The sequence below is a fragment of the Pseudoalteromonas sp. SCSIO 43088 genome, from assembly GCF_023650795.1.
Lineage (GTDB): Bacteria > Pseudomonadota > Gammaproteobacteria > Enterobacterales > Alteromonadaceae > Pseudoalteromonas > Pseudoalteromonas shioyasakiensis.
This window is the reverse complement of sequence record NZ_CP072675.1, coordinates 2,379,131-2,436,801: the sequence shown is the minus strand read 5'-3', so window position 1 is coordinate 2,436,801 and position 57,671 is coordinate 2,379,131. Positions and strand designations below refer to the sequence as shown.

General features: G+C 41.5%; 54 protein-coding genes and 8 tRNA genes (2 of these 62 running past the window's edge). 42 read left to right on the top strand and 20 right to left on the bottom strand.

The annotated features are described in order from the left end of the window. The 3 genes from J8Z28_RS11285 to lolB form a co-directional block, all read right to left on the bottom strand. Positions 1-894, bottom strand: partial view of a ribose-phosphate pyrophosphokinase gene (locus J8Z28_RS11285; protein WP_054551652.1) — the 5' portion only. 54 nt of this gene lie to the left of the window's left edge; 894 of the gene's 948 nt are visible here — the first part of the coding sequence; the start codon lies at positions 892-894; its stop codon lies beyond the left edge, outside the window. Positions 895-973: 79 nt separating this feature from the next. Further along, on the bottom strand, positions 974-1,840 hold the full coding sequence (gene ispE, locus J8Z28_RS11280; protein ID WP_250659441.1) for a 4-(cytidine 5'-diphospho)-2-C-methyl-D-erythritol kinase: 867 nt from the start codon (positions 1,838-1,840) through the stop codon (positions 974-976). 2 nt (positions 1,841-1,842) lie between these two features. Continuing rightward, positions 1,843-2,430, bottom strand: a complete 588-nt coding sequence (gene lolB, locus J8Z28_RS11275; RefSeq protein ID WP_250659440.1) for a lipoprotein insertase outer membrane protein LolB — start codon at positions 2,428-2,430, stop codon at positions 1,843-1,845. 83 nt (positions 2,431-2,513) lie between these two features. Here lolB and hemA point away from each other — a divergent pair, with 83 nt between their 5' ends. From hemA to rlmM, 12 genes are all read left to right on the top strand, one after another. Further along, positions 2,514-3,770 (top strand): glutamyl-tRNA reductase, encoded by a 1,257-nt coding sequence (gene hemA / locus J8Z28_RS11270; protein WP_250659439.1) that lies wholly within the window; start codon positions 2,514-2,516, stop codon positions 3,768-3,770. A gap of 7 nt (positions 3,771-3,777) precedes the next feature. Beyond that, complete coding sequence (prfA, locus tag J8Z28_RS11265) at positions 3,778-4,863, top strand: peptide chain release factor 1 (protein WP_054551648.1); 1,086 nt, start codon at positions 3,778-3,780, stop codon at positions 4,861-4,863. A gap of 2 nt (positions 4,864-4,865) precedes the next feature. Continuing rightward, a complete protein-coding gene (prmC, locus tag J8Z28_RS11260; RefSeq protein ID WP_250659438.1) occupies positions 4,866-5,708 on the top strand; it encodes a peptide chain release factor N(5)-glutamine methyltransferase in 843 nt (280 codons plus the stop codon). Between the two features lie 45 nt (positions 5,709-5,753). Beyond that, complete coding sequence (locus J8Z28_RS11255; protein WP_250659437.1) at positions 5,754-7,292, top strand: DUF3369 domain-containing protein; 1,539 nt, start codon at positions 5,754-5,756, stop codon at positions 7,290-7,292. 21 nt (positions 7,293-7,313) lie between these two features. Then, on the top strand, positions 7,314-7,688 hold the full coding sequence (locus tag J8Z28_RS11250) for a SirB2 family protein (protein ID WP_250659436.1): 375 nt from the start codon (positions 7,314-7,316) through the stop codon (positions 7,686-7,688). A 132-nt stretch (positions 7,689-7,820) separates the two neighbouring features. Further along, complete coding sequence (locus J8Z28_RS11245) at positions 7,821-8,648, top strand: tetratricopeptide repeat protein (RefSeq protein ID WP_054561811.1); 828 nt, start codon at positions 7,821-7,823, stop codon at positions 8,646-8,648. Between the two features lie 15 nt (positions 8,649-8,663). Then, the gene (locus tag J8Z28_RS11240; protein ID WP_054561810.1) at positions 8,664-9,917 is read left to right on the top strand and encodes a DUF819 family protein; all 1,254 of its coding nucleotides are present in this window, start codon (positions 8,664-8,666) and stop codon (positions 9,915-9,917) included. Positions 9,918-9,926: 9 nt separating this feature from the next. Beyond that, positions 9,927-10,781, top strand: coding sequence for a 3-deoxy-8-phosphooctulonate synthase (gene kdsA / locus J8Z28_RS11235; protein ID WP_054561809.1), 855 nt, complete (start codon positions 9,927-9,929; stop codon positions 10,779-10,781). Positions 10,782-10,881: 100 nt separating this feature from the next. Next, positions 10,882-11,778, top strand: coding sequence for a transcriptional regulator GcvA (locus J8Z28_RS11230; RefSeq protein ID WP_054561808.1), 897 nt, complete (start codon positions 10,882-10,884; stop codon positions 11,776-11,778). 1 nt (position 11,779) lies between these two features. Next, positions 11,780-12,424, top strand: a complete 645-nt coding sequence (locus tag J8Z28_RS11225) for an alpha/beta family hydrolase (RefSeq protein ID WP_055196892.1) — start codon at positions 11,780-11,782, stop codon at positions 12,422-12,424. Then, positions 12,421-12,789: a DUF423 domain-containing protein gene (locus J8Z28_RS11220; RefSeq protein WP_054551639.1), complete on the top strand. Its 369-nt coding sequence runs from the start codon at positions 12,421-12,423 to the stop codon at positions 12,787-12,789. The genes J8Z28_RS11225 and J8Z28_RS11220 overlap by 4 nt, the downstream gene beginning before the upstream one ends. A 9-nt stretch (positions 12,790-12,798) precedes the next feature. After that, complete coding sequence (gene rlmM / locus J8Z28_RS11215; protein WP_055022133.1) at positions 12,799-13,884, top strand: 23S rRNA (cytidine(2498)-2'-O)-methyltransferase RlmM; 1,086 nt, start codon at positions 12,799-12,801, stop codon at positions 13,882-13,884. 73 nt (positions 13,885-13,957) lie between these two features. Here the strand turns inward: rlmM and cysZ are convergent, their stop codons facing one another. After that, the gene (cysZ, locus tag J8Z28_RS11210; RefSeq protein ID WP_275669112.1) at positions 13,958-14,665 is read right to left on the bottom strand and encodes a sulfate transporter CysZ; all 708 of its coding nucleotides are present in this window, start codon (positions 14,663-14,665) and stop codon (positions 13,958-13,960) included. A gap of 269 nt (positions 14,666-14,934) precedes the next feature. Here cysZ and J8Z28_RS11205 point away from each other — a divergent pair, with 269 nt between their 5' ends. From J8Z28_RS11205 to speB, 5 genes are all read left to right on the top strand, one after another. Then, positions 14,935-15,912: a transposase gene (locus J8Z28_RS11205; protein ID WP_250659435.1), complete on the top strand. Its 978-nt coding sequence runs from the start codon at positions 14,935-14,937 to the stop codon at positions 15,910-15,912. Between the two features lie 433 nt (positions 15,913-16,345). Next, entirely contained in the window at positions 16,346-16,807 is a 462-nt protein-coding gene (locus tag J8Z28_RS11200) for a GNAT family N-acetyltransferase (protein ID WP_054561803.1), read from the top strand. 73 nt (positions 16,808-16,880) lie between these two features. Then, positions 16,881-17,315 (top strand): hypothetical protein, encoded by a 435-nt coding sequence (locus J8Z28_RS11195; RefSeq protein WP_055022136.1) that lies wholly within the window; start codon positions 16,881-16,883, stop codon positions 17,313-17,315. Between the two features lie 292 nt (positions 17,316-17,607). After that, positions 17,608-19,521 (top strand): biosynthetic arginine decarboxylase, encoded by a 1,914-nt coding sequence (speA, locus tag J8Z28_RS11190; RefSeq protein ID WP_054551631.1) that lies wholly within the window; start codon positions 17,608-17,610, stop codon positions 19,519-19,521. Between the two features lie 3 nt (positions 19,522-19,524). Then, positions 19,525-20,448, top strand: coding sequence for an agmatinase (gene speB / locus J8Z28_RS11185; RefSeq protein WP_055022138.1), 924 nt, complete (start codon positions 19,525-19,527; stop codon positions 20,446-20,448). 56 nt (positions 20,449-20,504) lie between these two features. Here speB and J8Z28_RS11180 read toward each other — a convergent pair whose 3' ends face one another. Next, positions 20,505-22,091 carry a LysM peptidoglycan-binding domain-containing protein gene (locus J8Z28_RS11180; protein ID WP_055196883.1) on the bottom strand — a complete coding sequence of 529 codons (1,587 nt, stop codon included), beginning with the start codon at positions 22,089-22,091 and terminating at the stop codon, positions 20,505-20,507. 147 nt (positions 22,092-22,238) lie between these two features. Beyond that, positions 22,239-23,012, bottom strand: coding sequence for a hydroxyacylglutathione hydrolase (gene gloB / locus J8Z28_RS11175; protein WP_055022140.1), 774 nt, complete (start codon positions 23,010-23,012; stop codon positions 22,239-22,241). A gap of 53 nt (positions 23,013-23,065) precedes the next feature. Between gloB and J8Z28_RS11170 the strand changes: the two genes are divergently transcribed. Further along, the gene (locus J8Z28_RS11170) at positions 23,066-23,824 is read left to right on the top strand and encodes a class I SAM-dependent methyltransferase (RefSeq protein WP_054551627.1); all 759 of its coding nucleotides are present in this window, start codon (positions 23,066-23,068) and stop codon (positions 23,822-23,824) included. Here J8Z28_RS11170 and J8Z28_RS11165 read toward each other — a convergent pair. Together J8Z28_RS11165 and rnhA are read right to left on the bottom strand one after the other, a co-directional pair. Next, the gene (locus J8Z28_RS11165; RefSeq protein ID WP_250659434.1) at positions 23,795-24,658 is read right to left on the bottom strand and encodes an MBL fold metallo-hydrolase; all 864 of its coding nucleotides are present in this window, start codon (positions 24,656-24,658) and stop codon (positions 23,795-23,797) included. The two genes, J8Z28_RS11170 and J8Z28_RS11165, sit on opposite strands and share 30 nt — an antisense overlap. 89 nt (positions 24,659-24,747) lie before the next feature. Continuing rightward, complete coding sequence (gene rnhA / locus J8Z28_RS11160) at positions 24,748-25,215, bottom strand: ribonuclease HI (protein ID WP_250659433.1); 468 nt, start codon at positions 25,213-25,215, stop codon at positions 24,748-24,750. Between the two features lie 68 nt (positions 25,216-25,283). On the opposite strand from rnhA, the gene dnaQ reads away from it, so the two are divergent. The 11 genes from dnaQ (at position 25,284) to J8Z28_RS11105 (ending at position 29,389) form a co-directional block, all read left to right on the top strand. Then, positions 25,284-25,994, top strand: a complete 711-nt coding sequence (dnaQ, locus tag J8Z28_RS11155; protein WP_250659432.1) for a DNA polymerase III subunit epsilon — start codon at positions 25,284-25,286, stop codon at positions 25,992-25,994. 9 nt (positions 25,995-26,003) lie between these two features. Beyond that, a complete protein-coding gene (locus J8Z28_RS11150) occupies positions 26,004-27,377 on the top strand; it encodes a TIGR03503 family protein (RefSeq protein WP_250659431.1) in 1,374 nt (457 codons plus the stop codon). Positions 27,378-27,475: 98 nt separating this feature from the next. After that, a tRNA-Asp gene (locus tag J8Z28_RS11145) sits at positions 27,476-27,552 on the top strand. 27 nt (positions 27,553-27,579) lie between these two features. Further along, a tRNA-Asp gene (locus tag J8Z28_RS11140) sits at positions 27,580-27,656 on the top strand. A gap of 41 nt (positions 27,657-27,697) precedes the next feature. Further along, positions 27,698-27,774, top strand: a tRNA-Asp gene (locus J8Z28_RS11135). A 30-nt stretch (positions 27,775-27,804) separates the two neighbouring features. After that, positions 27,805-27,881: transfer RNA gene (locus J8Z28_RS11130), tRNA-Asp, on the top strand. 37 nt (positions 27,882-27,918) lie between these two features. Beyond that, positions 27,919-27,995, top strand: a tRNA-Asp gene (locus tag J8Z28_RS11125). Positions 27,996-28,026: 31 nt separating this feature from the next. Further along, positions 28,027-28,103 (top strand) — tRNA-Asp (locus J8Z28_RS11120). Positions 28,104-28,134: 31 nt separating this feature from the next. Then, a tRNA-Asp gene (locus tag J8Z28_RS11115) sits at positions 28,135-28,211 on the top strand. Positions 28,212-28,261: 50 nt separating this feature from the next. Beyond that, positions 28,262-28,338: transfer RNA gene (locus J8Z28_RS11110), tRNA-Asp, on the top strand. A gap of 328 nt (positions 28,339-28,666) precedes the next feature. Continuing rightward, a complete protein-coding gene (locus J8Z28_RS11105; RefSeq protein WP_250659430.1) occupies positions 28,667-29,389 on the top strand; it encodes a helix-turn-helix domain-containing protein in 723 nt (240 codons plus the stop codon). Between the two features lie 23 nt (positions 29,390-29,412). Here the strand turns inward: J8Z28_RS11105 and J8Z28_RS11100 are convergent, their stop codons facing one another. Further along, positions 29,413-29,877: an SEL1-like repeat protein gene (locus J8Z28_RS11100; protein ID WP_054551621.1), complete on the bottom strand. Its 465-nt coding sequence runs from the start codon at positions 29,875-29,877 to the stop codon at positions 29,413-29,415. A gap of 121 nt (positions 29,878-29,998) precedes the next feature. On the opposite strand from J8Z28_RS11100, the gene J8Z28_RS11095 reads away from it, so the two are divergent. Further along, positions 29,999-31,291 (top strand): NCS2 family permease, encoded by a 1,293-nt coding sequence (locus J8Z28_RS11095; protein WP_250659429.1) that lies wholly within the window; start codon positions 29,999-30,001, stop codon positions 31,289-31,291. 26 nt (positions 31,292-31,317) lie between these two features. On the opposite strand, the gene J8Z28_RS11090 is transcribed toward J8Z28_RS11095, so the two are convergent. Then, the gene (locus tag J8Z28_RS11090; protein WP_054561792.1) at positions 31,318-32,076 is read right to left on the bottom strand and encodes a hypothetical protein; all 759 of its coding nucleotides are present in this window, start codon (positions 32,074-32,076) and stop codon (positions 31,318-31,320) included. A gap of 297 nt (positions 32,077-32,373) precedes the next feature. Here J8Z28_RS11090 and cysB point away from each other — a divergent pair, with 297 nt between their 5' ends. Then, positions 32,374-33,351: an HTH-type transcriptional regulator CysB gene (gene cysB / locus J8Z28_RS11085; protein WP_054551618.1), complete on the top strand. Its 978-nt coding sequence runs from the start codon at positions 32,374-32,376 to the stop codon at positions 33,349-33,351. A gap of 54 nt (positions 33,352-33,405) precedes the next feature. On the opposite strand, the gene J8Z28_RS11080 is transcribed toward cysB, so the two are convergent. The 3 genes from J8Z28_RS11080 to pabB all read right to left on the bottom strand — a co-directional run bounded on the left by J8Z28_RS11080 (position 33,406) and on the right by pabB (position 36,823). Beyond that, a complete protein-coding gene (locus tag J8Z28_RS11080; RefSeq protein ID WP_250659428.1) occupies positions 33,406-34,782 on the bottom strand; it encodes an L-serine ammonia-lyase in 1,377 nt (458 codons plus the stop codon). 101 nt (positions 34,783-34,883) lie between these two features. Further along, positions 34,884-35,462: an NUDIX hydrolase gene (locus tag J8Z28_RS11075; protein WP_054561791.1), complete on the bottom strand. Its 579-nt coding sequence runs from the start codon at positions 35,460-35,462 to the stop codon at positions 34,884-34,886. Between the two features lie 17 nt (positions 35,463-35,479). Next, positions 35,480-36,823, bottom strand: coding sequence for an aminodeoxychorismate synthase component I (gene pabB / locus J8Z28_RS11070; protein ID WP_250659427.1), 1,344 nt, complete (start codon positions 36,821-36,823; stop codon positions 35,480-35,482). A gap of 181 nt (positions 36,824-37,004) precedes the next feature. Here pabB and J8Z28_RS11065 point away from each other — a divergent pair, with 181 nt between their 5' ends. The 6 genes from J8Z28_RS11065 to J8Z28_RS11040 all read left to right on the top strand — a co-directional run bounded on the left by J8Z28_RS11065 (position 37,005) and on the right by J8Z28_RS11040 (position 48,008). Further along, complete coding sequence (locus J8Z28_RS11065; protein ID WP_054551614.1) at positions 37,005-38,531, top strand: fumarate hydratase; 1,527 nt, start codon at positions 37,005-37,007, stop codon at positions 38,529-38,531. Between the two features lie 401 nt (positions 38,532-38,932). Further along, complete coding sequence (locus J8Z28_RS11060; protein ID WP_054561789.1) at positions 38,933-39,973, top strand: Leu/Phe/Val dehydrogenase; 1,041 nt, start codon at positions 38,933-38,935, stop codon at positions 39,971-39,973. Between the two features lie 133 nt (positions 39,974-40,106). Beyond that, a complete protein-coding gene (locus tag J8Z28_RS11055) occupies positions 40,107-40,763 on the top strand; it encodes a CatA-like O-acetyltransferase (RefSeq protein WP_054561788.1) in 657 nt (218 codons plus the stop codon). 131 nt (positions 40,764-40,894) lie between these two features. Next, positions 40,895-43,801 carry a ligand-binding sensor domain-containing diguanylate cyclase gene (locus J8Z28_RS11050; RefSeq protein WP_250659426.1) on the top strand — a complete coding sequence of 969 codons (2,907 nt, stop codon included), beginning with the start codon at positions 40,895-40,897 and terminating at the stop codon, positions 43,799-43,801. 90 nt (positions 43,802-43,891) lie between these two features. Continuing rightward, positions 43,892-44,716: a M90 family metallopeptidase gene (locus tag J8Z28_RS11045; RefSeq protein WP_250659425.1), complete on the top strand. Its 825-nt coding sequence runs from the start codon at positions 43,892-43,894 to the stop codon at positions 44,714-44,716. Positions 44,717-44,822: 106 nt separating this feature from the next. After that, positions 44,823-48,008, top strand: coding sequence for an amidohydrolase family protein (locus J8Z28_RS11040; protein ID WP_250659424.1), 3,186 nt, complete (start codon positions 44,823-44,825; stop codon positions 48,006-48,008). A 54-nt stretch (positions 48,009-48,062) separates the two neighbouring features. Here J8Z28_RS11040 and J8Z28_RS11035 read toward each other — a convergent pair whose 3' ends face one another. Beyond that, on the bottom strand, positions 48,063-48,605 hold the full coding sequence (locus tag J8Z28_RS11035) for a TetR/AcrR family transcriptional regulator (RefSeq protein WP_250659423.1): 543 nt from the start codon (positions 48,603-48,605) through the stop codon (positions 48,063-48,065). A 99-nt stretch (positions 48,606-48,704) separates the two neighbouring features. On the opposite strand from J8Z28_RS11035, the gene J8Z28_RS11030 reads away from it, so the two are divergent. After that, the gene (locus tag J8Z28_RS11030) at positions 48,705-49,181 is read left to right on the top strand and encodes an HPP family protein (protein WP_055021517.1); all 477 of its coding nucleotides are present in this window, start codon (positions 48,705-48,707) and stop codon (positions 49,179-49,181) included. Positions 49,182-49,211: 30 nt separating this feature from the next. Here the strand turns inward: J8Z28_RS11030 and J8Z28_RS11025 are convergent, their stop codons facing one another. Further along, positions 49,212-49,589, bottom strand: coding sequence for a hypothetical protein (locus tag J8Z28_RS11025; protein ID WP_250659422.1), 378 nt, complete (start codon positions 49,587-49,589; stop codon positions 49,212-49,214). Positions 49,590-49,739: 150 nt separating this feature from the next. Between J8Z28_RS11025 and J8Z28_RS11020 the strand changes: the two genes are divergently transcribed. Further along, positions 49,740-50,492, top strand: a complete 753-nt coding sequence (locus J8Z28_RS11020; RefSeq protein ID WP_055196862.1) for a Nif3-like dinuclear metal center hexameric protein — start codon at positions 49,740-49,742, stop codon at positions 50,490-50,492. A gap of 4 nt (positions 50,493-50,496) precedes the next feature. On the opposite strand, the gene J8Z28_RS11015 is transcribed toward J8Z28_RS11020, so the two are convergent. Next, on the bottom strand, positions 50,497-51,261 hold the full coding sequence (locus J8Z28_RS11015) for a YdcF family protein (RefSeq protein WP_250659421.1): 765 nt from the start codon (positions 51,259-51,261) through the stop codon (positions 50,497-50,499). Positions 51,262-51,316: 55 nt separating this feature from the next. Then, positions 51,317-52,204 carry a LysR substrate-binding domain-containing protein gene (locus J8Z28_RS11010; RefSeq protein WP_054551603.1) on the bottom strand — a complete coding sequence of 296 codons (888 nt, stop codon included), beginning with the start codon at positions 52,202-52,204 and terminating at the stop codon, positions 51,317-51,319. A gap of 362 nt (positions 52,205-52,566) precedes the next feature. Here J8Z28_RS11010 and J8Z28_RS11005 point away from each other — a divergent pair, with 362 nt between their 5' ends. After that, positions 52,567-53,211 (top strand): dienelactone hydrolase family protein, encoded by a 645-nt coding sequence (locus tag J8Z28_RS11005; RefSeq protein ID WP_239964791.1) that lies wholly within the window; start codon positions 52,567-52,569, stop codon positions 53,209-53,211. Between the two features lie 2 nt (positions 53,212-53,213). Beyond that, positions 53,214-54,038, top strand: coding sequence for an alpha/beta hydrolase (locus J8Z28_RS11000; protein WP_250659420.1), 825 nt, complete (start codon positions 53,214-53,216; stop codon positions 54,036-54,038). Here the strand turns inward: J8Z28_RS11000 and J8Z28_RS10995 are convergent. The 3 genes from J8Z28_RS10995 to J8Z28_RS10985 all read right to left on the bottom strand — a co-directional run bounded on the left by J8Z28_RS10995 (position 54,035) and on the right by J8Z28_RS10985 (position 57,181). Continuing rightward, positions 54,035-54,514 carry a YchJ family protein gene (locus J8Z28_RS10995; RefSeq protein WP_055196855.1) on the bottom strand — a complete coding sequence of 160 codons (480 nt, stop codon included), beginning with the start codon at positions 54,512-54,514 and terminating at the stop codon, positions 54,035-54,037. The genes J8Z28_RS11000 and J8Z28_RS10995 overlap by 4 nt on opposite strands. A 16-nt stretch (positions 54,515-54,530) precedes the next feature. Beyond that, positions 54,531-54,953, bottom strand: coding sequence for a SulA-like leucine-rich domain-containing protein (locus tag J8Z28_RS10990; protein WP_250659419.1), 423 nt, complete (start codon positions 54,951-54,953; stop codon positions 54,531-54,533). 302 nt (positions 54,954-55,255) lie between these two features. Further along, positions 55,256-57,181: a S9 family peptidase gene (locus J8Z28_RS10985; protein ID WP_250659418.1), complete on the bottom strand. Its 1,926-nt coding sequence runs from the start codon at positions 57,179-57,181 to the stop codon at positions 55,256-55,258. A gap of 149 nt (positions 57,182-57,330) precedes the next feature. On the opposite strand from J8Z28_RS10985, the gene J8Z28_RS10980 reads away from it, so the two are divergent. Next, a protein-coding gene (locus J8Z28_RS10980) for an ABC transporter ATP-binding protein (protein ID WP_250659417.1) crosses the window boundary here: on the top strand, positions 57,331-57,671 show its 5' portion. The gene runs 250 nt beyond the window's last position; the window shows 341 of its 591 coding nt (coding positions 1-341); the start codon lies at positions 57,331-57,333; its stop codon lies off the right edge, out of view.

Genomic DNA, 57,671 nt, shown 5'->3' with positions numbered 1-57,671 from the left:
TTCAGCAAGCATATCTGCAAGTGTAAGCACTTTGATTTTATCAATTGCTTTAAGCTCATCAGATAGTGTGATTGAGTCAGTTACGATAACTTCGTCAATGACTGAGTTACGAATGTTCTCAGCTGCATTACCTGAAAGTACTGGGTGAGTAGCGTAAGCAAATACGCGTTTTGCACCGTGTTCTTTAAGCGCTGCTGCTGCTTTACATAAAGTGCCACCGGTATCGATCATGTCATCAACGATGATACAGTCACGACCTTCAACGTCACCAATAATGTGCATTACTTGTGAAACGTTTGCTTGTGGACGACGCTTGTCGATAATTGCAAGGTCTGTGTCGTTTAATAGCTTAGCGATTGCACGAGCACGAACAACACCACCGATATCAGGAGAAACAACAACAACGTCATCGAAGTCGCGTTCTTTCATATCTTCAAGTAGAACTGGGCTACCAAATACGTTATCAACTGGTACGTCGAAGAAACCTTGGATTTGTTCAGCGTGTAAATCAACCGTTAGAACGCGGTCAACACCAACACTTGAAAGGAAATCTGCAACTACTTTAGCTGTAATTGGTACACGAGCAGAACGCACGCGGCGGTCTTGACGTGAATAACCAAAGTAAGGGATAACGGCTGTAATACGTCCAGCAGACGCACGACGTAGGGCATCAACCATAACGATAAGCTCCATTAAGTTATCGTTAGTAGGGTTACAGGTTGATTGGACAATGAAAACGTCAGAGCCACGAACATTTTCATTAATTTGAACACTGATCTCACCGTCACTAAAACGGCCAACAACAGCATCGCCTAATTCAATATACAAACGTTTTGCAACTTTTTGAGCTAGCTCAGGTGTTGCGTTACCAGCGAAGAGCTTCATGTCAGGCACGGTAGGGTTCCTCAGGCACTGAATTTTGGGACTAACAGGCTATGGTGGGCACCAAAGCAGGTTAACATTTACTTGTACGTTACTTCATTTCAAAGTGAGCATTTAATGCTGTATGAGCAGGAGAAAGTGTAGCACTACTTGCAACAAAACCTGTCCATTTTTCTGGTAATTGAGCTAAAACTTGTTGTGCTTGTGCCTCGGTTGAAAACTCAGCAAAGCAGCAAGCGCCTGTACCAGTCATCTTTGACGGGGCGTATTTTAGCAACCACTGCAGGGCTTTTTCAACCTCGGGGCAGAGCTTTTTAACTAAAGCCTCACAATCATTGCCTAAATTTTCTGTTTGCCAGTCTGCTTTTAGCTTAGGTGTGTCGCGCTTTAAATCTGGGTGGGTAAAAATTTTCGCGGTGCTCACATGCTGCCCTGGATGCACCACACAGAACCAACTTTGCGGTAATTCAACATTTTCTAGTTGCTCGCCAATACCATGCGCAATGGCAGTGTGACCATTTATAAATACCGGTACATCAGCGCCTAATTTCACCCCAAGCTCTGCTAATTCTGTAAGTGATAAATCACAGCCCCATAGTTTATTAAGAGCAAGTAGGGTAGTGGCGGCATCAGATGAGCCGCCGCCAACACCGCCGCCCATAGGCAAACGTTTTAATAGCTTTATTGAAGCGCCTTGTTGGCAATTACAGTGTTGTTGTAATAAACGGGCTGCTTTATATATAAGGTTATCTGCAAGCTCAATACCGTTTGTATCACCGGTTACAGAAATATCTGGCTCGTTGTTGACAGTAAATGTTAAGTCATCACCAAACTCTAAAAAGGTAAATAAGGTTTCGAGTTCATGGTAGCCATCTTCACGGCGACCATTTATATGAAGGAATAAATTAAGTTTTGCAGGTGCTATTAAAGTTAGCGGGGCGGTTGAAGCGTGTGTCATGATTAATTTAACTGCCAATCATTAAGTTGAATTTTAATACGAATTTTATTGTTTTTAAGGCTTAGCTTAACAGGAAGCCAATAACCATCTTGTTTGATGTAGTCTGAATAGGTTATTTGCCACTGTTGACCATTGTGAGCATGCCAAATAAGACTTTTTAAACGGCCTTGCTCATCATAGCTTGCTTGGTCGTTCTCGACGGTGCCTTTTAGCCACTTTGCGGCATTATCTAATGGGATTGAAAAGCCGGTTAAACGATATAACAACATTGAGGCATCACGGTCGGTATACACATTGTCGTCATACTCAAGTTCAGCACCTTGTGCATTTTGTTTTAAAGACAAAATGCGGGTACCAATAAAACTGGTAAGTACCATGTCACTGTATTGCTCATCATGTTGCCAATTTAAATTGGCTGACTGGCGCTGCTCTGTACTAATAAATGCCATTTTGCCTTGCACTTGCCATTGAGCTTGTTGTTCTAATCGGCTTTTCCAGTCAGGATAAATGTAATCAACAGTTGAAATTTTTTGCGCACAACCGCCGATAAATAAAAAAAACATGAATAAAATCAAATATTGTTTAATCAAATGTCGTTCCTTACTTTCCATATTCCGCTGATTTTTGGTAAAATTAATGCCTTTACAGCTGGGCTTAGCAATATTTGGTACATATGACCATCGTAGCACTTGGTATAAATCACAAAACCGCATCCGTAGAATTACGCGAAAAAGTCGCGTTTTCGCCTGAGCAAATGTCTGAGGCGTTACAGCAATTAAGTGGTCATGCGCATTTTAATGAAGCGGTTATTGTTTCGACCTGCAACCGAACTGAAATCTATTGTAGCCTTGCCGAGCGTAATTCCCAAACCTTGTTGCGCTGGTTAGCCAGTTTCCATGGTTTGGATGAACAAGAACTGAGCAATAATATCTATTGCCATGAAGATCATGAAGCAATTAATCACTTAATGCGGGTGTCTTGTGGTCTAGATTCGTTAGTGCTCGGCGAGCCGCAAATCTTAGGGCAAATAAAACAAGCCTACCATAATGCAAAAACTCACGATGCCATTGGTGTAACCTTTGACCGCTTGTTTCAAAAAATATTTTCTGTGGCAAAACAAGTTCGTACCGAAACTGACATTGGTGCTAGCGCAGTATCTGTTGCTTATGCCGCGGTAAATCTTGCGAAACATATTTACGGTAAACTAGATAAAACCAATGTACTGCTAATTGGTGCAGGTGAGACGATTGAATTAGTTGCTAAGCACTTATACCAAAACGATCCGCAAAAAATAACTGTGGCAAACCGTACTATTGAACGCGCTAAAACCTTAGCCAGTGAGGTTAACGCGGATGTGATTGCACTTGCCCAGTTACCTGAGCGTTTACACGACGCCGATATTGTTATTAGTTCAACCGCCAGTACCTTGCCTATTATTGGTAAAGGGGTGGTAGAACAGGCGTTGAAAAAGCGCCGCCACAAACCAATGTTATTTATCGATATTGCGGTACCGCGTGATATCGAAAGCCAAGTAGGCGAATTAGATGCTGCCTATTTGTATTCAGTTGATGACTTACAAGCCATAGTAAGCGAGAATATCGCCGCTCGTGAGCAGGCTGCGGAGCAAGCGCAAGCTATTATTCGCTCACGTACCGATGAATTTGCTATGTGGTTGCGTTCACTCGATTCGGTGGATCTTATTCGCCATTATCGCAACGATGTACAAGATATAAAGTCAGAACTTGTCGAAAAAGCCCTTGGCCAGCTACAAGCAGGTAAAGAGGCAGAAAAAGTAATACTCGAGTTGGCAAACAAACTGACCAACCGCTTGATGCACGCACCTACCCGTGCCATTCAAGATGCTGCTAAAAAAGGTGAAGCAGCGGAGTTAAGCCAATTAAAGAAAATGTTAGGTATTGATCAGGAATAGTCGTTAAATGAAAGAGTCTGTTTATAGAAAATTAGAAACCTTAGTTGAGCGTTATGAGGAAGTGCAAGCGCTACTAAGCGACCCCTCTGTGATCAGCGACCAAAATCGCTTTCGTGCCTTATCTAAAGAATACTCAGAATTAGAAGAAATCGTAAAAGCATTTTTAGCGTACCAACAAGCACAAGATGATGTTGCTACAGCTGAAGAAATGTTAAAAGACTCTGATCCTGATATGCGTGAAATGGCGCAAGAAGAATACAAAGAAGCAAAAGCACAAATTATTGCATTAGAAGATGAAATCCAAATTCTAATGTTACCAAAAGACCCTAAAGACAATAATAACGTTTATTTAGAGGTTCGTGCCGGTACCGGTGGTGATGAAGCTGCTATTTTCGCAGGTGACTTATTCCGTATGTACAGCCGCTACGCTGAAACTAAAAAGTGGAAAGTAGAAGTAGTAAGTACTAACGAAGGTGAGCACGGCGGTTATAAAGAAGTTATTGCGCATATCTCTGGCGAGGGCGTGTACGGTCAGCTTAAGTTTGAATCAGGAGCGCACCGTGTACAACGTGTTCCAGAGACAGAATCGCAAGGCCGTGTTCATACCTCAGCTTGTACTGTAGCCGTTATGGCAGAAATTCCTGAAGCGGAAGCAATTGAAATTAACCCTGCTGATATTAAAGTCGATACCTTCCGTGCATCGGGTGCCGGTGGTCAGCACGTAAATAAAACTGACTCAGCAATCCGTATTACACATATTCCAACGGGTGTGGTTGTAGAGTGTCAGGATGAGCGTTCACAGCATAAAAACCGTGCCAAAGCGATGTCTGTACTAGGTGCACGTTTACAACAAGCTGAAGATGAAAAGCGTCAAGCGGCTGAAGCGTCAGAACGTCGTAACTTAGTAGGTAGTGGTGATCGCTCTGAGCGTATTCGTACTTATAACTACCCGCAAGGTCGTATTACCGATCACCGTATTAATTTAACACTTTATCGTTTGAATGAAGTGGTTGCCGGTGATTTAGGAAGTGTTATCGAACCTCTAATGCAAGAACACCAAGCTGACTTACTTGCTGCGATGGGCGATGAATAATCGTGCCACAAAGCATTGAACAAGCAATTGTTGCTGCAACGGCGTTATTAACGCCTAGCAGCGACAGTGCTAAGTTAGACGCACAAGTCCTGTTATTATCCATTCTTGATAAACCTCGCAGTTATTTATTTACCTGGCCCGAAAAAAAACTTACCGAACAGCAACAACTTGACTTTGAACAAGCATGTCAGCGTCGTTTAAATGGTGAACCAGTTGCTCATATTGTTGGTTTTCGTGAATTTTGGAGTCTTCCTTTAAAGGTTAATCCAACAACTCTGATCCCAAGACCTGATACCGAAACATTAGTTGAATATGCTTTAGGCCTTGAGCTTCCTACTGCTGCAAACGTGCTTGACTTAGGCACTGGCACAGGGGCAATTGCCTTGGCATTAGCCAGTGAAATGCCTAATTGGCAGGTGACAGGGGTTGATAGAGTGGCTGATGCAGTTGAGCTTGCCGAAGAGAACAAACAACGACTCAATATTAGCAACGCCACTTTTGCGTTAAGCAATTGGTTTAGTGCAGTAAGTACACAAAAGTTTGACCTAATTGTTAGCAACCCACCGTATATTGAACATGATGATGAGCACTTAAGCCAAGGTGATGTTCGCTTTGAACCGCTCTCTGCATTAGTTGCAGATGACGACGGTATGGCTGATATTAAACAAATTATTACTATCGCACGTGACTATTTAGCAACAAATGGCTATCTTTTAATTGAACATGGCTACAAACAAAGTGTGAAGGTACAAGAATTTTTTGCACAAATGTCGTATAGCCATATACTTACAATTAAAGATCTTGGCGGTAATGACCGTGTAACGTTAGCACAATGGCCTAAATAACAATTAAGTGCACTGTGCGTACATAGCCTTTGAGGATCCCATAGAATGGATGATTTTTTGTTTTCGGATGAAGCACTTGATGAAGTAAATGAGGTGGTTCAGGGTAGTTGGAAAGTCATCGTCGTTGATGACGAGCCAGAAGTACATGCCGTAACAAAGCTTGCGTTGAGTGACTTTGAATTTCAAGATAAACGTTTAGAGTTTATCAGCGCCTATTCGGGTGAAGAAGCCAAGCAGGTTATTCAACAGCACCCAGATGCTGCTATCGTACTACTCGATGTGGTTATGGAAACCGATGATGCAGGTCTCAAAGTCGCTAAGTTTATTCGCGAAACTGCAAAAAATAATCACATTCGTATCATTCTTCGTACAGGTCAGCCTGGGCAAGCGCCAGAGCGTCAAGTTATCGTTAATTACGATATTAATGACTACAAATCAAAAACTGAACTAACAGCACAAAAACTATTCACTGTGGTGATGTCGAGCTTACGCTCTTACCGTGACATTTTATCGATTGAGCAATCTCGCCAAGGCCTTGAAAAAATTATTAAAGCATCTCGTAATATTTTCTCGACTCATTCACTAGAAAGCTTTATTGAAGGGGTGATGCAGCAACTTACCTCATTGCTAGGTACTGTTGATCAAGCTATGTATGCAACAAGTTTAGTTGCCAGTAACCCGCAAGATAACCAAAAGAAGCTTGTGGTGTTTTCAGGGCGAGGTGAGTTTGAACGCAGTGAAGGCAAGGCGATTGAAGAAGTGCTTGATGAGGAGCAGTTACAAGCCTGCCAACAAGCACTGAGCGAAAAAACCATCGTCTACCGTGAAAACTATTTATTTGCTTATTGCTGTAGTGAATGTAATCACAACTCGATGTTATTTATTTCCGGTATCCCTAAGCATTTAACCGACACTCAGCGTCATTTGATTGAAATTTTCTCGCAAAATGTACAGCTGGCGTATGAAAATGTGCAGCTACAATCTGAAATTGAAGCAACACAGCAAGAGTTAGTATTTAGACTTAGTGAAGCATTAGAGCAACGTTCAACAGAAACCGGTAATCATGTAAAACGTGTATCGCACATTTGTTATGAACTTGCCATGGGCTATGGTCTATCAAAACGCGAAGCAGAGCTTATTCGCTTAGCAGCGCCACTGCATGATGTGGGTAAAGTGGGTATTCCTGATGCCATTTTAAATAAGCCTGGGCCTTTAACCGACGAAGAGTGGGCCATCATGCAAAAGCATGCTGAAAAAGGTCATTTAATTTTAAAAGGCTCAAATCGTGACATTGTTAATACTGGGGCGATTATTGCGTTATCGCACCATGAGCGTTGGGATGGTTCAGGCTATCCGAAAGGTCTAAAAGGTGATGACATTCCAATTGCTGGTCGCATTGTGGCTTTAGCTGATGTGTTTGATGCACTGCGCCATAAGCGTTGTTATAAAGAGCCGTGGTCACTAGACGATGTTGTGAAAGAAATTAATGCGCAACAGGGTAAACAATTTGATCCTAAGCTAATCGAAGTGTTTAATCAGCGTGTTAAAGAAATAGAAGACGTACTTGTACGTTATCCAGATTAATTAAAATAAAATTAGGGGCATATGGATTATTTAGCAGTAAAACATACTCACATGTTGTTTGCCGTGTTGAGTATTATCTTATTTTACGTTCGTTCTTTTTCACGCTTGAAGACGGGCGCTCTGGCAAAAAATAAAGTAGTGTTTATTGGCAGCCACAGTATCGACACCTTATTACTTGTTTCTGCCGTGGTATTGATTGTAATGGCAGGTTTTAACCCACTTGAACAATCTTGGTTATTAGAAAAGATAATCTTAGTGGTTGCTTATATTGTGCTAGGTATTGTTGCAGCTAAGCAAAGCGCACAAGGCGCGAAGGTTGTATTACTTGCTATAACCACGATTATTTTATTAGCAATTGGTTATTTAGCGTCTGCTAAAACAGCACTTCTTTTATAACAAATCTCTAGGCGGTATTTGATGGCATAGGCTGTCGTACCGCTTTTTTATATCTTATCGCTCAGTATTGGTAACTTAGGGCAAAAGTAGGTAAACTAGCTGTTCGTTTTTGAAAGAGATGTAGCAGTATAAATGACCACCCCTTGGTTTGAAGATCAAAATGAATCCTATCAAGATGAGGCCTTTGACGCATTTTCTTCTAAAGTGCTTTATCGTTGTATCGACGCCGAATTAAAGTGGGATCAACAAGCTGATTTAACAGCCTGTTATGACACCCTTAATGAGCTTGAAAATACGGTAACAGCTCTTTGCGCTGAATTAAAAGAGCCACATGAGCGTCTCGATAAGTTACTTGATACCTTTTATCAGCAATGGCTGTTTAGCTCATCAAGCTTAAAAGTGCCTGAGTATACGTTAAATAGTTTTAGCTACACCATTACCATGCGCAGTGGCACACAAACCACGCTGGCAATTTTACTTTGTCATTTATTACAGCATGCTGAACTAGACGCCACAGTCACGCTTAGTCAGGGAGACGTGCATGTTCACGTTGGGATGAGTGATGAAGAAGGTTATTTAATTGAGCCAAGCACAGGTCAGCAGAGTTGGTATATAACACCAGAGAATGCCTGTGAAGAAAATGGCGATGAGCAAGAACCGCTTGAACTGATATTTGAAGAAGAACTTTACAAGCTGTATCTAGCTCAACAAAAATGGTCGTTTATCAGCGAGAGTAAATTTGGCCATGCTTTGCATTGTGTGGAAATGCTGATGGAATTACTTGGTGATGACCCGTATGAGCGTCGTGACCGCGGCTATTTACTTAATCAGCTAGATTGCCCAAAAATGGCACGGGATGATTTGCAGTACTTTGTCAATGAGTGCCCAGATGATCCTGCTATCGAAGTTATTCAGCATCAAATTGCTGAAATAGAAGACAACAATAATACACACCACTAATTTAAAGGAACATTTATGACTGACGCCCACAGTGCGCTAATTACCAATGACGCAGTCGTACTTGGTTTGCTTGCCGTTATTTTGGGGTTTATTTTTAAAACCTCGCACAGTAATAATGCTGCCTGCCAAAAATTTTATAAATATGTACCGGCATTATTGCTTTGCTACTTTTTACCATCATTACTCAATACCTTTGGGATTGTTGATGGCCATTCTTCAAATGTATATTTTGTGGCGTCGCGCTATTTACTACCAGCTTGCTTAATATTGCTTACAATTAGTATTGATTTAAAAGCGATTTTAAACCTTGGGCCAAAAGCATTAATCATGTTTTTAACAGGCACCATGGGTATTGTTATCGGTGGCCCACTGGCTATCTTAGTGATGAGCGCCGTTTACCCAGAGGCTGTGGGTGGTCATGGCCCTGACGCTGTTTGGCGTGGTATGACGACCATTGCCGGCAGCTGGATTGGGGGCGGCGCAAACCAAGCTTCAATGAAAGAAATGTTTGAAGTAGGCGGCGATATCTTCTCTGCAATGGTGACTGTTGATGTGATAGTAGCTAACTTATGGATGGCTGTACTGTTATTAATGGCAGCAAACCATAAGGCGATTGATGCTAAAACAGGCGCAGATACGCGTGCAATTGAAGATTTAAAAGAGCGCGTAGAAAAGTATCATGCTGAGCATGCGCGCATGCCAACTCTAAATGATTATATGACGATTATTGCTATTGCCTTTGGTATTACAGGCCTTGCACATTTTTGTGCAGACTTTTTAGGTCCGTTTTTTGGGGCTAACTTCCCATGGGCACAAGAGTATAGTTTAAACAGTAAATTCTTCTGGTTAATTGTTATCTCTACCACAATTGGTATTAGTTTATCGTTTACTAAAGTTCGCCATATTGAAGCTTTTGGTGCGTCAAAAGTAGCATCAAGCTTTTTATATATTCTTGTTGCTTCAATTGGCTTACACATGAATATTACCGCGATTTTTGACTCGCCAATGTACTTTGTACTCGGTGCGATTTGGATGATTACCCATGCAAGCTTAATGCTTATTGTGGCGAAATTAATTAAAGCTCCACTGTTTTACATGGCAGTAGGCTCTCAAGCCAATGTAGGCGGCGCGGCATCAGCACCTGTTGTTGCATCAGCTTTCCACCCATCGCTTGCGCCAGTAGGTGTTTTACTTGCTGTTTTAGGCTATGGTGTTGGTACCTACATGGCTTATATTTGTGGATTAATGCTACAAGCTGTTGCACCTTAAGGAATAGAAATGAACAACCAGTTAATTAAAATTAACGAGATTGAATTAGCCAACGACAAACCATTTGTATTGTTTGGTGGTATGAACGTACTTGAATCACGTGATTTAGCGATGCGTATTGCGGAGCATTACGTAGAAGTAACATCAAAGCTAAACATTCCATACGTTTTTAAAGCCTCTTTTGATAAAGCTAATCGCTCTTCAATTAACTCATACCGTGGCCCGGGCATGGAAGAAGGTTTAAAAATCTTTGAAGAAATTAAATCTACTTTTAATGTGCCACTGATCACCGATGTACATGAGCCGCATCAAGCTGCTCCTGTAGCTGAAGTGGTTGATGTAATTCAGTTACCGGCATTCCTAGCTCGTCAAACTGACCTAGTTGTTGCTATGGCAAAAACGGGTGCCATCATCAACGTGAAAAAACCACAGTTTTTAGCACCACATGAAATGCGTCATATCATTAAAAAGTTTAATGAAGCGGGCAACAACAATGTTGCACTGTGTGAGCGTGGTACTAGCTTTGGTTATAACAACCTTGTGGTTGATATGCTTGGTATGGATGATATGAAACCTATGGCTCCGGTTATCTTTGATGCAACGCACGCATTACAACGCCCAGGTGGCCGAGCTGACTCTGCGGATGGTCGCCGTGCGCAAGCTGCAGAACTTGCTCGCAGTGGTATGGCATTAGGCATTGCGGGTTTATTTATTGAAGCGCACCCTAATCCGAATGAAGCAAAATGTGATGGTCCATGTGCACTTGCACTAAGCAAGCTAGAAGGTTATTTATCGCAAATGAAAGCGGTTGATGACTTAGTTAAAAGCTTTGCACCACTCGATACCAGCGCAAGCGATTTATAATTTAAGTATATAAGTATGAATAAGGCGACCATGGTCGCCTTTTTTTATTTGTATCGCTATAATCGATGCATAAGAAAAACTAATTCTAAGTTTGGTGTTTATGTCTCGTCGTTTACCTCCTTTAAATGCACTAAAAGCATTCGAAGCCGCTGCCCGCCATTTGAGCTTTACCAAAGCAGCAGAAGAGCTATATGTAACGCAGGCCGCGGTGAGCCACCAAATTAAAACCCTTGAAGAGCATTTAGGTTTAAAGCTGTTTTTACGTAAAAATCGTTCTTTGCTTTTAACTGAAGAAGGGCAAGGCTACTTTTTAGATATTAAAGAAATTTTTACCCAGCTGATCGATGCCACTGAAAAACTACTTGCCCGAGGTGCAAAAGGGTCATTAACGGTAAGTTTAACGCCAAGCTTTGCGATTCAATGGTTAGTACCCAGACTTAGTTTATTTAATGAATTACATCCAGAAATCGACGTGCGAATTAAGGCGCAAGATCAGGATGAAAATTCACTTTCTGACGATGTTGATATTGCTATTTACTACGGCCGTGGTCACTGGAGCGGGGTGCAGACATATAAGCTCCACACTGAATATCTAGTGCCTTTATGTAGCCCATTGTTGTTAACGGGCCCTAAGCCGCTTAATCAACCCAGTGATTTAGCAAATCATACCTTATTGCATGATACCACCCGTAAAAATTGGAAAACCTGGATGAAAACGGCAGGTGTACGTAATGTACAAGTTAACCAAGGGCCGATTTTTAGTCACTCATCGATGGTATTGCAAGCAGCGGTTCATGGGCAGGGGGTTGCAATTGGTAATAGCGTTTTAGCAAAACCTGATATTGATGCGGGCCGACTCGTCATTCCATTTAGTCACTCATTAGAAAGTAAAAATGCCTACTATTTAGTGATCCGCGAATCTCAAACAGAGCTTGGTAAAATAGTCTCTTTCAAAGACTGGATGCTGAGTTTAGTTGAGCAAGAACAAGAGTATTAACATGTTACAGTGGTTTAAAAGTGCAACGGGCAAGGCGCGTGCACAATTTATATTTGCCCATGGTGCAGGGGCAGGCAGTGATTCTGAGTTTATGCAAACAATGGCTAACTTGATTAGTCAGCATGATATTGATGTAGCGCTGTTTGATTTTCAGTATATGCAAATTGCAAAAGAAACAGGCAAGCGTAGACCACCCGAGCGTGCTCCTAAGTTACTTGCCTACTTTAGTGAAGTTTTAGCCGAGCGCCAGCCAGAATTGCCGCTATTTATTGGGGGTAAATCTATGGGTGGGCGTATGGCTTCTATGCTCTGTAACGAGCAGGACCAAGCTCAAATTGCTGGCGTGGTTGCTTTTGGCTATCCGTTTCACCCACCGGGTAAACCCGAAAAACTTCGCATAGACCATTTTGTTGATATGCCATGCCCTTTTTTAGTCCTGCAAGGTGAGCGTGATACATTTGGTAATCAGCAAGAACTCGCTGAGCTTGAAATGGTTAATCCGCCAGAGATTATATTTCTCAAAGATGGTGACCACTCATTAAAACCTCGTAAAAAAAGTGGCATTACAGAACAAGAAAACTTACAGCAAGCTGCAGATTATGCAGCGCAGTTTATTATGAATTTAGCGGCTGGAGATGCGCAATGATAAAACTATATTTAATGATTGGTAGCTTATTTTGCATGCTTTCGGTAATGCTTGGCGCATTTGCTGCTCATGGTTTAAAAAGCCGTGTTTCTGAGTATGCGATTGGAATTTTTAAAACCGCTGCTGAATACCAAATGGTGCATGGCCTTGCATTGATAGCAATTGCTATCTTAATTAAGTGGGGCATGAACTTAAGCTGGGCTGGTGGATTTTTTATCGCAGGGACCGTGTTATTTAGCGGTAGTTTGTATTTACTCGCACTAACGGGCATGAAGTGGCTTGGGCCTATCACCCCAATTGGCGGTGTTTGTTTTATTATTGGTTGGGCTATTTTGTTAGTTCAAGCAGCACGATATAAGTTTTAAGGGTTATCTATGTCGAGTGTAGTTATTTATTGTCGCAGTGGTTTTGAAAATGATGCCGCTGCTGAAATTACTTTTCAGGCTGCTGAACAAGGCTTTGCTGGTTACGTAAAAACAAAACCAAATACAGGTATTGTTGTTTACGAATGTTTTGATGCAAGCCACGGTGAAGAAATCATCAAAAAAGTAGATTTCAAGAATATGGTATTTGCTCGCCAATGGTTTACTGGCACCTTAGTCGATAACATGCCACTTGAAGACCGTGTAAGTGCTATTGTTGAAGCTGCCGCTGAGTTTCCTGAATGTGGTGACCTACGTGTAGAAACGCCAGACACCAATGAAGGTAAAGAGCTTAGTAAGTTCTGCAAGAAGATTTCGACGCCACTGAAAAAATCGCTTGAAAAGCGCTCGAAGGTAACACGCGAGCTTGCCGAGAAAAAACCCGTTATGCATGTGTTATTTTTAGCAAACGACAGTGCTTATGTTGGCTACTCATACACATTTAATAATTCGCCTTTCTTTATGGGCATTCCGCGTTTACGTATGCCTAATGATGCGCCGAGCCGCTCAACATTGAAACTTGATGAAGCCTTTAACGTATTTATTCCACCCCATGAAGCTGAAGAGCGTATGCAACCTGGCATGCGAGGGGTTGATTTAGGCGCTTGCCCTGGTGGTTGGACTTATCAGCTGGTGCGCCGTGGAATGTTTGTAAGCGCAATCGATAATGGCCCTATGAATGATGACTTGATGGAAACTGGTCAGGTTAAGCACTTTAGAGTAGATGGTTTTAAATACCGCCCAGAAAAGCGCAATATTCAATGGTTAGTGTGTGACATGGTAGAAAAGCCGGCTAAAGTGACCAATCTAATGATAGATTGGGCGGTGAATGCCTACGCAAAAGAGCTTATTTTTAATCTTAAACTACCGATGAAAAAACGTTTTGATAGCGTTTACGAGTGTTTAAAAATGATTAAAGAAGAGCTTGAAAAGTATGGTGTAAGTTACGAATTACAAGCCAAGCATTTATATCATGACCGTGAAGAAGTCACCGTACATTTAAATGTAACCAAGGTGCCACAGAGCCTTTACAGTTAACCTTAATTTGAAATTAAAAAGGCCAATAGCTCACACTATTGGCCTTTTTATTAGGTATCAGAAAACCTAAATTTTAACGGTATTTACTACGATAATTATCGACCCATAAACGAGTACCGCCGCACACTGCAACAGGCATGACAATAAGGTTTATGAATGGAATTGCAGTTAAAATCATTACCGCTAATCCAAAACCATAAGAAAGTGTTTGCTTTTGCTTTAAGTCATTTTTCATTTCGTTAAAGCTAATTTTATGGTTATCGAACGCGTAGTCTTCGTATTGCACCGCATACATCCAACAGGTGAATAACACCCATAAAACTTGCCCGATCACAGGTAAAATCCACAACAAAATAAAAAAGCCAATAGCACGTGGTAGGTAATAGCACAGTTTTGTCCATTCTCGGCCGAGCATACGTGGCACATCTTTCATTGTATCGAAAAGGCTGTCGTCATTAATTTTTTGCCCTGTTAAGTAAAGCTCAACTTTTTCACTGAGTAGGCCGTTAAATGGGGCTGCTATAAAATTAGTGATTACCGTAAAGAGCATGCTGTAACTAAATAAAATCACCAGCACGGCAATCGGCCACATTAGCCATTCGAGCCAGCTAAGCCATTCGGGTAATAACGAGTTCATGTAAGCAAAGCCATCGGTAAGCCAGCCATATAAAAAAAACAGCGAACTACCAAAAAGCAGGATATTGATTGTTAAAGGAATAAGTACAAAACGTTTCAACCCCTTTTGGCTAATTAACTTAAAGCCAGAAAAGAAGTATTCCATACCTTGAGTGAACTGCACGAGAAAACCTCATCTTTTTTCTTGTTGTTTGCAGTATATGGTTTTAACGATATTTGAACAGCTTTTTTCCGTAACAAAGTGTTTAACTCTTTACGTGGACAGTCATTTTAAGCCCAGTACTTAGTTGAAATCTAGAGGAACAAATTTAAATGGACAGTCACTACATTTAAGTGCTCTTGCAGCATAAAAATTTTTGTCTACACTTTAGTTACAGCTAATGCATTTCAAATTATCAGTTCAAGGAGTGGACGATGGCTTTAGCAAGGAAGCGGCAAATCTGTTTGTCGAACACCAAATATTATCATTGTGTATCCCGTTGTGTTAGGCGTGCCTACCTTTGCGGGGAAGACGTACTCACAGGTAAATCATATGAACATCGCAGATGGTGGGTTGAAGAGCGCCTGCTTGCTCTTGCAAAGGTATTTTGTATTGATGTATGTGCTTATGCGGTGATGAGCAATCATACTCATATTGTGCTTTATGTTGATGATAAAAAAGCAAATAGGCTAACCGATAAGGCCATCCTTTTACGCTGGTTTAAGCTCAGTAAAATGACCCCGTTAGGCCAAAAGTTTCTCTATGGTGAGCCGTTAAGTGACGGCCAACAAGTCTTCTTAAATAAAGAGGTTGCAGAATATAGATCGCGTATTTCGAGCATTAGTTGGTTCATGAGGATGCTTAATGAATATATTGCCAGGCGTGCAAATAAAGAAGACGAGTGTACGGGTCACTTTTGGGAAGGACGCTTTAAGAGCCAAGCATTGCTTGATGAATCAGCGCTTTTAGCATGTATGGCCTATGTTGACTTAAACCCTGTTCGTGCTAAAGCTGCGAGCACGCCGGAGCAATCGGACTATACCTGTTTTAAAAAGCGATGCCAGAGCATGAAGGAGTCAAAGCAACCTAAAGTACTAGCTCGTTTTATTGGTGGTATGAGTAAGTATAAATCAAAGGGAATACCCTTTGAGTTAAAGTCATACCTGCTACTGGTAGAGCAAACTGGGCGTTGTATTTGTACTAATAAGCCCGGATTTATAGAACATCATTTACCTCCTATTCTTGAAAGGCTGAATTTCGAACCGGAAAAATGGTTAACACTAACAACCCACTTTGAAAACTTATTTCATGGAGCTGTAGGTCGAGTAGGTGCAATTGAAAATTATTGTAGTAAAACTGCTCGCAGGCGACGAAGTAACTGTACTAATAGTCGATTATTGTTTGCTAGCTAATTTCTATGTGATTTTTGTAAGAAGGATTTAAGTTCACTGCTTTAGTATGTCTAGAGGTTCTCATACATATTGAAATAGGTCCCAAAATTTAAGAATAAATCAGTACTTTCTAAATAAGTGGTTCTGCGAAGTCATTTTCAACTGAAACTAAGATGAATTTCATTTCAACTCTAAGGCTTTTATTTTTAAGTGACTGTCTTGTTAAAATTTGTCAGCAGAAAGCATTAATCCTAAATAGGGTGGTGTAGGTTGGACTTTAATTTTTATCAACTGGGCGTTTTTTCAGTTACATACCGTTGAACTAAGCGATAGTATGGCGGTCTGAACAGTACCTATAAAAATGAATATTGAAAACAAGAGTAGAGGATCAGACTAATATCCGATATTATTGTTAACATCATTAACAAAAACGACATATAAAAATGGGAGTTTTATGCAGTTAGTCGATTTAAATCCACATGATCCTGAAGTAGTTAACGTGTTTTCTGATATAGACCGACTCATAAACTCATTATACCCTGTTGCTACCGCCCAATCTCTAAGTCTTGAAGAGTTAGCTGAGCCTAATGTTTATGCTATAGGCTTAAAAAATGAAGATGGTATTGTTGCATGTGGCGCGATAGTGATGCAAGAAGGCAACCCTCCATACGGTGAAATCCGCCGTCTATATGTAAAGCCCAGCTACCGTGGTAAAGGGCTATCACGTCGAATTATGCAAATATTACTGCATCACGCCGGTGAGCAGCAAATTCCACTAATTCGATTAGAAACAGGTCCTAAGCAAACAGAATCTATTAGCCTATACGAAAACTTAGGTTTCAATCGTTGTGGTCCGTTTGGTAACTACAGTGAAAATCCACAAAGTTTATTTATGGAGCTAGGGCTTAACCAATAATTTAAGTGTTAAGCCATGTTTTAGTGAGGTCACCTTAATTTATAAATACTCCTTAAAAATCTTATGTTTTACTATGATTTTATTGATAGCTTCTTGCGGTGATAAACCGAAGCTATCTAATTTTACTAAAAATAAGCAGCCAGACCTTACTATTGGTGCCACTCAGTTCTATTTAAACTCATGTCATTCCCTCACTGGTGTCTTCAATCATAATGGCACTATAAAAACAAAAGTAATTCTTACACTTCCTACTCGTCCTTTAAGTGTTTGCAATAATAAGCAATCACAGCTGAATTTTGACGGTACTCATCTTACTGTAAAAATTTGCCGCACTGCTTTTGGCGCAGGTGGCTGTGGTGTTGAAAAATATCGCACAACAGATTTCGAAAACTGGCAAGAGTATATTGGTATTACGTGGCATGGCAATGAGCAATATGAAGCGTGGAGGCAACTAGGGTCAAACTCTTCAAAAGCTGATGACATCACAAAAGTAGTGCCTGTCCATTGAAATGAAGATGGATTTCACAAACACATATTTTCTAACATATATTTTTTCAGTGACTGTCCTTTTAAAAATTGCTCATTTGCCATATTGAGTGCCTGTCCATCTAAAGGAATTTTAAAATCTAACAACCACATTAAACCCTAATAAAATTTGGGGGTTATCGATTAGTTTTTCACATCAAAAATCACTCGTTACGAGTAAAAATTCTTGTTGGACTTGAATCACTATTTTTCATTTAATGCGCGGCAACAACCCTTGCCGATTTCGGCACTACTAAAATAAAAGAGAAAGATAGATGAAAGAAACAACATCACTAGAACAAGCTCGCACGAGTTACAATGTTCGTCATTGGAGCCAAGGTTTCTTTGGTATTAATGATCAAGGTGATGTGTATGTTGCGCCAAAGGCCCATGCCCCAGAGCAAACCATTGCACTAATCGATATCGCACAGCAGTTACAAGATAAAGGCTTAAGCTTGCCTGCGTTAGTTCGTTTTCCACAAATTTTACATCATCGTGTACATAGCTTATGTCAGGCATTTAACACGGCGATTGAAAACTATGGTTACCCAAAAGACTATTTGCTTGTTTACCCAATTAAAGTAAACCAACAGCGTGAAGTTGTTGAAGAAATTGTTGCAAGCCAAGCTGATATTGAAAAGAAACAATTGGGCCTAGAAGCGGGCAGTAAGCCTGAGCTATTAACTGTATTAGCGATGGCTGAAAAAACCAGTGCGGTAATTGTATGTAATGGCTACAAAGACCAAGAATACATTCGTTTAGCATTGATTGGCGAAAAGCTAGGACACAAGGTTTACATTGTTCTTGAAAAACTGTCTGAGCTAGACATGGTGCTTAGCCAAGCTAAAGAGTTAAACGTAAAGCCACGCATTGGTATTCGCGTACGTTTAGCATCGCAAGGTAAGGGCAAATGGCAAGCAAGTGGTGGCGAAAAATCAAAATTTGGTTTGTCGGCATCGCAAGTACTCAGTGTGGTTAATCGCTTAAAAGCGTCTGATCAACTCGATCTGATCCAACTTGTACACTTTCACTTAGGCTCGCAAATGGCAAACATCCGCGATGTTCGTTTAGGTGTGAGTGAAGCTGCGCGTTTTTACTGTGAGTTACGCAAGTTAGGTGCACAAATTGATTGCTTAGATGTGGGTGGCGGTTTAGCGGTAGATTATGACGGTACTCGTAGCCAGTCACATAACTCAATGAACTACAGCCTAAGTGAATACGCTAATAACATCGTATACACCATTGGTGATACCTGTAAGTTATATGAGCAGCCAATGCCGCGCATTATTTCTGAATCAGGTCGTGCGTTAACAGCGCACCATGCTGTGTTGATTTCGAATGTTATTGGTACCGAAAGCTATGTACCAGAAGACATTCAAGCGCCAGCAGCAGATGCCCCCCTATTGTTAAAGAATATGTGGACATCATGGCAACAGTTAAGTGGTGACAATGATGACCGTGCATTAATCGAAATTTATCATGATAGCCAAGGCGATTTAGCCGAAGCACATAATCAGTTTGCACTTGGTTTGTTAGATTTAACAGAGCGAGCATGGGCGGAGCAAGTTAACTTACGTGTATGTTATGAACTTAACAAACATATGGATAACAAAAACCGTTTTCATCGCCCGATTATTGATGAATTAAATGCGCGTTTAGCAGATAAGTTTTTTGTGAACTTTTCATTGTTCCAGTCATTACCGGATGCGTGGGGTATTGACCAAGTGTTTCCTGTTCTACCGCTAAGTGGTTTAACAGAAGCACCACAAAAACGCGCCGTGTTACTTGATATTACCTGCGATTCAGACGGTGCTATGGAGCACTATGTTGACGGTCAAGGTATTGAAAGCACATTGCCTGTGCCAGCATTTAGCGAAGAAAAACCTTACTTAATGGGCTTTTTCTTAGTGGGTGCTTATCAGGAGATTTTAGGTGATATGCACAACTTATTTGGCGACACACACAGTGCAATTATAAAAATGGATGAGCAAGGTCAGGCGCAAATCACTGAAGTTAACGAAGGTGATACCGTTGCAGACATGATGCGTTACGTACATTTAGATGTAGAAAGCTTCCAGCAATCTTACGCCCAGCTGGTGGCAGCTAAATTGCCAGAAACTGAGCAGCAAAGCGTATTAGATGAGCTGCAAACTGGCTTAAATGGTTACACTTATTTAGAAGAGTTATAAGCAATGTCGACATTGTTTGACCACACAGATCATTCATTGTACTCAAACGGCATGACGTTTTTACGTCAGCCGATGGTGCAAAACATCACTGCAATCGATGCTGATGTAGTGGTGCTAGGTTTACCATTTGATTTGGCGACCTCAGGTCGCCCTGGTGCTCGTTTAGGGCCTGACGCAATTCGTCGTGCCTCAGTGCACCTGGCATGGGAAGAAACCAAGTACCCGTGGACGTTTCCGTTGTTTGAGCGTTTAAAATTAGCTGATGCGGGGGATTTTACTTACCCAGTAGGCGACCCAGAATATTTTACCGCGCAGTTAGAATTAGCCGCTGAGCAAATTCTTCGCCAAGGTAAAACATTATTAGGTTTAGGTGGCGACCACTTTGTGACTTTGCCGCTACTGCGTGCTCATGCAAAACAACACGGTAAAATGGCATTAGTACATTTTGATGCCCACACAGATACTTACAGCAATGGTTCGCGCTATGATCACGGTACCATGTTTTACCATGCGCCGATGGAAGGGCTTATTGATGTTGATCACAGTATTCAAATTGGTATTCGTACTGATTTTGATCAAAGCAAACATGAGTTTGCGGTGATAGACGCAATGGCAGCCAATGATTTGCCAGCGCAAGATATCGCAGAGCAAATCAAAGCGCGCATCGGTGACTTACCTGTGTACTTAACCTTTGATATTGACTGCCTTGATCCCGCATTCGCTCCAGGGACAGGCACCCCAGTATGTGGTGGCTTAACCAGCGATAAAGTACTCAAAGTACTTCGTGCATTGAAAGGCATTAATATGGTCGGTATGGATGTGGTTGAAGTGTCGCCATCCTATGACCAAAGTGAATTAACGGCGATTGCCGCAGCGACCATTGCCAATGAGTTATTACACTTATGGGCTTTGAAGCATAAATACTAAATGAGAGAGACAAAGAGCGCCATTAGGCGCTCTTTTTTTGATATTTGATGAAGCAATTAAGCGCTTCGAACATCAACCTTTAATTTAAGCTTTTGCCCAGGTTGAATGTATTTTTGCCCAGCTAATGAGTTCCATTTAATAATATCTTCTACAGACACATTAAACTTAGCAGCAATGCGCGCTAACGAGTCACCACGACGAACTTTATAGGTAATGGTGCGCTCTTTGATTTGTGTAGCAGCAAGTTGTGATTTTTCTTGCTTATACACAGTTAGCTTTTGACCAACACGCAGTACAGCGTCTTTTTTCAGCTTATTCCATGTTGCAAGTTCAGCTATGGTCACATCGTACTCACGGCTGATATCCCACAGAGTATCGCCACTGGCGACTTTATGGCTAAGTTTTTTACGTGTTGCTTTATTAGCCGCCATACGTACTGATTTTGGTAAATGCTGGCTATTAATCTCACCATCGCTTAGTGGCACAAGCAATTGCTGACCAACACGAATAGTATTCGATGAAAGCTTATTCAGTGTTTTAATCGCGTTTGTGCTTGTCGAAAACTTCTTCGCAATCACAGATAAACTGTCACCGCGTGCAACAATATATTGCTGCCAGCGTAGGCGGTCTTTTTGCTCTGTTTTAGCTAACTTGTCAGTAAACGCTTCAACTTTATCAGACGGTAATAATAAAAAGTGCGGGCCATTTGGATCCGTCGCCCAGCGATTGAAGCCAGGGTTTAAACGATAAAGCTCTGTTAAGCTAATACCTGCCATGTCAGCGGCAAGTGCTAAGTCAATTTGACTCCCTACATTAACTGCTTCAACGACTTGAGCATTAATAATTGGTTGCCACTTAACACCAAATTCGTCACTGCGTTTTACCAGATCAGACAGCGCTAATAGCTTAGGTACGTAGGCTGTGGTCTCTCTTGGTAAATCAAGTGACCAAAAATCCGTTGGTAAATGTTTTTTACGGTTCTTTTTAATGGCACGCAGTAAACGACCTTCACCTGAGTTATAGGCTGCAATGGCATTTAGCCAATCGCCTTCTAAGGTTTTGTGTAAATATGATAAGTAATCTAGCGCTGCACGGGTCGATTGTACAATGTCACGGCGACCGTCATACCACCAGTTTTGTTTTAAATCGAAACGCTCACCAGTCTGTGGCATAAATTGCCAAATGCCAGAAGCACTGCGATGTGAATAACCAAATGGGTCAAACGCACTTTCTACAATAGGTAAAAGCGCAATTTCGATTGGCATTTGACGCTTTTCGACTTCTTCTACAATAAAGTATAAGTAAGGCTCAGCGCGTTTAGAGATACGATCTAAATAGGCCTGATGACGTGCATAATAGTTACGCTCAGCAACAACTGGGCGGTTTTGTGGCACATCAATCGAAAGCTGATAACGAATACGCTCCCATACATCATCAAATACAGGAGGCGGCTCATCAATATCGGTTAATTGTTGATATTGAGCGTTAATCATCAATGCATCATTGATATCGCTCGGACTTGCGCCGTCTAATTGTTGCTCAACATTATTGTTTGCAACATCTGTACTTGCTGAATCAGAAGCTGTTAATTGGCAGCCACTTAAAATCAACGCAAGTGATAAAACTAAAGGAGACTTATACATATATACCCATACATCAGGTAAAAAAACTCGGCGAATATTACCTGCTCTGAGAACATATTGCCACTTTATGACCAGTTTATGTCAGCTTATTATTGCAAGATGCTGATCTAAATATACAAAATTGTAACTACCGGTGTTTACGTTTTTTTAAAAGTTATCTTTCCAGGCTCTGAGACCTGCAAAGCGTTGCCAAGGTTCATTCAGATCCAAATTAATTTTTAGCTCATCAGGAAGCTCATCAGTGATTGTTGCTATATTGCTACGTAAAAATGGATTTATTTGTTTTTCCACGCCTAACTGGGTTGGCAAGCTTATTTCGTCTTTGGCACGCAGCGCATCAACTTCATCACTGTAGCTGAGTAAGTACTCATTGTTTGGTTCTACAGCTTTTGCGAAAGCTAAGTTGGCTTGCGTGTATTCATGGGTGCAGTAAATTTTACACTCATCTGGCAGGGCTCTTAGTTTACATAACGAGTGCCACATTTGTTCTGCGCTGCCTTCAAATAATCGTCCGCAGCCAGCACTAAATAAGGTGTCGCCAGTAAAACTTAATTCGTCATTAATGTAACAAACATGGTCTAGGGTATGACCAGGTGTCGCAAGCACGGTAAAGGTGTAATCATAAACAGTGACTTTATCCGCTTCTGATACGCAATGAGTAATACCTTTAAAAGGGCTATGTCTTGGCCCATAAACCGGAATATCACGAAATTCCTTAACCAGTGCAGCCACGCCATCGGTATGGTCATAATGGTGGTGAGTAATCAAAATACCGCTAAGTGTTAAGTTATGCTCGCTCAGATAGTTTAAAACAGGCTCTGCTTGACCTGGGTCGACGACCCAGGCTGTTTGCTCAGCTTCATTGCTGATGCACCAAATGTAATTATCAGAAAAGGCTTTAATTGCTTTAACTTGCACCATGTTTAATTGCTCTATAAAGTGACAGTTAACACACAGTATAACGAGCTCAGAAAATGAAACCAGCCCTTAGTTTTCAAGAAGGTCCTAAGCCATACACTTGGCAGCAGTTCCCTCATGGCGACTATTTACGTGCTGAAATTGAACGTAAGCTAACGCCATGGTTGCCACGCATGTTTGGCTATCACATGCTCAAACTTGGTAATTTAAGTGGCGAGCTGGCAACCAGTGAAAGTCCTATTAAGCATCAAGTTTGTGTAGCAGAGCAGGGGTTATTTACAGGTGTTATTGCTGATGTAGACGAGCTGCCTTTTTATGAGCACAGTGTTGATGCTTGTATATTATCGCATTGCTTAGAATATCATTCTGATCCACACCACATCTTACGTGAAGCACATCGTACTTTAATTCCCGGTGGCTATCTGGTGATCACGGGCTTTAACCCGTTTAGCTTGTGTGGCTTGGCGCAGCTTTTACCTTTTAGTCGCCAAAAGTTACCTTGGACAGGGCGCTTTTTTACGCCATCACGAGTAAAAGACTGGTTGAATCTATTAGGCTTTGAGATTATTTCGGACGAGCGATTTATCCATTCATCGCTTGCAAGAGGCAACCGTTTGTCACGTTTTGCGGCGTGGCGCAGCTTTGGCCAGCAATATTTAAAGCCAATGGGCAGTGTGTATATGCTGGTGGCTCGAAAACGTGTGGCCCCGCTGACACCAATTAAACCTAAATGGCATGCAAGGCCGCAATTTTCGCCAGTGAAAGGAGCTGGGCTCAGGCAAACATCAAAGCAGCACTGTGAGCGGGATAGCTAAATAGTGTTGTTGCGTGTCTGTTTTACTTGGGTACTGGCCTGCACGAATATTTAATTGAATAGAAGGGTGCAACAGCTTTGGTACAGCCAAGGTTGCATCACGGCCTTCCCGAGTCGCAATAAAGCTTTGTTTATCCCCTTTTAAATGAATGTTTTGCTCACGCTGCTCTTTCACTGTGGTTTTGTTCGCAAGAGGGCGGCCATCTGGTTGATAGTCATGACACATCCAAAGTACGGTATCGTCAGGAAAAGCTAAAATTCGCTGTAGTGAGTCATATAACTCACCGGCACTGCCTCCTGGGAAATCACAGCGGGCTGTGCCACTGTCTGGCATAAAGAAGGTGTCGCCAACAAATACATTGCCATTAATGTGAAAACACACGCTGTCAGGTGTATGGCCTGGTGTGGCAATCACATCTACTGTGTAATCACCTAACTGAAATTGTGCTTTATCAGCAAATAAAGCATCAAAAGGTTCACCATTACATGGCATATCAAGATTATAAAGTTGGCTAAAGTGTTGTTGCACTTGTGTGATCCCTTCACCCGTGCCGAGTTTACAAGGGTGTGTGTCTTGTAATTGCTGCTTTATGTAACTTGCTGCAGTGATATGGTCAGCATGGGCATGAGTTTCAAGGAGCCATTGTAGTGTCAACTGCTCAGTCTTTATATAGTTAATGATCTCATTGGTGGTGGTAAAACTTAATTCGCCACTTGGCATATCAAAATCAGCTGGCGCATCAATTAGCAAGCACTGTTTAGTGCTTTCGCAACTGACTAAGTAACAGAGAGTGGCGCTTTGTTGATGAAAAAAAGAGTGAATGCGCAGAGCCATAATGAATCCTTTATATTTTGTTATAGCCAAATCTTATAACATATAACAAAAATATAAAACGACCTGCGCCAAGTTTATTTCAAGGGGCTTTAATTACCGTCGTAATCTGTGTCTTCAAGTAATTGATCGCTGCCAGCTGCTTCGCGGGCTAGATCGTCAACAATCTCATTGTATTTATTGCCGCTATGGCCTTTTACCCAACGCCACTCTACCTCGTGTTGTTGGCAGGCAGCATCGAGTCGTTTCCATAAATCGACATTCTTAACTGGTTTTTTAGCAGCGGTTTTCCAGCCGCGCTTTTTCCAATTTTCAACCCATGACTCAATGCCTTGTTTCACATATTGGCTATCGGTCGTCAGAATGACGTGACAAGAGCGGGTGAGGGTTTCTAGTGCAACGATAGCTGCGAGCATTTCCATCCGATTATTTGTTGTTAGGGTGTAGCCTTGACTTAACTGCTTTTCGTGGCCGTTGTATCGCATCACGATGCCATACCCTCCAGGCCCTGGATTTCCTAAACATGATCCATCGGTGTAAATCTCTACGGTTTTCTGCACTGTTTTACCTTGATATTGTGTACAATAAAGTGAATATAGAAAGATACCAGAGTCAGGCTTAAGACGATATGGCACATAGACAAATAGTTTTAGATACAGAAACCACGGGTATTGACCCAAAGCAAGGCCACCGCATTATTGAAATCGGTTGTGTTGAACTTGTAAATCGCCGTCTTACTGGCAACAACTTTCATGTGTATATCAATCCACAACGTGAAATAGAAGAAGAAGCAATAGACATTCACGGTATCACCAATGAATTTTTGCGTGATAAACCCCTGTACCACCAAATTGCCCATGAGTTTTTAGAGTATATTCGTGGCGCTGAGCTTGTTATTCATAACGCAGCGTTCGATATCGGCCACATGGACAATGAGTTTGCATTGTTAAATCAAGGTTTTCCGAATACTGCCGATGTATGTAGTGTACTTGATACTTTAAAAATGGCGCGTGACTTGCACCCAGGTCAAAAGAATAACCTTGATGCACTTTGCCGTCGTTACGATATTGATAACTCAAAGCGTACGTTACACGGCGCTTTACTGGATTCTGAGATCTTAGCCGATGTTTACTTGTCGATGACTGGTGGGCAAGTAAAGCTGAATCTTAATCAAAATAAAGATGAAGGCTCAACCCAACAAGCGGGTGGTATTCGCCGACTAAGTGCTGATAGAGCACCGCTTGTGGTATTAAGAGCAACAGAACAAGAGCACGCCGCTCACGAAGAGCGTTTAGACTTGGTTGCAAAGGGTGGCCAATGCCTATGGCGTGCAGAATAAGGTAATAAAATGAGAAAGCGACTACTAGCAGGATTAGTGTGTTTAATTCCCTTAGCGGGATTTGCCAACGAGCAAGATAAAATAACCCCATTAGAACGTGATGGGGTGCAAAATGAAATTCCCCTGCTAGAGAACCGTTTTCGTATTGACCATAAAGTCGATAAAGTAACCTTACTCTTCTTTCGTAAACGCGGTGCTCCTGCCGTTGTTTTAGTACGCCCTGACGGCACTAAGTATTACGCTACTGATTCAGTGAACAATGATGACCTCGACTGGCATGATGAACTGAGCTATGACCTGATCACCATTAGCAACCCCATGCCTGGCCCTTGGCAAGTGGTCGGCAGTATCTTGCCAGATAGCCGTATTATGGTGCTGGGTGAAATAGAGCTTAATGTTGATCCACTCCCGCCTATGCTGTTTCGTGGCGAAACAGTAAAACTGACTGGCCGCGTATTAAATGATGGTGAACCAATAGAAGTTGGTCAGTTTCGCGATGTGATAAGTTTGCACGTTGATTTTGTCAGCACTAATAATAGTGATTACGCAAACTTTGGTGCGGGCACGCAAAGTGTTACTGACTTTAGAGATGATGGCCGCGGCTTTGATGAGCGTCCGCTTGATGGTGTGTTTACCGGTGAGTTTAAGCTGGTCTTTCCGGCAGGAGAGTGGCAACCAGAGCTATATATAGAAACGCCTATATTAAAGCGTACAGTGGTGCAAAAACCGATAGTCGTGCATGAGCCGCCTTTTGATTATGAAGTAGCACTTGCTGAGCAAGATGAAGATGACCACATTTTAACGATCTCGCTAAATCCTGAAATCGTTAAACCAGAAACTGTACTTATTCAAGGAAAAATATATTACCCCAATAATGAAGAGCAAATGTTCTCTTTAGATGCTGATAAATCGCAAACACGAGAGCTTGCAATTAAAAATTATGATTGGGGACGATACAGTGTTGAGCTCTCTGTATTTGGTAGCAACATAAATGACCGTGAATTTATGGCGACGTTACCGACCTATAAATTTGAAATTGAGCGACCAATTGAAGCTGTACCAGAAATTGTTCGCCCAGAAATTGATTTAGAAGCGCAAGCAGAGCAACAACGAATTCTTGAAGAAGAACAAAAAGCGTCCACCATGCTGATGGTGACCTTAATTGTTGTTGGAAATTTAACCGTCCTTTTATTAGGTTGGCTGGCAATTAGAATTTTTGTTCAGAAGAAACCGCTGAAATTTAAAATTTCTTTACCGTTTTTAAAGAAAAAAAATCAAACCGAAAATGATGAGCAAGCAACGAATGAAAATGAAGTTGCCAAAAATGGCTCAAAAAATGATAAATCAGGTGAAATTTTAAACCTTTCGATGTCAGATGACTAAAAAACCTGTAAAAATACAAAAAACCCCTTGACGAACCAGAGGGTGATTCGTATTATTCACGCCGCTGTCAGGGGAGACTCAGTCAGCAACGAAAATGTGGAGTGGTAGTTCAGTTGGTTAGAATACCGGCCTGTCACGCCGGGGGTCGCGGGTTCGAGTCCCGTCCACTCCGCCAATTTTCGACAATTTGTAAGTATGCGCTGGAGTGGTAGTTCAGTTGGTTAGAATACCGGCCTGTCACGCCGGGGGTCGCGGGTTCGAGTCCCGTCCACTCCGCCAATTACTTACACAACTTATGGTTGTAAAACATTTTCCTTTGCGGAGTGGTAGTTCAGTTGGTTAGAATATCGGCCTGTCACGCCGGGGGTCGCGGGTTCGAGTCCCGTCCACTCCGCCAATAGGAAAAATAAATAGCATTAGATACTGCGGAGTGGTAGTTCAGTTGGTTAGAATACCGGCCTGTCACGCCGGGGGTCGCGGGTTCGAGTCCCGTCCACTCCGCCACTATTTAAACGCTATTTTATTACAAAATTTGTATCGCGGAGTGGTAGTTCAGTTGGTTAGAATACCGGCCTGTCACGCCGGGGGTCGCGGGTTCGAGTCCCGTCCACTCCGCCAACAAATTAAGTAATAACAATGATATCTCTGCGGAGTGGTAGTTCAGTTGGTTAGAATACCGGCCTGTCACGCCGGGGGTCGCGGGTTCGAGTCCCGTCCACTCCGCCAACAAATTAAGTAATAACAATGATATCTCTGCGGAGTGGTAGTTCAGTTGGTTAGAATACCGGCCTGTCACGCCGGGGGTCGCGGGTTCGAGTCCCGTCCACTCCGCCATTTGATATCATAAACAAATTAAGTGCATTACCCCATGCACATACCACTGCGGAGTGGTAGTTCAGTTGGTTAGAATACCGGCCTGTCACGCCGGGGGTCGCGGGTTCGAGTCCCGTCCACTCCGCCATTTGTTTTCCTCAAACAAATGATTAGATAAGTCTTTACATTAAAACGTACTTTTCTCTTATACTGTCAACGTATCTCGTATCTCGTATCTCGTATCTCGTATCTCGTATCTCGTATCTCGTATCTCGTATCTCGTATCTCGTATCTCGTATCTCGTATCTCGTATCTCGTATCTCGTATCTCGTATCTCGTATCTCGTATCTCGTATCTCGTATCTCGTATCTTTCATCCTATCTTGCTAATATTCTTCATTATTCCTATTTATTCAGCTTTTTATATCTGCATGAATAGCAAAGAATGGCGGCTCCACAACAAAAAGGAAATGCGTTATGAGTACATTCGGAACACAACTAAAACACTATCGCAGTGAGCTAAAACTAAGCCAACCAGAATTTGCAGAGCAAGTTGGAATAGAACAAAGTTACCTTTCAAAACTTGAGAACGATAAATCAGTGCCTTCGAATGACACATTTCGTTCAATATTAACGGCGCTCAATCTAACAATTTGCGACTTTATGGAGCCATTAAAACATTCTGTAGATAAAGCTCGGTTGATTAATGTGCCTGACATTGAAGCTTGGTATAAGCAACAAAGTAATAAGCAATTCATTAAACAGCGTTCACTCGTCTATATTGCCATACTGTTAAGTGCGCTAGGCTGTGCCATGTTTTATTTAGGGCATCAAGAAAAGCTATTCAATACAAAGTTCTATGAGTACAAATCATATGGTGTAGTGAAAGATAATGAACCAGATGGCATTTTTCATGATTGGCGTACGCTACTCGTAGAACAAAGCAGCGAGAAAATAGATGCAAAACGTCGAGAAATGATCAGCAGGCATGATTTTAAGTTTATTATCTCAGCGGACTATAAAGGTATTTCGTTTGTAGAATCTGGCGAGCAAGGCAGGCGTTTATATAGCCTTACTTCAAAAACACCTATTATCAAGGCCCATAAAGGCCATGTGTGGCTTGAGTTTATAGGTATCTTATTGTTTGTAGTTGGTGCAGGTCTCATAACATTTGAGAGTAAACTGACAAGACAGCATTAATGAGTTGTAGAACCTGACGCGTGTTAGCTTGCGTCAGGATCTCGAGGAATTAAATGTGCAAATTGCTGCTGGTGGATTTGTTCATATAGGGTAGCTGCATAGCTTTGCGCATCATGTAACCTGCGCGTACTGATGTGTTTTCTAAGATCATCAAGTGCAGCCGTTGCAGGTTCATAACCTTGGCTACTTGCCAGACTTAACCACACCGCGCCATGAAAAACACTGTGCGGTACACCTTGCCCTTTGATGAAAAACAGCCCCATATAAAATTGCGCCCTATGGTTACCTGCCATAGCTGCTAAGCGCATCCATTTTGCAGCAAGGGGAGGCTGTTCATTTTTTAAATAATACAAAGCTTTGTTTAGTACGTTTTCAACAGATTGAGTACTTTTATTTGGCGCCGACCCTTTATCGGGTTGGGTAATAAAGGCAAGTACATTATCAAGCTGTTGCTCTAAATCTAAGCCTACTGGCGAATTATCAGACATAGTTTAGTTATTTTCTTGAAATAAAAGACCTTATTAGTTTAGAACATTGCAAGGTAAAATGTCCTCTTATTGAGATAAAATATGATAAAATTAGCCAATTAATCTCAACTTAAAGTTCAACATGTTCGAAAGACTTTTCAAAATCACTGAAAACAACACTTCTGTGCGCCGCGAGACTATTGCTGGCATCACAACATTCATTACCATGGTTTACATTGTATTTGTTAACCCTGCCATGCTTGCAGAAGCGGGAATGGATCAAGGTGCGGCATTCGTAGCAACCTGTATTGCTGCTGCAATTGGCTGTTTTATCATGGGTTTATGGGCAAACTACCCATTAGCACTGGCTCCGGGTATGGGCTTAAACGCCTTCTTCACTTATGGTGTTGTTTTGGGCATGGGCTACACTTGGCAAGCTGCATTAGGTGCAGTTTTTATGTCTGGCTGTATCTTCTTATTCTTAAGCCTATTTAAGGTGAGAGAGTGGATCATTGATGCTATTCCTCTGGTGTTAAAACGTGCCATTGCCACAGGTATCGGTGCTTTCTTAGCCCTTATTGCACTGAAAAACGCCGGTATTATCGTAGCAAGCCCTGCAACCTTAGTGCAGTTAGGCGATATCACAGCCCCAGGCCCACTACTTGCGATTTTTAGCTTCTTTGTTATTGCAGCACTGTTATACCGCGATATGAAAAGCGGCGTACTTATCAGTATTTTATTAGTAACCGCAATTGCGCTTGGTTTAGACCTTGTGGAGTATCAAGGAATTATTTCAATGCCGCCTTCAATTGCACCAACCTTGATGCAATTGGATTTTGCAGCAGCATTCGAAATCTCAATGCTAACAGTGGTTTTTGCGTTCTTATTTGTTGATTTGTTTGACACTTCAGGCACTTTAGTTGCTGTAACGCAAAAAGCAGGTATTGCTGATGAACAAGGTAAAATGCCTCGTTTAGGTCGTGCTTTAAGTGCTGACAGTACAGCTACTATTGCAGGCTCAATGCTTGGTACGTCAACAACAACGTCTTACATTGAATCAGTTGCAGGTGTGTCTGTGGGCGGCCGTACAGGTCTAACTGCTGTGGTTGTAGGCATTTGTTTCTTGTTAATGATGTTCTTTGCGCCACTTGCTGGCATGATCCCAGCTTATGCAACGGCAGGTGCAATTTTATATGTTGCTGTGTTAATGATGCAAAACTTAAAGCTGGTAAATTGGGATGATATGACAGATGCCATTCCAGTGAGTGTGGTATTATTGATGACGCCGTTAACTTTCTCGATTGCGCACGGTATCGCCCTTGGTTTTATCTCGTATACTGCCGTGAAGTTGGTATGTGGTAAAAAAGATGAAATCAGTATTAGTGTGTGGGTATTAACAGCGCTGTTTATTGTTAAGTTTGCGTTTTTATCTTAACTTGCACAAAGCAAAGAAAAAGTGGTTTACCACTTTTTCTTTGGTGCGAATAATACGTCTAAATCGTCCTGCTCTTGTTCTGCTTTCTTCTTTAGTGACGTTGCATTTGATGCTTTCAACTCAGAGCTAATCGTTTCTAAATAGCCTTCAACTTCTTGTCTTTTCGAGTTTACATATTCATCGCTATAGCTAACTGAGGTCAGTGTTGCTAGTGCTTTTTCAAAATACTGTCTGGCAGAGCCCACCATATTTGCTGAGCGAGCTGAAATCCCGCGCTTAATTTGGCTTTCTACATTGATTCTTAACTGCAATTTTTCAAGGCGTTTATCTTCAGCAACAAATACTTGGCTATCTACCTTGCCTTTACCATGCTCTGAGCGAAGTACTGCTCGTAATTTCTTTATACCTTGAATTAGAGCTATTAATTGTTTGTCGTTATCTGGTAGTGCTAATGCATCGCTATTACTTGCTTCGATAGGAGAGGCTAGGCGTTCTTTAGATTCTTTTAGTCTGTTTTTTAATTCTTTTGAGCTTGGAGAAAGCTCGACCATTGAAACAAGTGCATCATAAATACGGCGTTGAATAATACGCAGAATATTTTCAGACATGGGGATATTGGCACTGTTAAGCAGTACATCTTCTGCCTCTTCAATGATTTTTTTTTGTTTTGTAAGCTCTTTACGGCGCTCTGCTTCTTGTTTTTCTTTATGTTGCTGCACAGCGCTGACCCATAAAGCGATCACGATTAATGCAACAATGAGCATGATGATGATAGAAACAATCATTACTAAATCTCAGTTTTAACTATCTAATTTTTTTATCTTACCTTAAAAAGATTAGATCTGAACAGTTTTGCGGTAGTTATCTCGAATAAACTTATTACGATTACTACTTTATAACGAGTATAGCGCTAAACTAGCACCTTTATTGAATATTTTGCGAGTAAACACGGCTACCGAGCAGTAATTTAATGTGTTAGCCTTAGAAACAATCGATATAAATGTATAGCGCGATGAAATATCGCTTGGCATTGCGCTTTGCAGCCTTTATAAATAAACAATAACAACGTTTACAATGCAGCCATGAAACTACAACAACTCAGATATATAGTCGAAGTCCAAAATCATAAACTGAATGTCTCTGCGACAGCCGAAAGTTTATTTACCTCGCAACCGGGGATCTCGAAACAAGTTCGTATGCTTGAAGACGAACTGGGTGTACAGATCTTTGGCCGTAGTGGCAAACACCTTACCCATGTAACCAGTGCCGGTAACGAAATTATTAATATTTCACGAGAAATACTGTCGAAAGTTGAAGGTATTAAAGCGGTTGCCAATGAGCATACCTTGCCTGATCAAGGTAAACTTAACATTGCGACCACTCATACTCAGGCTCGTTACGCATTACCGAATGTTATTCAAGGCTTTATGAAAAAGTACCCGGCAGTGTCTTTACACATGCATCAGGGTACGCCACAGCAAATTTCCGATGCGGCAGCACGCGGTGATGCTGATTTTGCCATTGCGACTGAGGCGCTGCATTTATATTCTGATTTAGTTATGTTGCCGTGCTATCACTGGAATCGCAGTATTGTTGTGGCAAAAACACACCCGCTTGCGCAAAAGGCTGATAATTTAACGGTTGCCGATGTGGCTAAATACCCACTTATTACTTATGTGTTTGGTTTTACTGGTCGTTCTGAGTTAGATAAGGCCTTCAATGCACATGGACTTGAGCCGCATATTGTTTTTACTGCAACAGATGCTGATGTAATCAAAACTTATGTTCGTTTAGGTCTAGGTGTAGGTGTTGTAGCATCTATGGCGATTGATCAAATAACCGATACTGATTTAGTCTGTATTGATGCAAGCCACTTATTTGAAGCTAGCACCACTAAAATTGGTTTTAGAAAGGGCAGCTTTTTACGCAGTTACATGTATGATTTTATTGAGCGTTTTGCACCGCACTTAACGAAAGAACTGGTTGAGCGAGCAAGCTTATTACGTAACCAAGAAGATGTTGATAAGCTCTTCGAAAACATTGAGTTACCAGTAAAATAGAGATAAAAAAGCCGCTTTAAAGCGGCTTTTTTTATGCTGAAAGCGTGCTGTAAATTAACACTCGATGATATTAACTGCTAAGCCACCGCGAGCGGTTTCTTTGTATTTCGTTTTCATATCATTCCCTGTGTCGAGCATGGTTTTAATTACCTTATCAAGGGTCACTTTTTGCTCGCTAGAACCACGCATTGCAAGGCGTGACGCATTAATTGCTTTAATTGAGCCCATCGCATTACGTTCAATACACGGTACTTGTACAAGGCCGCCAACCGGGTCACAGGTTAGGCCTAGGTTGTGCTCCATGCCGATTTCAGCGGCGTTTTCAACCTGTACTACATTGCCACCCATGATTTCAGTAAGTGCACCTGCTGCCATTGAGCAAGCAACGCCCACTTCACCTTGGCAACCTACTTCAGCACCCGAAATTGACGCGTTCTTTTTATATAAAATACCAATTGCTGCCGCTGTTAATAAGTAACGTGTTGCGATATCACGGTCTACTTCTTTAATGAAAGTGTGATAATACATTAATACCGCTGGCAAAATACCTGCAGCACCATTGGTTGGTGCGGTAACAACACGGCCGCCGGCAGCATTTTCTTCGTTTACTGCAAGGGCAAATAAATCAACCCAGTCCATTGCACGTAGAGGGTCGTTGTTTACCTCAATATTTAACTTAAGGTGTAAACTAGGGGCGCGACGCTTTACCTTTAACCCGCCTGGTAAGATACCCTCTGTACGCATACCACGTTCAATACAGGCCTTCATTACTTGCCAAATATTAAACAGCTCATCTTTGATGTCTTTTTCGCTGCGCAGGGTTTTTTCGTTGTGCATCATAAGCGTTGATACACTAAAACCTGACTCACGGCACAGTTCTAACAGCTCTTTTGCCGTGTTAAACGGATAAGGTGCTGGGTTTTCTTCGCGGATTTCGAGTGCTTTTTGTTTTTCGTTCTCGAACTCTTCATCACTGACGATAAAGCCGCCACCGATTGAGTAATACACTTTACTGAATAACTTTTCGCCATTTTGGCTGGCAATGATTTCCATTGCATTTGAATGTTTTGGTAATGTTTTACGACGATGAAATACAATCGCACCTTGTTTAGGGAAATTGGCTTTATGGCTTTGGTTTAAATAAATAACCTGCTCTTTTTCGATTTTCGCGAGGATATCGTCGACTAAGTCAGCATCAATGGTTTCTGGATCATAACCGGCAAGGCCTAAGATCACAGCTTTACCAGAGCCGTGGCCAATACCTGTTTGGCCGAGTGAGCCAAATAGCTCAACTTTAATATCGGTGACGTTTGCAAGTAAGTTTTTTTCTTCTAGTTCGTTTACAAATAAACGCGAAGCGCGCATTGGGCCAACAGTGTGAGATGACGATGGGCCAATACCAATACTAAACATATCGAATGCACTGATCATAATTTGCTACTCATTTTTCTATTAACGGCATACTACCTGCCTTTGAACGGTGCCACATGATAACGTTTAAACGTGCCTGTGTAACCCTAAAAGCAGGATAATTAAACTGGTAGGGCGAGCTGTTTTATAAAGTTATTAATTATGCTCGCTGTTGCTCCCCAAAGCAGTCCATGGGGGGTCATCAAACCTTGCAAAGTAATGGTTTTACCATTTCGCTCAAAGGGGAGGGGTTGCCAATTTTGTTGATTACTCAAATAAGATAAGGGCATTAAAAAGCTGGCAGCAACTTCGTTGGGATCTGCTTGCCACGTTGTGCCTTCGCTAACTACACACACAAAAGGCTCAATAGTGAAACCGGTTAGGGTCGCGTACTGATGTAATTTACCGTGGACAGTCACTTGGTGTGTCGCAATGTTAAGCTCTTCATTAAGCTCTCGAAGAGCGGTGTGCATTAACGTGTCATCTTGTTCTTCATACTTGCCACCCGGTAAGCAAATCTCCCCCGGGTGATGAAGTAAATAACTAGGTCGCTTGCACAATAACAAATGCGCTTCGTCGTTAACATCAAGCAGAGGTAACATTACGGCACTGGCACGCTTTTCGGCATTAAAGCGAATGGTTGCTGGGCGCTCTGTGGTTTGACTTAAACTAAAACGGGCAATTATTTGCTGGCTATTCAAGGTAGTTACTTCAACTTTTACTTTAATAAAGGCAGTATTTTATTTACTTTATCGTAAGTTTCTTGGTACTCCAAGTCGACCTTTGAATCAGCCACAATGCCACCGCCAGCCCAGCAATAGATTGCACCTTTGTGGCACACTAAAGTACGAATTGTGATACTGGTATCCATGTTGCCACAGGCACTCAAATAGCCAATTGAGCCGCAGTACACACTACGGCGATGTGGTTCGAGTTCTTCAATAATTTCCATAGCGCGAATTTTCGGTGCTCCGGTAATTGAACCACCCGGGAAAGCGGCATGAATTTGGTCAACGGCATCTTTGCCATCCGCTAATTCTGCGCGCACAGTACTTACTAAATGATGTACAGCCGGAAAGCTTTCAATGGCAAATAACGAGGGGACGGTGACACTACCTGGACGAGCCACTTTGCCTAAATCGTTGCGCAGCAGATCAACAATCATGACATTTTCTGCGCGGTCTTTTTCTGATTGTTGTAAACGAGTTGCTTGCGCTTGGTCTTGTTCAGAGCCAGCCAATCGAGGGAGCGTTCCTTTAATTGGCTTGGTTTCTATTTGGCCCTGATTAATCGAAATAAAACGCTCAGGGGAGATAGATAAAATAGCGCCATCAGGATGATTTATATAGCTTGAAAATGGTGCTTTATTGGCTTCTCGAAGTTGTTTATATGCTTGCCATGTTGAACCAGAAAACTCAGCTTTAAAACGCTGTGCAAGGTTGATCTGGTAGCAGTCACCACTTTTTAAATAAGCTTGAATTTTCTCGAACTTTTCGCTGTAGCTGGCTTGACTCATGTTTGATTGCCAGTCGCTTTGTAGCGCGAACTCTGCATTTGCTGGTGTTTCGTTTAGGTGCTGCTGATATAGCGCTAAGCGATTATGATTTGGCTGACAGACGTAAAACCAGCTTTGCTGTTGCTTATCATAAATAAGCGCATCTGGATAAAGGCCTACAGCCATTTGCGGCATGTTAATGTCGTTTTCGGCAGTACTTGGCATACTTTCAATCACACGACCTAAGTCATAACCAAAATAGCCAAGCCAACCACCTGTAAAAGGGAGGTTATTAGGGTTAGCTGTGTGATTAAATTCCTGAAGACCTTCTTTCATCAAGCTAAAACAATCACTTGATTGCGCCTTGCCGTCGATAAAGCATGTATTTTCGCGCACTTCTAATTGCTTTAATGGTGCAATAGCAATGATATCGAAGCGGCTATTTACATGCTCGCTATTGGCTGAATCGAGCAACACTGCATGGGGCAAATGAGCAAAATGACTAAATAGCGCGATGCAATCACCACTTAAATTTAATTTAATGCACAAATTTTCATCGTTTATCATCTACATTGCCCTGAATAACTAGCCCGAAACGGGCGAGGAGGGTATCATAAGTTAAATTTGATTGGCAGCGTTATGATTTCCTTTATAGTGATGCCATGACTAACCCGTAGAGTAAATCTTCGTCACCGGTTTACTCAGGATCACGTACAGCGCTACGCGATAAAAACTTAAGGAACCCGTAATGAGTACAATTCGTCAGCAAGACTTCATTGATAGCATTGAAGATGCATTGCAATACATTTCTTTTTATCACCCTCTCGATTTCGTACAAGCCTTAGAAAAAGCTTACAACAAAGAGCAAAGCAAAGCGGCAAAAGATGCCATTGCGCAAATTTTAATTAACTCTCGTATGTCTGCTGAAGGTAAACGTCCACTGTGCCAAGATACAGGTATCATTACTTGTTTCGTAAAAGTAGGTATGGATGTTAAGTGGGATAAAACAGACATGACTGTTCAGCAAATGGTTGATGAAGGTACACGTCGCGCATACTTAAACCCAGATAACCCATTACGTGCATCAATTGTTGCAGACCCTGCTGGCACGCGTAAAAACACCAAAGACAATACTCCATCAGTTGTTCATATCGACTTAGTGCCAGGCGCTGAAGTAGAAGTAATGGTGGCAGCGAAGGGCGGCGGCTCAGAAAATAAAACGAAAATGGTTATGCTTAACCCATCTGATGATGTGGCTGCATGGGTTGAAAAAACATTACCAACAATGGGTGCGGGCTGGTGTCCACCTGGCATGCTAGGTATAGGTATTGGTGGTACTGCAGAAAAAGCTGCGGTACTTGCTAAAGAATCATTAATGGATCCGGTTGATATTCACGAGCTTATTGAGCGCGGCGCAGAAACAACTGAAGAAAAAATGCGTATCGATATCTTCGAACGTGCTAATAAATTAGGTATTGGTGCACAAGGCCTAGGTGGTTTAACAACCGTAGTTGATGTGAAAGTTAAAACGGCACCGACTCACGCAGCATCAAAACCAGTGGTTATGATCCCGAACTGTGCGGCAACTCGTCACGTTCACTTCACATTAGATGGTTCAGGCCCAGCTGATCTTAAAGCGCCTAAACTTGAAGATTGGCCAGAAGTTACATTTGAAGTAGGTGAAGGTACACGTCGTGTTGATTTAAACACACTGACTAAAGAAGACACGCAAGAATGGAAGATGGGTGAAACGGTTCTTCTGTCTGGTACTATCTTAACGGGTCGTGATGCCGCGCATAAACGTTTACAAGATATGATCCAATCAGGTGAAGGTTTACCTGAAGGCGTTGATTTTGATAACAAGTTTATCTACTACGTTGGCCCTGTAGATGCAGTGGGTGATGAAGCTGTAGGTCCTGCTGGCCCTACAACTGCGACTCGTATGGATAAATTCACTGATATGATGTTAGAAAAAACGGGCATCATCGGTATGATTGGTAAAGCAGAGCGTGGTCCTGCAACAGTTGAATCAATCAAAAACAATAAATCTATCTACTTAATGGCAGTAGGTGGTGCAGCTTACCTTGTATCTAAAGCAATCAAGAAAGCACGTGTTGTTGCGTTCGAAGATTTAGGTATGGAAGCAATCTACGAGTTTGAAGTAGAAGATATGCCAGTAACGGTTGCTGTTGATAGTGAAGGCGCCAATGCGCATACGCAAGGTCCTGCTATTTGGAAAGCAAAAATCGAAGAACTTGATGGCAAATTAAAGTAACCATCTTGCAACTCTCTTGAAAAAACGGCGCACCTGCGCCGTTTTTTTTCAGCTCTGACCAGTCTCAGCTATTTCTCTAACATCTCTTTAAAAGCCGATTTTAATTGGCTTTATCGGCACATTCTTCTTGTCACTTTTTCTTTACGCTATACTTTACCTTTACGTTCACGTAATAAAGTTTGTGATGTTAACATTTTGTTTTGAATTAACAATGCTTAATGCGTACATTGATTGGTATATTTTTTCCATAAAGTGTTAGTTTTTGAGTTGTTATTTCGGTCTGAGAACTTTGCTTAGTTTTATCATCTCATTTAGTGGCAAGGGAGCAAACGAAGTGATAAAGTCTCGGCACTTTCAGCGCTCACACCCCTTAGGGTAAGAAAATTTCGGAGTATTTAACTGTGGCTGTATTTAATAAAGTCGACTTTGATAACCACGAGCAAGTGGTGTTTTGTTCAGATAAAGAATCAGGCCTAAAAGCTATTATCGCGGTTCACAATACCAAGTTAGGTCCAGCGGTTGGTGGTTGCAGAATGTGGAACTACACAACTGATGAAGATGCTGTTACTGATGCACTTCGTTTATCAAAAGGTATGACCTACAAAAATGCTGTGGCACGTTTACCATTTGGTGGCGGTAAGTCAGTGATCATCGGTAATGCTAAAGAAATTAAATCAGAGCAACTTTTCCGTGCATTTGGTCGCCAGTTAGAGCGTTTAAGCGGTAGCTACTATTCAGCTGAAGATGTAAACATCACTTGTGATGATGTGGCTATCATGAATAAAGAAACTAACTATGTATTAGGCCTTGAAGGTAAAAGTGGTAACCCTTCACCGTTCACAGCATATGGTACATTCTTAGGTATTAAAGCCGCTTTACAACATCAACGAGGTCATCAAGATCTTGCTGGTATCAAAGTAGCCGTGCAAGGTTTAGGTGCAGTAGCATATGGCCTTTGTAAACACCTACATGAAGCGGGCGCAACATTATTTGTAACAGATATCAACGAACAAGCTGTTGAGCGTGTTGTAAATGACTTCAATGCAACGGCTGTGGGTATTGATGAAATCTACGACTTAGATGTTGATGTGTATGCACCATGTGCACTTGGCGCAACGGTAAATGACACGACTATCCCGCGTTTAAAAGCAACAATTATTGCTGGTTGTGCGAATAACCAATTAGCAGAGTCTCGTCACGGTGAGATCATCCGCGAAAAAGGTATCTTATATGCACCAGATTACGTAATTAACGCAGGTGGTATCATCAACGTTTATTACGAAACGGCACCAGAAGGTTATAGTGCAGAAGCATCAACGAAACACGTTGAAGGCATTTTTGATACGCTAACAGAAATCTTTGCTCGCTCTGAAAAAGAGCAGAAGTCGACGCATTTAATTGCCGATGAACTAGCATTAGAAATCATCGAAAACGGCTTATAATTTAGTAAATCGATAAATTTACAGGTAAAAAGGTGCGCAAGTCGCACCTTTTTTGTCTCTGTTATTTATCGCATCAAGGTGACGAAGTCACGCAGGCTAGGTAAACTCGGCTTTTAAATCTCGAGGGCACCTAATGAAAACTCCATCTTGTGAAATCACACCTATCGATCTAGCTACTTGGCCTCGCAAACAGCATTTCGCTTTTTTCAAAGAATTTTCTCTGCCATATTTTAATGTATGTGTTTCACTCGATATGGCGGCTCTATATAACAAGTGCAAAGCAGAACCGTATTCCTTCTTTCACAGCTATGTTTACCTAACACTTGAAGCATGTCATGACTATGCACCAATGCGCCAACGTATTATTGATTCGTTGCCGGTACAACTGTCATCGGTAAGAGGAAGTGTGGTCGAGCTTGCAGAAGATGAAACATTTCGCTTTAGTTATTTTGAAAAACAAGCGTCGATGGCAGACTTTTCAAAACACGCTATTGCTGTGGGTAAAACAAGTAAAGCAAAACCATTTTTCTCTGATGCATTTGCTGCAACAGAAGGGCAGCCTGACCTTATTCATATCTCAGTACTTCCATGGTTAAACTTTAGCGGCTTCTCGCATGCTGTAAGTGAGGGGCATGGTCTTGGTATTCCTAAGTTTGTGTTTGGTCAATATGATTCACAAACTGGCAAGATGCCGCTTTCAATCGATGTGCATCATGCTTTGATGGATGGCTTGCATGTGGCGCGATTTGTGAAAATACTGCAAGAAAAAATTACGAATTTTTGTAATTGATTGTTGCTAAATGTCATTAAAGTGAGTAAAAATTGCAACTAATGTAGTATTATCTGAAGTTAGGGATGACTTTGGCTTCACAGAGCTACATCACTGAATAGAACGATAATAAATATCAGGGTTTTAGTTTTATGGTGCGGGTAGTTAGTTGTATTTTTCTTTTATTGAGTTTCAGCGTTTTTGCTGATTCTGCACGCCTCTCTTTAAGTGATTATTTTACAGAGACTTGGAGCACTCGCGCCGGCCTTCCTCACAATAGCATTAATGGCGTAACGCAAACCAAAGATGGTTACATTTGGATAGCGACTTGGGAAGGGCTTGCCCGTTTTAATGGTCGTGAGTTTAAACTTTTTACTCGAACAGAAATTCCTGGCTTACCTGATTCTGGCTTACGTAGCCTGATCCCGATGGAGAATGGCGATTTATATATCGTGGGTGCTCGTGGCGGTATTGCGCTTCGTTCACAAGGGGGGTGGCGAGCATTACCTAGTTCATCAGCCATGGTTAATCACGCGCTCGTTACTGAACAAGGTGAGCTATGGCTGGCACTTGAAGGACAAGGCATTGTGTATCGAGCCTCTGAAACTGCCACTGAGCAAAAACTGCTTGATAAGCTAAGCGCCTATCGTCTTTTACAAGACAAAACAGGGACTATTTGGGCTGCCACCAGTGATGGTCTTTATCAAATAAAGAATAAGCAAGTTAGTAAGGTCAGTGAAGACTCTGGGCTCCCTAATGCCTCTGTGTTTACCTTATTACTAACTGAGTCAGGCACTTTAATTGTCGGCACTGAAAAAGGCGCATGGCAAAAGCAAAACGATAAGTTTGTTGCTATTAATCCTGTCCTTAACAACGAATCAATTGCCAGCTTACTCGAAGATGCGCAGGGCGATTTGTGGTTTGGCACCATCAATAAAGGGGTGTTCAGACTCAGCAGTTTAGGCCTTGAAAACTTAGCCGCAGATGATGGCTTACCCAACAACCGTATTTTATCTTTGCTGCAAGACCGCGAAAAAAGTATTTGGGTTGGCACGAATGCCGGATTATTTCGCTTGCGTGAAGCGCCATTTACAAACTGGAGTCAAAGCCGTGGGCTTGCATCTGACTATGTGCGTACCGTGTTATCGCATTCTGATGGCAGCTTATGGGTGGGCAGTAGTAATGGCTTAAATCGTATTGAAAATGGCAAGCTCAGCACCCTCATTCAAGCTTATGAAAAAGATCCGCTATCCGTATTAAGTTTAACTGAAGATAAGCAGGGCGGAGTATGGGTTGGTACTTACACTGCCGGTTTAATGAAAGTGGTTAATGGGCAAATTTATCCCGTAAAAAACCGCAGTAATGGCCTGATCAGCAACGAAGTTCGCGCTGTGTTTTTTGATAAAGCGGATAACTTATGGATTGGCACCGCCGGTGGTTTAACCAAAATAGACCCTGCTGGGCAAACTGAATTATTCACCACCGAAGATGGCTTAATTGGTGATTTTATTATGGCTCTTGTTGAGGATGACCATGGCAGGTTATGGGTCGGCACGGGAGTGGGTGTGTCCATTTATGACCCAGCGACAAAGCAGTTTAAAACACTCGAGTTTCCAAAGCAGTTCAGCACTGAATATGCATTCGGCTTTTACTTAGATGGCGATAAAATGTGGCTTGCGACCGATAGAGGTCTCGTTCGTTACAATCTCAGTACAGATAAAATGAGTTTGTTTGGTCGAGACCAAGGTTTACCGGTCGATAAGCTGTTCCAAGTCATAGAGCAAGGTGATTCATTGTGGCTGACCAGTAACCGCGGTGTTATTCAAGTGAACAAAGCTCAGCTAGTTGCACTGTTAGATAACCCTGAAAAAGTTCAACCAATGAGCGTTTCGATGCAGCTTTATGATGAAGGCGATGGCATGCTAAGCGCGCAAGCGAATGGCGGTTCAAACCCTGCTGCTGTGCTTCATTCAGATGGTCAAGTATGGGTTGCAACAGCCAAAGGCGTCGCTATTGCGACACCAGAACGCTTAAAAGAAGCCAGTAAACGCCGTTTATCGACGGTTATTGAAAGCTTTGAAGTCGATGGCAAACCCATGACTTTACCTGTTGGTAATGAGGTTTTGAGTTTACCTGCTGGTGTTTCTCGTGTTTCGTTTAACTACGCTGGGCTAAGTTTTATCATGCCTGGGCGGTTAAATTACCAAACTCAACTAAGTGGTTACAATCAACAATGGGTAGACAGGGGGCGCTTGGCCATTACCGAGTACACCAATTTACCACCAGGTAAATATACCTTTAAAGTGCGTGCAGGTTACCCAAATAGTGACTGGCAAAATAATGAGCAAGTTCTGCGTTTTAAAATTGCCCCTTATTTTTGGCAAAAAACCAGCTTTAAGTTATTTGTCTTAGTTGCTGTGCTTTTTGCTGCTTATGCCATTTATAAATACCGCTTATATCATTACAAGCGCATTGAAATTGAGTTAACGGAAAAAGTTGAACAGCAAATGCATGATTTACAAACGCAAGCGGATGCCTTTGCTCATTTAGCGAATCATGACCAATTAACGCAATTACCGAATAGACGCGCTTTCGATATGTGGCTGTCTGAAAACTTTAGTCAGTTCCAACGTGATAATAAAACGCTCAGTATTGCGATTATGGATATTGATCACTTCAAACTGATTAATGACAATTTCTCGCACTTAATTGGTGATAAAGTGATTTGTGAAATTGCTCGTTTGCTGCGTATGAATTTCCCTGATGAAGGCTATGCGGCGCGTTGGGGTGGTGAAGAATTTACCCTGTTGTTCCCATACAAAAATGCTGAAGAAGCCGCAAGATTGTGTGAAATTATCCGTTTAGAGATAGCGGGTTACGATTTCTCAGAATTAGCAGATAGTCTTTCTGTAACGGTAAGTTTTGGTGTAGCAGATAACGCGCAAGTTGCTGATTATGACCGCTTGCTATCACATGCCGATAACGCTTTATACAATGCGAAGAATAACGGTCGAAACCAAATTTTTATTTATAATCAAGGCTGTATTACGCTCGATTAATCAGCTTTTCAAATAAAAATGTGTGTAAACAATTGATCTTTTTTTGTTTGCACACATTAAAGTATCAAGATTGTTTTTTAGGCGATAGTAATGCTTAACCTGGTTTTGATACTTTTTTTAATAATTTTTGTTGTGTGTTACTGGCGCTGGGACGATATCCGTAATCACTTTTGGCAGAAAAAATACCTTAATAACTCCCTCAATGTTCAGCAAAAAAATCTGCTGTTAAAATATATGCCTATCTACCGAAAGATGACGGATGCCGATCGTGAAAAGCTGGAGCGTCACATCGTTTGGTTTTTAAATGAAAAACGCTTTATTGGTTGTGATGGTCTTAAGCTTAATGATGCAATGAAGCTGATTGTAGCGGCAGATGCCTGTGTTTTAGTGCTTAATAAACCGTGGCCATTGTATCGTAATGTAAAAGAGATCCTTTTATACCCAAGCGCGTATTATGCCCCGCAAACTTCTCGTGATAATGCTGGGCTTGTGAGTTATCACAATACCGTGCGTCAAGGTGAATCATGGCCTGGTGGAACCTTGGTATTGAGTTGGCATGATGTCCTTGAGGGGAACCGCTTACCAAGTGATGGTCATAATTTAGTATTTCATGAATTTGCCCATCAGCTCGACCAAGAAACCGGTAAAGCCACGGGTACACCACTGCTTTCGAGTAACGAAGATTACCAAAAGTGGGCAAAAGTATTTAGCCGCGCGTTTAATCAACTCAAAACCCATTTAGCTTATGGCATGCCTCATGTTATTCATAGCTATGGCGCGACCAATGAGGCAGAGTTTTTTGCTGTTATCACCGAAACCTTCTTAGAAAAACCCGCTGAACTCAGACAGTTTGACCCAGAAATTTATCATTTACTGGTTGGCTTTTATCAGTTTGATCCGATTGCGTGGCATTAGTCGACTATTTACGTCTGTTTAACACGAATCACTGGAATCTTGCTATGCTATTTGGTGCAATCTTAAAAGTGTGCATATAAGCAAAACAATAAAAAGTGAGATTTCAATGAAGAAAATGCTTCATACAGCGCTCGCTGTATCTATTTCACTTGCTCTAACTGGGCAAGTGGCGGCAGCTGAGCAATCAAATGACAACAAATGGCAGGTGGACGCACCAAAAGGCCAATTCCTAGACGCTAAAATTAGTGTTGAGCAGGGCACGTGGATGAACGTAGATATTAGCCCTGATGGTAAAACAGTGGTGTTTGACCTACTCGGCGATATTTATACCATGCCAATGTCGGGTGGCACTGCAACGCAATTAACCAGTGATATTGCATGGCAAATGCAACCACGCTTTAGCCCTGATGGTAAGCACATTGCGTTTACTTCAGACCAAGGAGGTGGCGATAACATTTGGGTTATGGATTTAAATGGTGAAAACCAAAAAGCCGTAACGAACGAAACATTTCGTTTGTTAAACAGCCCAGCTTGGAGCCCAGATGGTGACTACTTAGTTGCGCGTAAGCACTTTACTGCAAGCCGCTCTTTAGGGGCTGGTGAAGTATGGCTCTACCACAAAGCGGGTGGTAAAGGTGTACAGCTAACCGCACGCGAAAACGACCAAAAAGACTTAGGCGAGCCAATGTTCTCACCAGATGGTCGTTATGTTTATTTCTCTCATGATGCAACGCCGGGTAAAACATTCCATTACTCTAAAGATTCTGTAGCGGGTATTTATAAAATTAAACGCTATGACCGTGAAACCGGCGAAATTGAAACAATTATAGATGGTATGGGTGGGGCTATTCGACCAACACCTTCACCAGATGGTAAAAAGCTTGCGTATATCAAGCGCGATGATTTCCAAACAAGCTTGTACTTATATGATCTTCACACCGGTGAGCATACCAAGCTGTATGGCGAGCTTGAGCGTGATATGCAAGAGACATGGGCAATTCATGGCGTATACCCAACAATTGCTTGGACACCAGATAACGAACAGCTGGTCTTTTGGGCGGGTGGTACCATTCATAAGCTAGATGTAGATGATAAGTCTGTCTCGACTATTCCATTTAAAGTGGAGACCAATAAGCAAATTCAAAAAGCGGTGCGTTTTACACAAAACATCGATAGCGATAATTTTGATGTGAAAATGCTGCGCAATGTACAAATTTCACCGGATGGTGAAACGGCTATTTTTGAAGCGCTAGGGCATATTTATAAACGTGATTTAGAGTCTGGCAAAGTAAAGCGCCTGACTAAGCAAGACGACCACTTTGAATTATTCCCGCAGTTCTCTCGTGATGGTAAGAAGGTTGTTTACACCACATGGGATGATAACGAACAGGGCTCAGTACGTGTTGTATCTGCGCGAAGTGGCCGTGGCGATACCATTACTAAAGAGCCGGGTAAATATGTAGAGCCAACTTTCAGCCCTGATGGCAAAACAGTTGTTTACCGTAAAGCGTCTGGCGGCAGTATCCTTAACCCAACATGGTCATTAGAGCCAGGCATTTACTCAGTAAGTGCTAAAGGTGGTAAAGCGACGCTAATCACTAAATCAGGATATCAGCCACAATTTGGTGCAGCGAATGACCGTATTTATGTGATGAGCCCTTGGCCGAAACCAACATTAAGTGTTGTTGAGCTTGAATCAAAGCAAGTTCGTAAACTTTACGAATCAGAACATGCTACAGAGTTTAGAGTATCACCAGATGGCCAATACTTAGCGTTTGCAGAGCGTTTTAAAGTATTTGTTACGCCATTTGTTGAGCGTGGCAAAACCATTAATATTGGCCCGAAAGATAGCCAATTCCCAATTGAGCAGCTTTCTGTTCGCGCGGGTGAAAACATCAGCTGGAGTGGCACAAGCGATAAACTTTATTGGAGCTTAGGCCCAGAGTTATATCATGCAAGCTTAGCGGGTTTATTTGATATTAACCAAAATGCAGAGACTGACTTTAAAGTTAAAAGCGGCGATAACATCGGTTTTACAAAAACCATGGCGGAGCCTAAATCAATCTTTGCGTTAACTGGTGCGCGTATTATCACCATGAACGGTGAGCAGGTCATTGAAAACGGCGTTATTGTTACTGATGGTAAGCATATTAAAGCGGTTGGTAGTAAAGACAGTGTTGCTATTCCTAAAGGCGCAGAAGTAATTGATGTAACTGGCAAGACAATTATGCCGGGTATTGTTGATGCGCATGCGCACGGCTCACAAGGCAGCGATGAGATCATTCCACAGCAAAACTGGAAGAACTTAGCTGGCTTAGCGTTAGGTGTGACAACGATTCACGATCCATCAAACGACACCACAGAGATTTTTGCTGCAAGCGAAATGCAAAAAGCAGGCATGATTGTCGGCCCTCGTATTTTCTCAACGGGTACCATTTTATATGGTGCAAATATGCCAGGTTATACATCGCATATTGACTCGTTAGAAGATGCTAAATTCCATCTTGAGCGTTTAAAGAAAGTAGGTGCGTTTAGTGTTAAATCATATAACCAACCTCGTCGTGAACAGCGCCAACAAGTTATTGAAGCAGGTCGTGAACTTGAAATGATGGTTGTGCCAGAAGGCGGTTCATTACTGCAGCACAACTTAACTATGGTAGTTGATGGTCATACGGGTATTGAACACTCAATTCCTGTTGCCAATATTTACGATGATATTCGCCAGCTTTGGTCTCAAAGCGATGTGGGTTATACGCCGACACTCGGTGTAGCTTACGGTGGTATTTGGGGTGAAAATTATTGGTACGACAAGACGGATGTGTGGAATCACCCACGCTTAAGTAAGTTTGTACCAAAGAATCAGCTTTTACCTCGCTCAATGCGTCGTGTTAAGGCGCCCGATCATCACTATAACCACTTTAACAATGCCCGTGTTGCTAAAGAGCTGCAAGACTTAGGTGTTTTAGTAAACCTTGGTGCTCACGGTCAACGTGAAGGTTTAGCGGCACATTGGGAAATTTGGATGTTTGCGCAAGGTGGTATGACACCACTTGAAGCAATTCGTGCAGCAACCTTAGATCCTGCTAAATACATTGGCCTTGATAACAACATCGGTTCTCTTGAGCCAGGTAAACTTGCCGATTTAATTGTTATTGACGGTAACCCGCTAACTAACATTCGTGATACAGATAAAATCGATTACACCATGATCAATGGTCGTTTATTTGATGCTGCAACCATGAACGAAGTGGGTGAGAAAAAACGCGAAAAGTTATATTTTGAAAAAATCTAACATAGCAAAAATCTAAACTGAAAGCGGCCATTGCGCCGCTTTTTTATTGTTAATTTATTGTTTTAAATGAGGAAAATGTTTAATTCCAACTAGTTTTGCTTGGCAGATCATGCCCTCTACAAGCGTCATCAAATAGTGGCTGTGCGAGTCTAGCTGCGAACTTTCCATGTTATTACACGCTGATAAACGCTGTTTAATTAACTGCTGGACTGCCATTTTATGCTCTTTGCAGGCTTGGTTAATTGGGCTTGTAGGATCAGCAAACTCAGCGGCAGTGTTAATAAATAAACAGCCATTGAAATCACCTAATTCAGTCACTTCAGAATTAAACCAAGCTTCATGGCAGCTGATCAAAGCGACTTTAAATTCTTCAATAGTGGTTAGCTTGCTGGTGGCATGCGTTAACCAATTTAAAAATCTGTTATGTCGCTCACTAAGGCAGGCTAATAATAACTCATCTTTACTTGCGAAATGATGGTACATGGTTTTTTTGGCGACACCCGCCACACTAATAATTTCGTTTATTCCTACACTATGAATGCCTTTTTGATAAAAAAGTGACAGGGCGGTCATAATAATATGTGTTCGTTTATCCATAACAAGGTCTCATTAGGTGACTAAAGATAGCTTGACAGAAGTAGACCGATTTGTCTACCATTTGCTGGTAGACAAATCGGTCTACCTGTTGGAGGTTTTATGGAGAATAAAGTAAGCAAGGCGGCCATTGCGGGTATATTTGCTTGTATGGCAATTTTTGTGTTGGCCTATTTACAGCAATTAGGAAGTTATGGTGTGTGGTTAATGGCTCCATTTGGAGCAACTGCGGTGCTGGTATTTGGTGTGCCACACAGCCCTTTAGCTAAAGCGAAGAATGTTATTGGTGGGCACTTTTTAACTGCACTAATCGGCGTTGTTTTTGTAAATTATGTCGGTGTAGGGCCTGTTGAAATTGCTATAGCTACAGGGTTGGCAATAAGTCTTATGATGTTGACAGATACCGTACATCCCGCTGCAGGCGCAAACCCAATTTTGATAATGCAATCTATGCAAAGCTGGGACTTTTTAGTGATGCCTGTATTGATTGGAACCGTATTTATAGTGTTGTTTGGCCATGTTAGCCAATGGATTATAACTAGCCAAATGAACAGCCATAAAAAAACCGCTAACGAGTAGCGGTTTTTAAAATTGCTAAGTGTAATTTGATTACACAACACCACGCGGTAAACGACAATCGTGGTCTTTTTCAGCTAGGTTAACAATCCAAAGCTCTTCAGCTTTGTAACCGTCATCGTTTGCTGTAACAACAGTGAACGATGCTTTCTTAGCTGTTTTAGCCGGTGCAGCGGTTTTAGTTTTGGTTTTTTTCGCTGGTGCTTTAGGTGCTTCTTCTGCTTTAGGCTCAGCTGCTTTACCAGAAGTGAGCTCTTCAGTCAGCGCTGCAACATCAGCAAGGCGCATATTTTTGCCACCGTCGATGCTATACCAACCAGGTTTTGTTGTGATTTCAGGTTTCTTACCATTCGCTGCTTCGTATGCTGCTTCGAAGGCATTTAACACTTCTGTTTTGTCTAGTTTGCTCATCAGAGACCCTATACGTTGTAAACACAGATTAAGAATATATATTTATACCTATTTTCAGCTTACTTTTCAATTTTTTGCGATTTTCCTTCCATTTTTCACTCATAAACGCCAAAATTTGCACAAAATAGAGGGTTGAAGGACGATTTTTATATGCAACGCAAACAATTTACTCAATTATTAAACGACATTCTTAAACCTGATTCTATCGCTGACTTTTGCCCAAATGGCTTACAAGTTGAAGGTGCGAGCGAAGTAAAAAAGATAGTGACGGGTGTCACCGCTAGCCAAGCATTGATTGATGCCGCTATTGCAGAAAATGCAGATACTATTTTGGTACACCATGGTTATTTCTGGAAAGGGGAATCGCAGCCAATCACGGGCATGAAAAAGCGCCGTATTGCAGCGCTTTTAAATAATGATATTAACTTATATGGCTATCATTTACCGCTAGATATACACCCTGAAATTGGTAATAACGCGCAACTGGCTAAGTTACTCGATATTGAGTTCACAGGTGGGCTTGAATCTGGCCCAAATAGTGTGCCGGTAAAAGGCCGTTTAAAAACACCTTTAAGTGGTGAAGAATTTACCGCCAAAATAACCCAAGTACTTGACCGTGCACCATTAACTAGTTTGGTAAGAAAAGAGAAAATCGAAACCATCGCTTGGTGCACAGGTGGCGGACAAGGGTATATTGATTTAGCGGCAGCTCAAGGTATTGATGCTTATCTTACAGGTGAAGCCTCTGAGCAAACGATTCATAGTTCACGCGAGCAAAGTATCGACTTTTTTGCAGCAGGGCACCATGCGACTGAGCGTTATGGCATCAAAGCCTTAGGCGAGCTTTTAGCTCAGCAGCATGGTTTTGATGTAACGTTTATCGATATCGACAATCCAGTCTGATGTTCTACAGCGCCTCTGGATCAACCCAGCGGCGCACACCCACCCATGCACTGCCAATTTTCTCATGCGCTACTCTGGTCACTGCAACAAGTACTGCAATGTTAGGTATAAACTGTTTGTACGTTGGATACTGACTAAAATCTTGAAAGTCGGTTGCCGCTGGGATCACATCAATGCCTTGTGCATTAAATAAGTCTTTAGCTCGCGGCATGTGGCTCGCTGAGGTGACTAAGGCAGTTTTTTTATCGACTAAATAAATGGCAAGTCGTTTCGCCTCTTCTGCGGTGTCCATGGCGAGAGGGTTTTGTTTAATTCTCGTTGCAGAAATACCTAACGCTTTTGCTGTCTCAAACATGAGCTGGCTATTGGTGGTATTAGCAAAGCCGCCTCCTGATACATAAAGGGTGGCATTTGGATAGTGATGGGCAAGCTTAACACCTTCAAGTAATCGAGCAAGCGCGCAATCGCCTAACTGGTGGTTTGCTTGAAGGCGCGAGTTGGGCATTATTGAGCAGCCAAGTACCACAATGTTATCGAGTTTAGGGTGTTTCGCTTGTTTAAATTGCCAAGCTGGGTTATTGCTTGCAGCTATCAGTGATTGACCAATAAATGGCGTGCTTATCAGCATTAAAGTTAAAATACTAACAAAGCCAAAATAGAGTGCTTTGCGTTTATGTGCAATGGCTAAAAATACCATCACTAAAGTAAGAAGCCCGAGCAAAGGCAGGGGCATTAATAATGAGCCAATGATCTTTTTAATTTCAAACATGTATCAACACTATTGTTTGTAACAGATGCAGCTATGTTAGTTATTTTGCCTAGCTTTAGCGACCGTTATTTTGCTTACATGTATTTAAAAAGTGGCGATAAACTGGGTTATCTTTCATATTCTTTTTCATCGCTAAATACATAGGGCGAGTAAGGCCTAGTGCACCTAACGGAATAGACTTAATGAGCCCTTGGCTTTCATAAGGGGTGACTAGCCAGTCTGGTAATGCTGCAACCCCCATACCTGCACTCACTAATTGAAATATCAATAAGCCTTGGTCAACCGTTTTAAGCGTGCCATCAAAGCGTGCATTTTGAATAAAATGTTTAAAGATGTCTTGGCGCTCACGGGGAATAGGGTACGAAATAATTGTTTCGTTCTTTAAATCAAGGGCGGTGACATAGGCTTTTTTAGCCAACTCATGATCCGGTGCAACGATTAGTTTCAATTTAAAATCAAACAGGTGAGCATACTCAAGTTGATCGGGTTCACGAATATCAGAAGTCAGCACTAGATCTAATTCATCATTAATTAAATCTGGAATGGCGTCGTAACTAAAGCCGCGCTCGTAATCAATTTTAATATCAGGCCAAAAATTATTAAATTCTTTGATGGTTGGGAGCAACCAATGAAAGCAGGCATGACACTCAACGCTTAAACGTAAATTTGAGATTGGCTGGTTAAGGCTTTCTTTTAACCGACATTTTGTTGCCTCAACACGAGGTAATACTTCATTAGCAAGCTCCAGAAGTAGCATACCTTGCGGAGTAAAACGCACAGGCTGTGTTTTACGTTCGAACAGCTGGCAATCTAACTTATTCTCGAGATCTTTAATTTGATGCGATAAAGCCGATTGAGTTAAAAACAACTCACGGGCGGTATTGACCAAAGAGCCTGTTTCTTTAAGGGTCGCTATGGTTTTTAGGTGCTTTATATCAATCATCTTTAAAAAATCTCATGGAAAATGTGAGTCTAACTCAGATTACGAACATACTACGCCTTAGAATTTATTTTTTCAACGTCTAGACGTCTAAAACCTGCAGTTATTTTAACTGCTTTTTTACAATACGCCTTTTGATAAATAATTGACAGCGTTATCATGTGGTTTTTTGTAGTTTAACTATGAAATTCCATGAATTTACCTCAAGTTGAAACTTGAAGTTTAAATCGTGATACAGCTTGCGATTAGTAATTTGATTTTTAATTAAAATTACTGAGAGTAGGGTTTAGTTTTTTGCTAAGATATTATTTTTTAAGGTGTTATTATCTTCTATTAGGTGTAACGTGATTTTTAAAGGGATGCTTGTGATACGTACCGTACTTTTACTCTGTGCATGCTGGGTTTTGCCTGTTTGCGCTGGCACTATCTACAGCCAGTTTCCAACAGAGATTGACCCGCATGGTCACTATGTTTTTTATTCACATGGTTTTATCGTTGAAGGGACAAACCCTAAGCCTGTTCACAAAACCTTTGGTGTTTATGACTTTATTGCAGTAAAAGAAGCACTGGCAGATGAGAGCTATCATTTAATTGCCTATCACAGGCCAGAGGGCACTGAGCCATTTACGTTTGCGAAAAAGCTCGCTGTAGATGTTGAAGCATTGATCAGTGCCGGTGTTGCTGAGTCGAACATTAGTTTGGTTGGTTTTTCACGGGGCGGGGCATTGTCGATCCTAGCAGCCAATGAACTTAAGCGTACACATATTAACTTAATTATATTGGCAGGTTGTGCAGGCCTTATAAAAAATCACACATCAGTTAAGGCTTATGGCAAGGTGTATTCTATCTTTGAGCGCTCAGATCAGGTTGGCTCTTGCCAATTTTTAATTGATAGAAGTGACGTAACCAAGTTCGAAGAATTAAGCATTAATACAGGGCTCTCCCATGGCGCATTTTATAAACCAAAAGATGAGTGGCTGTTACCAATTAAGAAGTGGTTAAAGGATTAACTATGCCTTATATATTGCTCGTTTTGGTGATCAGTGTTTTGGGCGTGACCTCCGTAAGCTATGCTGAGCCGTTTACTTTGCCACATACTAATACTGTGTTACTTAAAGATAAACATACCGAAAACGAATACCCCATTACGATTAAATTGCCACGCAGCTACCAAAAGCAAAACCAGAAGCGCTACCCAGTTGTTTACCTGTTAGATGCAAACTACAGTTTGCCAATTACCTCTGGTGCTAGTCGCTTTATGATGAATTCGGGGACTATAGAAGAGGTAATTATCGTTGCAGTAGGATATCAAAAAGGTGTATCAGGGCTTGATAGCCGTATTTATGACTATACGCCATTTGAAGATAAAAATTGGCAGCGTAAAACTGGCGGAGCAAGTCAGTATCTAAACTACCTAAAACATACTGTATTGCCTTATATTGAGGCCGACTTCAGAACAACCCAAAAAAGTACGTTAGTCGGTAACTCACTTGGCGGTTTATTTGCGGCTTATACCTTATTCACTGAGCCTTCGCTTTTTTCAAATTATATTATCGGCAGTCCTTCAGTGTGGTTTAAAGAAAACTCAATATTAGCTATGGCTGTAAAACCAGCTGCCAACACAACAAAAGTTTACATCGCAGTGGGAGAACTTGAAGAAAGCGAAGGTGAAAAAATGGTGTCGGGCGCAAGGCAATTAGCAGCTAAAATTAATAAACATAGCGGCGCGCTGGTTACAACAAATTTATTTGTTATCCCTCAGGCACGCCATGCAACTGCATTCCCAACAACGATTACCCAAGCCTTAGACTGGATTTACCAGGTTAATGGTAATTAAAGAGCGTGACACTTTTTATATTTTTTGCCGCTCCCACAAGGGCACTCGTCGTTACGGCCAATTTTAATATCTGCAACTGGCGTTATATCACCATCTAAGTAACGCCATAGGCCATCTTCTTTAATAAAACGCGACTTTTCGTGTAACTCACAATACAAGTTTTGGTAAAAGTAATTAGCTTTAAATTCGACAAAACCTTCTTGATCATTATGTTCAGTATCTAAAACACTTAGCTTGGTAAAACGGCAGCTATTAGCAAAATCTTTAATTTCGCGAACAGGGTTAGCGGCTTGCTGGCTTTGTGCATAGGTACTGAATACATATTTCGCATCTTTCAGCGCGTATGCACTAAAACGAGAACGCATAAGTTGCTCTGGCGTATCAGCTTGGCTTGCACCTGTATGAAAAGGTTGGCAGCAAAGCTCGTAAGTCGATTCGCTGCCACAAGGACAAAGGGAGTGTGTGAGTGATGTCATAACAACTTACCTAAAACTATAAATTGTTTAATTGAGCGCTTTTTGTAAAACAATAAAACTTAGCAGATGCCTGCTCAAGGTTTAAGTTCATCGAATCAAGTTGATGATTGTTAACAATATCTGTCCATGTGATCACAGCAGCAAAATTACCGTTATGTAATGCTGAACTAAGAACATACTCAAGATTAACTAAATGTTTTTGTCTGATCACAAGAAGTTTGCTGGTATCAATCGAACACGAATCTAGTAAGGCTTTACTAGGAACATGATCAGGAGCAATTAATAGTGTCCATGCATTTTGGCTATTGTAATGATGCAATACTTTTAATAGCTCAAAGGTTGCTGATATTTCGTCTTCAATTTGAATTAAATTAACAGACGCTTTGTCGTTATCTTGTTGGTAGCTTTTAACTGTTCTTAAGGTAATTGGCTGTAACATAACTTTCACTCACTGGTTGTTTATACAGTATGTGTATACAGTAGTTTATACAGTGTTTTTGCGCAAGTACTTTTTTGCTATTTTTTAACCAATTATTCAGTTTTATTTTAGTTAATATTATTTAATTGTTATTAAACAGTTGCTTATGGTTTCATTTTGAAGGTTGGAAAAGGTGAAAAATTTACCATTAAATCCACACAGTATTTTATACAGTACTGTATAAACTGTTAAATTTTGATTCTATACAGGTGTTTTGCATAAAAAAGCCGGCATAATACCGGCTCTTTATCTTTGCAATTTTGCTATTTATCTAAGTAGGTATTTAAGAACTCAAGGTATGCATTTGAGGCTTTTATGCGGTTTTCTTTTTTAGTAAAACCATGGCCTTCATCATCGAATAATACATATTCAACAGGCACGCCATTTGCCTTTACAGCGGCAACAAGTTCATCGCTTTCAACTTGTAAAACGCGTGGGTCGTTAGCACCTTGGATCACCATTAATGGCTTGGTGATGTTTTTAGCATGAAATAGTGGCGAAATGGCACGGTGACGTTCACCGTCTGTCGCTGGGTCGCCCATTTCATCATACAGTGCCTTTTTAAAGCTTTCCCACCATGGTGGAATTGAGTTTAAGGTTCTAACCCAGTTTGTTACACCAAATATATTAATGCCTACTTTGAACTCTTCTGGTTCAAAGGCAAGTGCTGCGGCGGTCATAAAGCCACCATAGCTGCCCCCCATGATGCCAATTTTATCAGCATCAACCCAATCTAGGCTTTGCAGGTGTTTTTTACCGTAAACAATATCTTGTAAATCGTCAGTGCCGTGTTTTTTATCATCTAAATGGAAGAAGGTTTTACCATAGCCTGAGCTGCCACGGTTATTTACTGCAAAAATGGCATAACCATGATTGACTAGATGCTGCTGCATTGCACTATATCCTGTGCGACTTTGGCCGCCAGGACCGCCGTGCACCCAAACTAAAGCTGGTACTTTGTTGTTACTATTAGCTTGCTTAGGCTTATATAAAACCCCAGGGATCTCTAAACCATCAAAGCTTTTAAAGCGCACAATTGTGCTTTCAACCAAGTCATTTTGATCAATGGCATCACTTAATGTGTTGGTTAATTGTTTAGCTTTTGATTCACCGAGTTGCCACACAAATAGGTTACTTGGCGAGGTATCTGAATTTAAATAAAACGCCATGGTCTTTTCATCAGCTGAAAAGTTCACACCACGTAAGTTACCAGCAGGCAGCGATGGCATGGCAATACCTTTACCTGTGGTGGTATCAATTATCGACACTTTAGTGCTTGCGTCAGCATTAACACCGCTTACTTGATAACGGCCAGATTTAGAGAAGTAAATAAAACTCACATCCCACTCATCTTTGAGGGCAGGGCTGTGCTCGCCGGTCGTTAAGTCATAGCGCCACACCTCTGCAAATTCACCTTTGGCATCGGTTGAGTAATATAATGATTTACTGTCTCTTGAGAAGGTTTCTGGGCCATACTTAGCGTCATCGTCATGACGGGTAATGAGCTCTGGTTTCAGTGTTTTCTTACGCGTATCGAGAATAAATACATCGCTGTCTTTGTTCGAATTGTTTTTCGATAAAGCAATAAAGCGGCCGTCAGGGCTGATTGCGCCGACATCTAGCCCCATAGTATTTTGATAAACAGGCGTTACTTCATAGCTGTTAGCATCAACACGATATAGGTCCATAAACTTAGCATCACGCTGATTGCTGGTTATAAAAAAGTGTTTACCGTCTTCTGTGAAGCCTGCAAATCCTGCACGGGTTTCTTCACCTGGCGTAAGATCTTTAACTGTGCCATCTGTTTCGCGAACGTAGATGTGATAACGCTCGTTACCACCAGAGTCTTTAGTAAATAGTACGCGCTCATCTTTAGGAAAATAAGCCACAGCATAAGTACTGTCTTCAAAGTCTGTTAAGCGGGTTTTTTGGGCGGTTTTTATATCTACTTCATAAAGGCTATAAATGCCGCTTTCGTCACTGCTAACGAGTATTTTGTCGCCTTTCGGTGAAAAGCTGCTGCCCATAATTGAGGTTGTATCAAAAAAGGTTTCAGCGTCGTACTGTTTAACAGTTTGGCTTTGTTGCACGCTTTCGGTGCTACTTGTTGATGGGGTTGATTGAGAACATCCTGCAAGCGCAAGGCTAAGCGCGCATGCAACGGCAGCTAGTTGAAAACTCGGTTTCATTGTAATTATTCCTTGTTAATTTTTCGTTATCAAGTGTTGCCTGTTCATAATCTAAACGCAAGTTTTACCCGTTCGATATTTGTTACAAATCATGTAAATAAATAGGGACATGAGTGTGCTACTATTTTTTCATTATTAAAGGAATAAACATGATTGAAATTAATAACCTCAATAAGCGCTTTGCTTCAGCCTACGTTTTTAAAAACTACAGTAAGCTATTACAAAGTAAACGAGTTTGTTTACAGGCAGCGAATGGCAAAGGAAAAACAACATTACTGATGATGCTAGCAGGCCTTGAAAAGCCACAATCAGGGCAGGTTCTATATAATAATGAAGCATTAAAATCGCCGCAAAGTGATGTTTCAATTGCTAGCGATCGTATTGCTCTGCCAGATTTTTTAACTGCGCGGCAAATTATTGAACTTAGTTGCAAGGCGTTAAAGAAGGATATGCCAGAGCAACTCATTACTGGATTTAACTTTACAGAGCA

Excerpts from the sequence above, each read along its gene's own strand:
- ispE (WP_250659441.1), bottom strand. The coding sequence starts at position 1,840 with ATGACACACGCTTCAACCGCCCCGCTAACTTTAATAGCACCTGCAAAA.
- hemA (WP_250659439.1), top strand. The coding sequence starts at position 2,514 with ATGACCATCGTAGCACTTGGTATAAATCACAAAACCGCATCCGTAGAA.
- prfA (WP_054551648.1), top strand. The coding sequence starts at position 3,778 with ATGAAAGAGTCTGTTTATAGAAAATTAGAAACCTTAGTTGAGCGTTAT.
- J8Z28_RS11255 (WP_250659437.1), top strand. The coding sequence starts at position 5,754 with ATGGATGATTTTTTGTTTTCGGATGAAGCACTTGATGAAGTAAATGAG.
- J8Z28_RS11250 (WP_250659436.1), top strand. The coding sequence starts at position 7,314 with ATGGATTATTTAGCAGTAAAACATACTCACATGTTGTTTGCCGTGTTG.
- J8Z28_RS11245 (WP_054561811.1), top strand. The coding sequence starts at position 7,821 with ATGACCACCCCTTGGTTTGAAGATCAAAATGAATCCTATCAAGATGAG.
- J8Z28_RS11240 (WP_054561810.1), top strand. The coding sequence starts at position 8,664 with ATGACTGACGCCCACAGTGCGCTAATTACCAATGACGCAGTCGTACTT.
- kdsA (WP_054561809.1), top strand. The coding sequence starts at position 9,927 with ATGAACAACCAGTTAATTAAAATTAACGAGATTGAATTAGCCAACGAC.
- J8Z28_RS11230 (WP_054561808.1), top strand. The coding sequence starts at position 10,882 with ATGTCTCGTCGTTTACCTCCTTTAAATGCACTAAAAGCATTCGAAGCC.
- J8Z28_RS11225 (WP_055196892.1), top strand. The coding sequence starts at position 11,780 with ATGTTACAGTGGTTTAAAAGTGCAACGGGCAAGGCGCGTGCACAATTT.
- J8Z28_RS11220 (WP_054551639.1), top strand. The coding sequence starts at position 12,421 with ATGATAAAACTATATTTAATGATTGGTAGCTTATTTTGCATGCTTTCG.
- rlmM (WP_055022133.1), top strand. The coding sequence starts at position 12,799 with ATGTCGAGTGTAGTTATTTATTGTCGCAGTGGTTTTGAAAATGATGCC.
- cysZ (WP_275669112.1), bottom strand. The coding sequence starts at position 14,665 with ATGGAATACTTCTTTTCTGGCTTTAAGTTAATTAGCCAAAAGGGGTTG.
- J8Z28_RS11205 (WP_250659435.1), top strand. The coding sequence starts at position 14,935 with ATGGCTTTAGCAAGGAAGCGGCAAATCTGTTTGTCGAACACCAAATAT.
- J8Z28_RS11200 (WP_054561803.1), top strand. The coding sequence starts at position 16,346 with ATGCAGTTAGTCGATTTAAATCCACATGATCCTGAAGTAGTTAACGTG.
- J8Z28_RS11195 (WP_055022136.1), top strand. The coding sequence starts at position 16,881 with ATGATTTTATTGATAGCTTCTTGCGGTGATAAACCGAAGCTATCTAAT.
- speA (WP_054551631.1), top strand. The coding sequence starts at position 17,608 with ATGAAAGAAACAACATCACTAGAACAAGCTCGCACGAGTTACAATGTT.
- speB (WP_055022138.1), top strand. The coding sequence starts at position 19,525 with ATGTCGACATTGTTTGACCACACAGATCATTCATTGTACTCAAACGGC.
- J8Z28_RS11180 (WP_055196883.1), bottom strand. The coding sequence starts at position 22,091 with ATGTATAAGTCTCCTTTAGTTTTATCACTTGCGTTGATTTTAAGTGGC.
- gloB (WP_055022140.1), bottom strand. The coding sequence starts at position 23,012 with ATGGTGCAAGTTAAAGCAATTAAAGCCTTTTCTGATAATTACATTTGG.
- J8Z28_RS11170 (WP_054551627.1), top strand. The coding sequence starts at position 23,066 with ATGAAACCAGCCCTTAGTTTTCAAGAAGGTCCTAAGCCATACACTTGG.
- J8Z28_RS11165 (WP_250659434.1), bottom strand. The coding sequence starts at position 24,658 with ATGGCTCTGCGCATTCACTCTTTTTTTCATCAACAAAGCGCCACTCTC.
- dnaQ (WP_250659432.1), top strand. The coding sequence starts at position 25,284 with ATGGCACATAGACAAATAGTTTTAGATACAGAAACCACGGGTATTGAC.
- J8Z28_RS11150 (WP_250659431.1), top strand. The coding sequence starts at position 26,004 with ATGAGAAAGCGACTACTAGCAGGATTAGTGTGTTTAATTCCCTTAGCG.
- J8Z28_RS11105 (WP_250659430.1), top strand. The coding sequence starts at position 28,667 with ATGAGTACATTCGGAACACAACTAAAACACTATCGCAGTGAGCTAAAA.
- J8Z28_RS11100 (WP_054551621.1), bottom strand. The coding sequence starts at position 29,877 with ATGTCTGATAATTCGCCAGTAGGCTTAGATTTAGAGCAACAGCTTGAT.
- J8Z28_RS11095 (WP_250659429.1), top strand. The coding sequence starts at position 29,999 with ATGTTCGAAAGACTTTTCAAAATCACTGAAAACAACACTTCTGTGCGC.
- J8Z28_RS11090 (WP_054561792.1), bottom strand. The coding sequence starts at position 32,076 with ATGATTGTTTCTATCATCATCATGCTCATTGTTGCATTAATCGTGATC.
- cysB (WP_054551618.1), top strand. The coding sequence starts at position 32,374 with ATGAAACTACAACAACTCAGATATATAGTCGAAGTCCAAAATCATAAA.
- J8Z28_RS11080 (WP_250659428.1), bottom strand. The coding sequence starts at position 34,782 with ATGATCAGTGCATTCGATATGTTTAGTATTGGTATTGGCCCATCGTCA.
- pabB (WP_250659427.1), bottom strand. The coding sequence starts at position 36,823 with ATGATAAACGATGAAAATTTGTGCATTAAATTAAATTTAAGTGGTGAT.
- J8Z28_RS11065 (WP_054551614.1), top strand. The coding sequence starts at position 37,005 with ATGAGTACAATTCGTCAGCAAGACTTCATTGATAGCATTGAAGATGCA.
- J8Z28_RS11055 (WP_054561788.1), top strand. The coding sequence starts at position 40,107 with ATGAAAACTCCATCTTGTGAAATCACACCTATCGATCTAGCTACTTGG.
- J8Z28_RS11050 (WP_250659426.1), top strand. The coding sequence starts at position 40,895 with ATGGTGCGGGTAGTTAGTTGTATTTTTCTTTTATTGAGTTTCAGCGTT.
- J8Z28_RS11045 (WP_250659425.1), top strand. The coding sequence starts at position 43,892 with ATGCTTAACCTGGTTTTGATACTTTTTTTAATAATTTTTGTTGTGTGT.
- J8Z28_RS11040 (WP_250659424.1), top strand. The coding sequence starts at position 44,823 with ATGAAGAAAATGCTTCATACAGCGCTCGCTGTATCTATTTCACTTGCT.
- J8Z28_RS11035 (WP_250659423.1), bottom strand. The coding sequence starts at position 48,605 with ATGGATAAACGAACACATATTATTATGACCGCCCTGTCACTTTTTTAT.
- J8Z28_RS11030 (WP_055021517.1), top strand. The coding sequence starts at position 48,705 with ATGGAGAATAAAGTAAGCAAGGCGGCCATTGCGGGTATATTTGCTTGT.
- J8Z28_RS11025 (WP_250659422.1), bottom strand. The coding sequence starts at position 49,589 with ATGAGCAAACTAGACAAAACAGAAGTGTTAAATGCCTTCGAAGCAGCA.
- J8Z28_RS11020 (WP_055196862.1), top strand. The coding sequence starts at position 49,740 with ATGCAACGCAAACAATTTACTCAATTATTAAACGACATTCTTAAACCT.
- J8Z28_RS11015 (WP_250659421.1), bottom strand. The coding sequence starts at position 51,261 with ATGTTTGAAATTAAAAAGATCATTGGCTCATTATTAATGCCCCTGCCT.
- J8Z28_RS11010 (WP_054551603.1), bottom strand. The coding sequence starts at position 52,204 with ATGATTGATATAAAGCACCTAAAAACCATAGCGACCCTTAAAGAAACA.
- J8Z28_RS11000 (WP_250659420.1), top strand. The coding sequence starts at position 53,214 with ATGCCTTATATATTGCTCGTTTTGGTGATCAGTGTTTTGGGCGTGACC.
- J8Z28_RS10995 (WP_055196855.1), bottom strand. The coding sequence starts at position 54,514 with ATGACATCACTCACACACTCCCTTTGTCCTTGTGGCAGCGAATCGACT.
- J8Z28_RS10990 (WP_250659419.1), bottom strand. The coding sequence starts at position 54,953 with ATGTTACAGCCAATTACCTTAAGAACAGTTAAAAGCTACCAACAAGAT.
- J8Z28_RS10985 (WP_250659418.1), bottom strand. The coding sequence starts at position 57,181 with ATGAAACCGAGTTTTCAACTAGCTGCCGTTGCATGCGCGCTTAGCCTT.